Origin of the sequence: Streptomyces sp. NPDC048057 (assembly GCF_040653095.1) — a bacterium.
Taxonomy (GTDB): domain Bacteria; phylum Actinomycetota; class Actinomycetes; order Streptomycetales; family Streptomycetaceae; genus Streptomyces.
Map to the genome: position 1 here is coordinate 171,582 of NZ_JBEZNF010000011.1, position 55,892 is coordinate 227,473.

Below are 55,892 nucleotides of genomic sequence, written 5' to 3' on the forward strand. Positions count from 1 at the left end.
CCTCGGCGCGTTGCTCGGCCCGACGCGCGGCCTCAAGACCGCCGAGGTCGCGGCGGATTCGGCGCTCCTCGTCGGCCAACTGCTCGGCGCCCGCTTCGGTCAGCTCGGGCGGCAGGGCGGCCCGGACGCCGTCCAGCGCCTGCTGGGCGGTGCGGTGGTCGCGTGCGGCGTCGTCCCGGAGGGTGAGGGCGGGGGCGACCCGCTCCGCGCGGCGGGCCAGCTCCATCCGGGCCACCGCGGCGTCGTGGTCCGCCCGGCCCGCCGTCAGGGCTTCGTCGCGGCGCCGCGCGTCCTCGTACCGCTGTTGGAGCCGGTCCTGCTCGCGGGCGGCTTCGAGGGCGGTACGGGCGGACCGCTCGCGCGCCTCCGCCGCGGCCAGGGCGCTGTCCGCGACGGCGTGCCGCTCCTGCGCGCCCGCGCGGGCGACGGCCGCCCAGGCGAGGACGGCTTCGGCGAGCCCCGGGTCCCCGGGCGCCTGGGTCGGTACGGGCCAGTCGTCGGCCACGCCGGCCGCGGCCTGCTCCATCTTGTGCAGCGCCGCGAGGAGCCGCTCGTCTCCGGTGCGCACCCGGGCTTCCGCGGCACGGCGCCGCTCCGCGAGGCGCTCTTCCACGGCGGCGAAGCGGCGGGTGTCGAAGAGGCGGCCCAGGAGCCTGCCCCGGGCTTCGGCGTCGGATCGCAGGAAGCGGGCGAAGTCCCCCTGGGGCAGGAGGACGACCTGGCAGAACTGCTCGCGGCTCATGCCGCCCAGCAGTTGGGTGACCTCCTCGCCGATCTCCTCGTGGGAGCTGCTGAGCGCCTTCCACTCGCCGGTGGCGGGCACGTACTCGCGCAGCCGGCTCTGGGCGCGCTCGGTGGTGAACCCCTGGCCCTTCTTCTTCGGGCGCGGCTGGGCGGGGCTGCGGCGGATCTCCAGCCGGCGCCCGCCGACGGTCAGGTCGAGGAGGACTTCGGTGGACAGGTCCGCGGGTGCGTGGTCGCTGCGCAGCGAGGCGCCGGGGCCCTGCCGGGCACCGGGCACGGTGCCATACAGCGCGAAGCACACCGCGTCCAGGACGGAGGTCTTGCCCGCGCCGGTCGCTCCGTGCAGCAGGAAGAGGCCGTCGGCGGTGAGCGCGTCGAAGTCCATCTCCTGGCGGGCGGCGAAGGGGCCGAAGGCGGTGACGGCGAGTCGGTGCAGCCTCATCCCGCGGCCTCCGCCCCGGCGATCCGCACCTCGTCGAACGCGGCGCGCAGCACGGTCCGTTCGTCCTCGTCGGGGCCGGCGCCGCCGCGCACGTGGGTGACGAAGTCCTCCGCGATCTCCAGGTCGCCTCGGCCCCGCATCCGCTGCGCGTAGGACACCCCCGACGCCTCCGGGCCGCGCTCGGGTGCGAAGACGATGCTGAGGACGTGCGGGAAGCGGGCGGCGAGCCGGGCCATGGGCTCGGCGGGGCGGACCGGGTCGGTCAGGGTGGCTTCGACGAAGGCGTCCTCGTGCCGCTCGTGGGCGGGGTCCTCCAGTAGTTGTTCGAGGCGGCCGGTGAGCCGGGCGAGCGGACGGGGCACGGGGCAGTCGATCCGCTCGGCCGCCACGGAGCCCGCCGCGTCGATCTCGACCAGCCACGTCGTCTTGCGGTGGGTGGCCTCGGAGAAGGAGTACGCGAGGGGGGAGCCCGAGTACCGCACGCGCTCGGTGATGGTCTGGCAGCCGTGGAGATGGCCGAGGGCGACGTAGTCGACGCCGTGGAAGGTGCCGGCGGGCACCGCGGCCACCCCGCCGACGGTGATGTCCCGCTCGCTGTCGCTGGCCTTGCCGCCGACGACGAAGGCGTGGGCGAGGACGACGGAGCGGGTGCCGGGCGGGCGGGCGGCGAGATCGGCCCGCACCTGTTCCATGGCCGCGGCGAGCACGGCCTCGTGGCGGGCCTTGTCGACCTGGAACTCGTCCTTCACCAGCACCGGTTCCAAATACGGCAGGCCGTAGCAGGCCACGTCCCCGTGGGCGTCGGAGAGCACGACGGGGGTGGCGCAGCCGGCAGGATCGGTGCGCAGGTGGATCCCGGCGCGCTCGATGAGGCCGGCGCCCACGCCGAGGCGGCGCGCGGAGTCGTGGTTGCCGGAGATCATCACGGTGGGCACGCCGGCGTCGGCGAGTCGGTGCAGCGCGCGGTCGAAGAGCTCGACGGCGGCCAGCGGCGGCACCGCCCGGTCGTACACGTCGCCTGCCACCAGGACCGCGTCCACCTCGCGCGCGCGGGCCGTCGCCACCAGGTGGTCGAGGAACGCGGCCTGGGCGTCGAGCATGCTCACCCGGTGCAGGGAGCGCCCCAGGTGCCAGTCCGACGTGTGCAGGAATCTCATGATCCCCGAGCGTAACGGCGGGGTGTGACAGCCCGGGTGGCTTCCGGGATTCCGGCGGCCCCGGGGGCCTTGCGGGCCTCAGGCGTCGCCATACGCCTCACCGCCGAGCTCCAGCACCGCGGTTCCGGCGGTGACGTCCGCGAGCCAGGCGCGGAAGGCGTCGGTGTCGGCGTCCGGCAGCCCGATCTCGATGGTGACCTGCTCCGCGTAGCGGACGTCCCGGACGGCGCGGCCGGTGGCGCGCAGGTCGTTCTCCAGCTTCCCGGCCCGCTGGTGGTCGACGGTGACGACGGCGAGCCGGAAGCGGCGCCGGGTGCGGGTGCCGATGGCGTCGAGGGCTTCGCCGACCACTCCCCCGTACGCCCGGATCAGTCCGCCGGCGCCGAGCTTGACGCCGCCGTAGTAGCGGGTGACGACGGCGACGGCGTAGCGGACGTCGCGGCGCAGCAGCATCTGGAGCATCGGCACCCCGGCGGTGCCGCCGGGCTCCCCGTCGTCGCTCGCCTTCTGTACGGAGGCGTCGGCGCCGATCACGTACGCGAAGCAGTTGTGGGTGGCCGTCGCGTGCTCGCGGCGGATGCGGGCGACGAACGCCTGCGCTTCCTCCTCGGTCGCGGCGGGGGCGAGCGCGCAGATGAAGCGCGATCGGTTGATCTCGGTCTCGTGGACGCCCTCGCGGGCCACCGTCCGGTACTGCTCCTGCATCCGCCCACCCTATGCTTCACCCGTTCGGGGCGGTGCGGAGGGGAATGCTCCGCACGGGTGGCCCGTTGTCGCAGGTATGTACGCAGACGACGAGACGATCCGCAGGATCCTGACCTCGACGGGCCCCACCTGGGCGGTGGTCGGCCTGTCCAACAACGAGTCGCGGGCGGCGTACGGGGTCGCGCGCGTCCTCCAGCGCTTCGGCAAGCGGATCGTCCCGGTCCATCCCAAGGCGGAGACGGTCCACGGCGAGCAGGGTTACGCGAGTCTGGCCGACATCCCCTTCGACGTGGACGTGGTCGACGTGTTCGTCAATGCGGAGTTCGCGGGCGCCGTCGCGGACGAGGCGGTGGCCAAGGGGGCGAAGGCGGTGTGGTTCCAGCTCGGCGTGGTCGACGAGGCGGCGTACGAGCGCACCCGGGCCGCCGGTCTGGACATGGTGATGGACCGCTGCCCCGCGATAGAGATCCCGCGGCTGGGCTGAGGGCGCACAGCGGCGCCGTTGGACGACGGCGCGGGCCCGGGGTGTTTGCGCGCGGGCCCGCGGCGTCAGGCTCCCAGGCCCTCCAGGACGACCGCGCCCGGCAGTACGGCGAAGGCCTTGCCCGGGACGATCAGCTTGCCGCGCCGGCGTCCGCTGCCGATGAGCACCCAGGGGGTGTCGACGACGGCGGAGTCCACCAGGACCGGCCAGGTCGCGGGCAGTCCGACGGGGGTGATCCCGCCGTACTCCATCCCCGTCTCCTCCGTCGCGGTCTCCCGGGAGGCGAAGGACGCCTTGCGCGCGCCCAGGTGCTTGCGGACGACTCCGTTGACGTCCGCCCGGGTGTGGGAGAGCACGACGCAGGCCGCGATCGTGGACTCGCCGGCGCGCTTACCCGCCACCAGGACGCAGTTCGCGGACTGCCGCAGCAGTTCCTCGCCGTGGTGCGCCACGAAGTCGGCGGTGTCGGCGATCCCGGGGTCGGTGTCGACGTAGATCAGCTGGTCCGCGGGGATGTCGCCGGTCCAGCTCCGTACGGCGTCGGCGACCGGGGGGACGAGCTGGTCCAGGCAGTCGGGGGCGGGGCGGGCGTTGTCGAAGGAGCCGATGGGTGCGCGCATGCCCGCACGCTAACAGCGCCCGTGACCTCGCGGCCAAGGCGTTCGTTCCGTGGGCGGACGGCGTGATCCGCGGCGGAGCAGGGGAGTTGGGTGCAGGTGGGCACCGGGGCGGCCGGGCTCAGGGAACGGGCGGGACGGAGACCGCCATCGTCATGACCATGGGCTCGTCGCCGTCGTTGCGGTAGGCGTGCGGGACGTGGGACTCGAAGGTCGCGGACGCCCCCGCGGGCACGGCGTGCTCCACGCCGTCCACGACGAGCGTGAGGACCCCCTCGGTGACGTGGACCAGTTCGATCGTGCCGCTGGGGTGCGCATCGGAGGAGCTGCCGTCGCCGGGCATCAGCCGCCACTTCCACAGCTCCAGCGGGCCGCGCTTCTCGACGCCGATCAGCAGGGTGCTGGAGCTGCCGTCGGGGGTCGTCCACATCCGCACCCCCCGGTCCGCGGGGACGATCCGGACCTGTGGTCCCTGCTCGTGGTCGAGGAGGGTGGCGATGCTGATGCCGAGGGCGTCGGCGAGCTTCACCGTGGTGCCGACGCTGGGGTTCGTCCTGGCCTGTTCGATCTGGATGACCATGCCCCGGCTGACCCCGGAGCGGGCGGCGAGGGCGTCGAGGGTGAACCCCCGCTCGCTGCGCCATCGCTTGAGGTTCCGGGCGAGCGCTTGGGTGAGCTGATCGAGGTCAGACACATTCCATCCAATAAATTGAATCCGAAGGTGCAGAATCTTGCACTACGGTGTGCTGTACCACCACGTCCAGCGCACTGTACTGCGAGGTTCCTCCATGGTCGCACTGTTCGCCCTGACCACCGCACTCCTGATGGGGCTCGCGGACTTCGGCGGCGGCCTGCTGACGCGACGGGCCCCGGCGCTCACCGTCGTCGTGGCCTCGCAGTCCATCGCGGTCGTCGTCCTCGGCGCGATCGTCGTCGCGGTCGGCGCCTGGCGGGAGAGCGGCCCGCAGCTCTGGTACGCGGTGGCGGCGGGCGTCATCGGCCCGGTGGCCCTGCTCTGCTTCTACCAGGCGCTGGCCCTCGGCCCGATGGGCGTGGTGTCCCCGCTCGGCTCGCTGGGCGTGGCCGTGCCCTTCGGCGCGGGACTGCTGATGGGCGAGCGCCCGGGGCTGCTCCAGGTCGCCGGCGTGGCCGTGGCGGTGTCCGGCATCGTCCTCGCCGGCGGTCCGGAACTGCGCGGCGCGCCCGTGCGTCGTCGGGCGCTGCTGCTGACACTGGGTGCGGCGTTCGGCTTCGGGACGGTCATGACGTTGATCGCCGAGGCGTCGTCGACCCTGTCGGGGCTCTTCCTCGCGCTCTTCGTCCAGCGCCTGACGAACGTCGCCGTCGGCGGTGCGGCGCTGTACGCGACGGTGCGGCGCGGCTCGCCCGCCCTGCCCGAGGAGGGCGGGTTCCGCGTGCTGTGGACCTCGCTGCCGCTGCTCGCGTTCGTCGGCCTCGCGGACGTCGCCTCCAACGGCACGTACTCGCTGGCCGCCCAGACCGGGCCCGTCACGGTCGCCGCCGTCCTGTCTCACCTGTACCCCGTGGTCACCGTGGCCGCGGCGCTGGTCCTGCTCCGGGAACGACTGCGCGGGATCCAGGCGACGGGCGCGGGCCTCGCACTGGCCGGCGCGGTCCTGCTGGCCACCGGCTGAGCCGACGGGCCGACCCCGCGACGGCGGCGACGGCGGCGTTCACCCCTGCGTCCGGCGCTCCGCGACGGCGAGGGCCAGCAGTTGCTCCGGGGTGATCCCCTCCGGTATCGGCACGGGAGCCGGGGTGCGCAACGGGGGCTCCCAGCCGCGCACCGGGTCCCAGCTCCGCACGACCCGGGCCGGCGCCCCCGCGACCACCGAGTGGTCCGGGACCTCGCCGCGGACCACCGCGCCGGCCGCGACGACGACGTTGCGCCCCAGGCGCGCGCCCGGCAGGACGACGGCGCCGGTGCCGAGCCAGCAGCCGGGGCCGATCTCCACGGGCGCGGTGCGCGGCCACTGCCGGCCCACCGGCTGGTGGGGGTCGTCGTAACTGTGATTGGTCGAGGTGATGTAGACGTACGGCCCGCAGAAGGTGTCCTTGCCGATCGTCACCCGGGTGTCCGCGATGACGTGGCTGCCCCGGCCCAGCACCACGCCGTCGCCCAGGGTCAGGATCGGGTCGGGACCCAGGTCGAGCCCGGGCATCATGCCGGCGGTGAGGGTGACCTGCTCGGCGATGATGCAGTGGGCGCCCAACTCGATCCACCGCTCCCCGAACACGGTGCCCTGGGGGAACGCCAGCCGGGTGCCGGGCCCGAAGGCCCGAAAGCGCAGCCGGCCGGGGCGGTCGGCCGTGACGGCGCCGGCGTCCCTCGCCCACCCCCAGGCGCGGTGCAGCCCGCGGGTCACCGCCCCCCGCCACCAGGCGGAAGGCGACGGGAACGAGAACGTGTTTCTGTTCTTGGGCACCCGGCCACGGTAGTCGGCCCGGGCCGGGGCGTTCAGACCCGCACCCTGTGATGTTCGCCCCACGCGCCGGGAGACCCTCCTGCCGAGGGGCCCATTTATCACGATCGCGCCGTCCGTAGGGCGACTTCGGCGCGAAGTCCTCCGTTCTGTGGGCGTCCGCGCCGTCCGGGCACGCCCCCGACACCCCGTGGCTAGCATGAGCGCCACCTACTTGCGGAAGATCACCGTCAACTTCGGGCTTCCTCCCAGGTGTTCGGCCGTCGGCGCCCCGGCCGGACCGCACGTCCCGTCAGACACGCCCCGCACGTCCCGGCCACGCCCCGGATCGCCCCCGGACTCCAGACTCCAGCAGCGAGGGACCGAATGTCCGTGCCAGTCGCCCGGAAAACACACCGGATACGCACGTCACCACCGTCCTCGGCGATGGCCGCGCCGGCCTCGATCGCGGTGGCCGCCGCCGCGGCCGGCGCGGCCATCGCCGCGGCCCCGGCCGCCGCCCGCACCTTCGTCGCGGTCACGGTCGTCGTCGCCTGGGCGTGGTTCACCACCGCGGTCGTCGTCGGCGCCGTGCACGCCCGCAGGCTCCGCGGCGCGGAGGCCACGGCGCGCGTGGACGCCGCGTCGCTGCGCGCCCGGGCGGTGCGCGCCGACGCCGACCTCGCCCAACTCCTGGACGTCACCCTGCCCCTGGTCACGCGGAGGCTACGGGACGGCGAGCGCGCCGACGACGTGCTCGCCGGGGTGCCGGCGCCCGCCCACGCACGGCTGCGGGGCCTGCTGCGGCTGTACGCCGTGGAGGTGGACACCAGCGAGCGGGTGGCCAGGACCGCCACGGCCGACAGCGTCGCCGCGGTGCGACGGCTGACCCGCGCCACCGACGAGTTGGACCGGCTGATGACGGTCACGCTGCCCGACGCGGTCGCCCGACTGCGCTCGGGCGCCTCCGCCGACACCGCGCTCGCCGCACTGGAGCCGCCCGAGGACGACCGCCTCCGGGTCGTCCTGGACGCCGTCGTGCGCGAGTTCGCGGTGAGCGAGCGCCGGGCGGCCGCCGTCATGGGCGCCGGCACCAAGACCCTCAGCCAGGTGCAGGCCAAGGCGGTGAGCATGCTCGCCGATCTGCGGGAGTTGCAGGATCGTCACGGCGGCGAGGTCTTCGGCGACCTGCTGCGGCTCGACCACAACACCTCCCAGCTGGGGCTGTTGGCCGACCGGCTGTCGCTGCTGATGGGCGGTCGCACCAGCCGGACGTGGAACCGTCCGATCCGTACGGAGAGCATCCTGCGCGGTGCGGTCGGCCGGATCGCGGCGTACCGGCGCGTGCGACTGCACGTCTCCGGCAACGCCAAGGTCGTCGGGTACGCCGCCGAAGCCGTGATGCACCTCCTGGCCGAGCTGATGGACAACGCGGCGAACTTCTCGCCGCCCATCGACGAGGTCCACGTGTACGTGGAGGAGCGCACCGCGGGGCTCGTGGTCACCATCGAGGACAGCGGGCTGAAGATGTCGGAGGCCGCGATGCGCCGGGCGGAGGAGGCGGTGTCCGGCCGCGCCACCGACCTCGCTTACCTGCGCAGCACTCGGATCGGGCTCGTCGTGGTGGGCCTGCTCGCGGTCAAGTACCACCTGACCGTCACCTATCGGCCGTCGTCCCGCGGGGGCACGGGGGTGGTCGTCCTCTTCCCGCCGCAGCTGCTGCACCAGGAGCAGGTCGGCGCCGACCCGGAGGACGCGTTCGCCGACGGCTCCCGGGAGGTCCCGGCGCCCGCCCCGACCGTCGCTGACGCGTACGCGCACGAGGTGCTCGCCGCCCCCGCACCGACGGGGCTCGATCCGCTCCGACGGCCCGAGGCCGTGCCCTCCTTCGACGTCGCGCCGCCGCCCGTCTCGCCGCTGTTGCCCCTCCAGGGCTCGCCCCTGGCGACCCCGAACGGCCTGCCCGTACGCCCCCGTGGACGCACCATGGCTGCCGCCGACCGCCGCCGGCCCGAGTACGACTCCGTGCCGGACGCCGCGTCGGGCGGTACGGCGACGGCTGCCGACGGCACGGCCCTGCACGGTCGACCCGTGCGCGACGTGGGCGCCCGGTTCAGCGCGTTCCACCAGGCGCGCCGACGCCCCGGCCCGGCCCCGGGCGCTTCCGGAGCGCCGTGAGCCGGGCCCCGGGTCCGCAACGACGCCCGCCGCCCGCCGCCCGCACCGCGACTCCCCCGACCCACCCCCGACGACGGACAGGAGGAACGGGCCGGTCCCCCGGACGACCACCGGGAGCACCGCCCCACCCCGACCATGCAGCAGACCACCGACACCAGCCTGACCTGGCTCCTGGAGGGCCTCCTCGAACGAGTCCCGGGCACCCGGCACGCCCTGGTGCTCTCCCGCGACGGGCTGAAGCTGTGCTGGAGCCCGCACCTCACCCTCGACCAGGCCGACCAACTCGCCGCGATCTGCTCGGGCATCCAGGCCCTGGCGCAGGGCGCGTCCGTGGAGTTCGGGGACGGCTCCGGCGGCGTGCGGCACTCGATGACCGAGTTCCACGGCGGGCTCCTCTTCATCGTCGAAGCCGGTGAGGGGGCCCACCTCGCCGTGGTCGCCGAGGACGGCGCCGACCCCGGCGCCGTCGGCCACCACATGACGGAACTCGTCGACCAGATAGGGGAGCACCTGCGCGCCGAACCGCGCGTCCGGGCCGCCCGGGAGAGCTCCCCCTCATGATCCGCCGCCCCGTCGACCTGGGGGAGCCGGACCGCCTGTACACCGTCACCGGTGGCCGCAGCCGCGGCTACGACGACCACGCGACCACCTTCGACCTGGTGACGCTGATCGTCAGCGAGTGCGAACCGACGCCGGGCATGCAGTCCGAGCACGCCCGGATCCTCACGCTGTCCCGGCATCCGATCTCCGTGGTGGAGATCTCGGCGGAGCTGCGGCTGCCGGTGACGGTGGTCCGGATCCTGCTCGGGGACCTGCTGGCGACGGGGCGCATCACCGCACGACGGCCGAGGACGACCGGCCCGCTCGCCGGGCTGCCGGACTCGGCCCTCCTGGAGGAGGTGCTCGTTGGACTCCGCAACCTTTGACGCGACCACCGGCCCGGGGGCCGCCGGCACCGCCGCAGCGGCCGAACTCCCCGGCCGCACGCCCCTGACCGACACGACCGACACCGGCCTCAAGATCGTGATCGTGGGCGGCTTCGGGGTCGGCAAGACCACCCTGGTGCGCTCCGTGAGCGAGATCCGGCCGCTGAACACCGAAGAGGTGATGACGCAGGCGGGCGTCGGCGTCGACGAGACGGCCGGGCCCATGACGAAGTCCACCACGACGGTGGCCTTCGACTTCGGCCGGATCAGCCTGAACGAGCGGATGGTGCTGTACCTCTTCGGCGCACCCGGGCAGGAACGGTTCTGGTTCCTGTGGGACCGCCTCTTCGCCGGCACGCTCGGCGCGGTCGTCCTGGTGGACACCCGTCGGATGAGCGACTCCTGGTACGCGATCGACCGGCTGGAGAACCACGGCACCCCGTTCGTCGTCGCGGTCAACCGCTTCGACAACGACCCGGCGGCCTTCACCCTCAAGGAGATACGCCAGGCGTTGTCGCTCGGCCCGCACGTGCCCATGGTCGACTGCGACGCCCGGGTCCGCGCCTCCGGCAAGCACGTCCTGATCAGCCTCGTCAACCACCTCCACGAACTGGCCACGGCCCGGGAGACGACTCCATGACCGACCTCGCCGGGCCCCGGGACCACACCCCGACCCCCGAGTTCCCCACCGCCCCGCCCGTTGACGGCGGTGCGCCGCCGGGCTGTCCGGCGCGCGTCGCGCTCAGCGGGCTGGGTTACCAGCAGACGCCGTCGCAGCTCTACCGGGCGCTGCGCAGCGAGCACGGGGCCGTGGCACCGGTCCTCCTCGACGGCGACGTGCCCGCCTGGCTGGTGCTGGGGTATGCCGAAGTGGCCCGTGTGACGAGCCATGACGAGTTGTTCGCCCGTGACTCCCGGCGTTGGAACCAGTGGGCGTCGATCCCCGCCGACTGGCCCCTGCTGCCGTACGTCGGGTACCAGCCGTCCGTGCTGTTCGCCGAAGGGGCGGAGCACCAGCGGCGCGCCGGGGTCATCACCGAGGCACTGGAGGCCGTCGACCAGTTCGAGCTCTCCGAGGGCTGTCGGCGGATCGCGCACCGGCTGATCGACGCCTTCGCGGGCGGTGGACGCGCCGAGTTGATGTCCCTGTACGCGCACGCCCTGCCGATGCGGGCCGCCCTGCTGATGTGCGGCATGCCGATGGACGGCGCCGACACCGAGGACCTGGTGCAGGACCTGCGGATCTCGCTGGACGCGCACGAGGGCGACGACCCGGTGGCCGCGTACGCGAGGGTCGGGGAGCGTCTGCACCGGCTGGTCGAGGAGAAGCGGGCGGTGCCCGCGCCGGACGTGGTCTCCCGGATGGTGGCGCACCCCGCCGGGCTCACCGACGACGAACTGGTCCAGGACCTGATCAGTGTGATCGCGGCGGCCCAGCAGCCGACGGCGAACTGGATCGGCAACGCCCTGCGGCTGCTGCTGACCGACGACCGGTTCGCCCTGAACGTCTCCGGCGGCCGGCTCAGCGTCGGACAGGCGCTGAACGAGGTGCTGTGGCTGGACACCCCTACGCAGAACTTCATCGGCCGCTGGGCGGTGCGCGACACCCGGCTCGGCGGTCGGCAGATCCGGGCGGGGGACTGTGTGGTGCTGGGGCTCGCCGCCGCGAACACCGATCCGCAGATCTGGCCCGAAGGGCACGTCGGGGCGGAGAACTCCGCGCACATGTCCTTCAGCAACGGGGAGCACCGCTGCCCGTATCCGGCGCCGCTCCTCGCGGACGTGATCGCCCGGACGTCGGTGGAGACGCTGCTGGAGCGGCTGCCGGACACGGTGTTGGCGGTGGAGCCGACGGAGCTGACGTGGCGTCCGTCGATCTGGATGCGGGGGCTGACGTCGCTGCCGGTGCGGTTCACCCCGGTGGTGCGCTGACGCCCCCGGCGGGCCGGGTCAGCCGCCGGCGGGGGTGAAGCGCACCGGCAGCGCAACCGGCCCGCGGGTGAACACGCCCTGCTCCCGGGGCTCGAAGCCGTCGGCGAACCTCAGGTCGGGCAGGTCGTCGAGGAGTTGGTTGAGGCCGGTCTCCACCTCGGCCTTGGCGAGCAGCGCCCCGACGCAGAAGTGCCGGCCGAGGGCGAAGGCGAGGTGGTCGGCGGCGGCGGAGAAGGCGGTGGTGGCATTGAGGTCGTCGCGGAAGACGTCGAAGCGGTCGGGGTCGCGGTAGCGGTCGGGGTCCCGGTTGGCGGCGCCTATCAGACAGGTGACGGTGGCTCCCGCGGGGATCGTGCCGCCGCTGACGGTGACCTCGGTCGCGGTCTGCCGCATGATCATGTGGACCGGCGGGGTGTGGCGCAGGGTCTCGGCGAGCGCCCGCCCGATCAGGCTGCGGTCCTCCCGTACGGCGGCGAACTGCTCGGGGTGCGCCAGCAGGCTGGTGAGCGTGCTCGCGATGGCCTTGTCGGTGGTCTCGCCGCCGGCGGACAGCAGCAGGCTGCAGAAGGACTTGATGTCCTCGTCGCTCATCCGCACCCCGTCGATCTCCGCGTTGCACAGGGTGGAGAGCAGGTCGTCGCCCGGGTTCTCGCGACGGTCCCGGATGATCGGGATCATGTAGTTCGCGAACTCGACGCGGGTGCGCAGCCCGGCGGCGTGGACCTCGGGGTCGGCGGCCAGGTTGCCGAGGAAGGCGACGATGCTGGTGTACCAGCCGTGGAAGCGGTCGTGGTCGGCCTTGTCGAGCCCGAGCATGTCGGCGATGACGTTGACGGGGAAGCGGGTGGCGAAGGCGTCGACGAGGTCGGCCTCGCCGCGGTCGCGGAAGCCGTCGATCAGCTCGCGGGAGTTGCGCTCGATGACGGGCAGGAACTTCTCCTGGAGGTCGCTGCCGCGGAAGGCGGGGGCGACCAGGGCCCGGCGCACCGCGTGCTCCCGCCCGCTGAGTTGGACGATCGTCTTGCCGTGGACGGGTTCGAGCTGCCAGTCGTAGTTGTCCGTGGTGTAGGCCGCGCCGTCCTTGAAGGCGCGGGCGACGTCCTCGTAGCGCGACAGGACGTGGCTCTGGGTGGGCTCGTGCCAGATCAGCGGGAAGTCCTCGCGCATGGTGCGGTACGCCGGATACGGATCCGCGGCGAAGTCGGGCGAGAGGATGTCGGGTATCTGCTGGGCGGTGGCCATGGGACTCCTCGACAGTGTGACGGCCGTCTCACGCCAGGCTAGGGCCATTCCCCGGGGTTGCGCCCGGCAAGGAGGGTGCCCGCGGGCAAGGGAGGCGGGTGCGGTCCTCAGGTCAGGGGGCGCGCTGCGCGGTGCTGGCGGGCGAGTTCGACGTACATCACCGCGTTGGTCTTGATCAGCTCGCGCTCTTCGTCCGTCAGCGGTCGCTTGACCTTCGCGGGCACCCCGGCGACCAGGGAGCCGGGCGGGACCTCCATGCCCTGGGGGACGAGCGCGTTCGCGGCCACGAGCGAGCCGGCGCCGATGCGGGCGCCGTTGAGCACGGTCGCGCCCATGCCGACGAGCACGTCGTCGGCGACGGTGCAGCCGTGCAGGACGGCGTTGTGTCCGACGGTGACGCGTTCGCCGACGGTCACCGGGAAGCCGGGGTCGACGTGGACGGTCGCGTTGTCCTGGATGTTGGAGTCGGCTCCGATGACGACGGGTCCGCAGTCGGCGCGCAGCACCGCGTGGTACCAGACGCTGGCGCCCGCGGCGAGGGTGACGTCGCCGACGACGACGGAGGTGGGGGCGGTGAAGGCGCCCGGGTCAATGGCGGGTTCCCGGTCGCCGACCGCGGCGATCCACGGGGTCGTTGTCATGTGCCGTCTCCTACCGGTTCCGTGTGGCCCGTTGCCCGGCGACCGCCCGGGGCCGGGTGATCGCCGCACAGCCATGATCCCCCGCTCGGCGCCGGACGGCCACGGCCGGTGCGCGGGCGGCCCCGGGCACCGGCCTGCTTCGTTCCCGTCGGGCTCAGGCGTTGGGGCGCAGCGTCCACACGATGGTCATCTCGCCGGTCACGGCGCCGTCCGCGCGCTGGATCTCCACCCGGACGTCGAACTCGGGCCGCTGGCCCGCGTCGAGTTCGGCGATGACCTCGGCGACCGGGCGGCCCAGCGTGGCGGTCGCGGTGACCTCGCCCATCGCCAGCTTCTTGTAGCCGATCTCGGCGCGGACCGCGAGGGGCACGGCGCGGTGCAGTTGGTCGCCGAAGGCGGCGATCACGATCGCGCCGCTGGCGGACTCGGCGAGGGTGAACATGGCGCCGGCGTGCGGTCCGGCGACGTGGTTGTGGAAGTCGGCCTGGTCCGGCAGGCGCAGGACCGCGCGCTCGGCGGTGGTCTCCACGTACTCCAGGTTCAGGGTCCGGACCATCGGGACGGTGGCGGTGAGCTTCTCGCCCACGGTCATCTGGTCAGCGCTCATGGCCGCGATGTTACCCACCGGTAAGAGCCTTGGCCATCCCCTGCCGTCCATCACCGGCACGGGCGGCCGTGGCAGCGATTCGGCCATCCCTCTATGGTTACTCGCCATGTGGCCAGGACAGCAGCCGCCCGGGGGCGAGAACCCGCAGCACCAGAACCCGTACCAACAGCCGGGGTATCCCCCGCAGCCGAACCCCTATCAACAACCGGGGTACCAGCAGCCCAATCCGTACCAACAGCCCACCGTGTCGCAGTACGCCGTGCCCGGCCCGCCGCAACCGCCCGAGCCTCCGCAGGAGAACAAGAAGAAGACCACGCTCGTCGCGATCGTCGCCGTGGTCGCCGTGGTCGCCACGGCCGCGGTCACCGGGGTCGTCGTGCTCCGTGACGACGACGGCGACAACCATGCCGACAAGGGCGGCGCCGCGGCGCCGTCCGCTCCGCCCGCGTCCGCCTTCCCGTCCGAGCCGTCGCAGCCGACGCAGGCGCCCTCCCCCTCCGCGGACGACAATCCGCGCGGCGGGGTGACGGCGCAGCCGACGGTCGCCGGCTGGAAGGTGGTCGTCAATCCCAAGCACGGCACGCTGTTCGACGTGCCGCCGGAGTGGGAGCTGCTGGGCGCCGGGGTGAGCACCGGCTTCAGCGACGAGAAGAAGGGCGACGGCTCCCCCGTCGTCGCGATGTCCGCGCCGGCGCACCTGAAGTCCAAGTGGTGCGAGGCGGACGGCAACGGGGACGGCAAGAACGAGACCTGGCGCCTGGCCTCGGCCGGCACCAAGGGCGGCAAGGGCGCCAAGGACACCGCGACCGCCGCGTCCAACGAGGCGGTGAACTGGGTCTGGGCGGCCTATGCGCAGACCGAGCCCAAGGGCGTCGTACGGGCCACCACGGCCAAGGCGTACACCACCAGGTCCGGGCTGGTCGGCAGCGTGGCGACGGCGACGGCCGTCGGGACGAAGAAGCCGACGAAGTGCGACACGGACGGCAAGTCGATCGCCTTCAGCTTCAAGGACGCCGCGGGCGAGATCAAGTCGTGGGTGCTGTACGCCAACACGGGCGTCAAGGACGAGCTGCCGGAGGCGACGATCCAGCAGGTCCTGAGCACCGTACGGCTCGCCAAGCCCACCGGGTCGTAGCCGCACCGCCGCCGGGCCGTCGTGGGCGTCAGCCGATGCCGAACGACCCGCCCGGCGGCTCGGGCGACGGCTCCGCGGCGCCGTCGTGTACGGGCAGCGCGTCGCCCGTCAGCCGGGCCAGCGCCGCCCCGTGCTCGACGCGCGCGGGGAAGGCGTCCGCGGCCGTGCGGCGGGCCAGCGCCGCAATGGCCTCGGTGTCGAAGGGGCGGCGCGAGGCGAGCAGCAGAACGTTGCCGAAGCGGCGTCCGCGCAGCACGGCGGGCTCGGCGACCAGGGCGACCTCCTCGAACACGGCCGCGAAGGTGGCCAGTTGGGAGCGGAGGAAGGTGAACGGGGAGCCGTCGGCGAGGTTGCCGGCGTAGACGCCGTCGGGGCGCAGGACGCGCTCCGCGGTCCGGGCGAACTCCACCGACGTCAGATGGGCCGGGACGCGCGAGCCGCCGAACACGTCCGCCACGAGGACGTCGACGCTGCCCGGCGGGGCCGCCGCCGCGAAGGCGCGGGCGTCGTCGGCGTGCACCGCGACGCCCGCGCGCTCCGGCAGCGGGAGGTGTTCGGTCACCAGGGCCAGCAGCCCGCGGTCGGCCTCCACGACGTCCTGGCGGGAGCCCGGCCGGGTCGCGGCGACGTACCGCGGCAGGCTGAGCGCGCCGCCCCCGAGGTGGAGCACGTCGAGCGGGGCGCCCTCGGGGGCGCAGATGTCCAGGAGGTGGGCGATCCGGCGGGTGTACTCGAACTCCAGGTGGGTGGGGTCGTCCAGGTCGACGTACGACTGCGGCGCCCCGTCGACCGTCAGCAGCCAGGCCCGCTTCCGGTCGACGTCGGGCAGCAGCCGGGCCGTGCCGTGGTCGACGTCGCGGACGACGGGTATCGCCTCGTGTTCGAGCTCTTGATCGCCCTCGACTGCTGGCGGCGTCCGTCGTCCGTGCTGTGCGTGCTGGTCCACGCGTCCATTGTGAACGCCGCGGGCGGTGCGGACGTCGGGGGTGCCGGGGTGCCCGCCCTCCGTGCGGGAGGACGGGCACCCCGGCACCGGCCGGTCAGGCCACCTCGGTCACGGTGCCGGCGCCGACCGTACGGCCGCCCTCGCGGATCGCGAAGCCCAGCCCGGACTCCAGCGGCACCGGCCGCCCCAGCTCCACGGTCATGGTGACCGTGTCGCCGGGCCGGGCGACGGCCAGCGCACCGAGGTCGACGTCGCCGACGACGTCCGCGGTGCGGATGTAGAACTGCGGTCGGTAGCCGGTGGCGACCGGGGTCGACCGCCCGCCCTCGCGCCCCGACAGCAGATACACCTGCGCGGTGAACCTGCTGCTCGGCGTGGTGCTGCCGGGCGCCACGACGACGTGCCCGCGACGCACCGCGTCCCGGGCGACGCCGCGCAGCAGCAGCGCGACGTTGTCACCCGCCTCGGCGGACTCCATCGGCCGGCCGAAGGTCTCCAGGCCCGTGACGACCGTCTCGACGTCGGCGCCGAGCACCTGCACCCGGTCGCCGACGCGGACCGTGCCGCGCTCGATCGCGCCGGTGACGACCGTGCCGCGGCCCGTGATGGTCAGCACGTTCTCCACCGACAGCAGGAACGGCGCGCCGGTGTACCGCACGGGGACGGGGACGTAGGTGTCCACCGCGTCCAGCAGCGCCTCGACGGACGCGGTCCACCGCGGCTCGCCGCGCAGCGCCCCCAGCCCGGAGACCCGGACGACCGGGGCGGCGTCCCCGCCGTACCCGTGTTGGGTCAGCAACTCGCGCACCTCCAGCTCCACCAGGTCGCTCAGCTCGTCGTCCGCCACGTCCGCGTAGCTCAGCGCGACGACGACGTGGTCCACACCGACCTGCCGGGCGAGCAGCACGTGCTCGGCGGTCTGCGGCATGACGCCGTCCAGCGCGGACACGACGAGGATCGCCCCGTCGAGTTGGGCCGCGCCGGTGACCATGTTCTTGACGTAGTCGGCGTGGCCGGGCATGTCGACGTGCGCGTAGTGCCGGGTGTCGGTCTCGTACTCGACGTGCGCGATGTTGATGGTGATGCCGCGGCGCGCCTCCTCGGGCGCCCGGTCGATCCGGTCGAACGGCACGAAGGCGCCGGTGCCGCGGTCGCTGAGCACCTTGGTGATGGCGGCGGTCAGGGTGGTCTTGCCGTGGTCGACGTGGCCCATGGTGCCGATGTTGAGGTGCGGCTTGGTGCGCGCGTACGGCGTCTTGGGGGCGGTGTTCGTGTTCTTCATCGGTGTTCGTCCTCGAAGCTCGTGGCGTGGTGAGGACCCCTGGATGGTGCCGACCCTCCCCCTGTGGGGTCCCGCCGGACGATCCGGGAAGGGTCAACCTCGGGCGCCGCCGACGACGAGCAGGACGGCAGCCCCCAGCAGCGCCGCGAGTGCGGCGCTTTCTGCGGTGGAGGCGTGCCGGAACATGCGACGATCATGGCCGCCGACGGGGGTGCGCGTCGACTGGTTTTCGGGCGCTGCCGGGCCCGCGGCACCGGGCGGCCCGGCTCCGACCGCGGTGCGCCGCGGTGCGGACCATGGGGAGTGAGGCCCCGGTTACGGCGATCACCGACCCCCGTCGGTTACTCTCCCCGGATGTTCGAGCCCGCGCCCGCTCCCGCGCCCTCCCCCGGTCTCGCCGTCCGCTGCGCCCGGGTGTTGCTCTCCCCTTGGTCACGGCTGTCACTGCTGGCGCTGGTGCTCGCGACGGCCGGTGCGCTGGTGCTGGCGTACGAGCCGCAGCGGCTGCTCTCCGAGGGCTGGCCGCCGGTGCAGTTGGGCGGGGTGGCGGCGGTCGTGCTGTTCGCCGTGGCGTACGGGGCGTGCACCGCGGCCTTCGTGCCGCGTCCGCTGCTGAACCTCGCGGCGGGTGCGCTCTTCGGCTCCCAGGCCGGGCTGGTGTCTGCGGTGGCGGGCACGGTGCTCGGAGCGGGCCTGGCGTTCGCCCTCGGCCGGCTGCTGGGGCAGGACGCGCTGCGTCCGCTGCTGCGGGGGCGATGGTTGAAGGCGGCCGACCACCAACTCAGCGCGCACGGCTTCCACTCGATGCTCGCGGTGCGGCTCTTTCCCGGTATTCCGTTCGCCGCGGCGAACTACTGCGCCGCGGTCTCCCGGATGGGTTATGCGCCTTTCTTGCTGGCTACGGCCATCGGTTCGATTCCCAACACCGCCGCGTATGTGATCGCGGGCAGTCGGGCGGGGTCGCCGACTTCTCCGGCCTTTGTGATCTCGACCGGATTCATCGTGGTGACGGGGCTGATAGCCGCGGTGGTCGCCTGGCGCAAGCGCCACAGGTTGGGCCGGAATTAACCACTCGTTCACCCCTTCGGGGGCACGCACGTGCGCATCACTTTGGGACGCTACGCTTCGCGCCGTCAGACCGCGATCATTTCTTCGCTTCTTGGGTGGCGTAGTTCTTCATGTCTTGGTTCGAAGCATTCATCCTCGGACTCGTCCAGGGGCTCACCGAATTCCTGCCCATCTCGTCGAGTGCGCACCTTCGACTGACTGCCGCATTCGCCGGCTGGCACGATCCGGGGGCGGCGTTCACCGCCATCACCCAGATCGGCACCGAGACCGCCGTGCTGATCTACTTCCGCAAGGACATCGCCAGGATCGTCTCGGCGTGGTTCCGCTCGCTCACGGACAAGTCGATGCGCGGTGACCACGACGCACAGATGGGGTGGCTGGTCATCATCGGCTCCATCCCCATCGGCGTCCTCGGGATCACGCTGAAGGACCAGATCGAGGGCCCGTTCCGCGATCTGCGGCTGATCGCGACCACGCTGATCGTCATGGGCATCGTGCTCGGCGTCGCGGACCGCCTCGCCGCCCGCGACGAGGCCGGCGGCCGGCACCGCGCGGTCAAGCAGCGCAAGACCCTCAAGGAACTGACCGTCAGGGACGGCCTGATCTACGGCTTCTGCCAGGCGATGGCCCTGATCCCGGGCGTCTCCCGCTCGGGCGCCACGATCAGCGGCGGTCTGCTGATGGGCTACACCCGGGAGGCCGCGGCCCGCTATTCGTTCCTGCTGGCGATCCCCGCGGTGCTCGCCTCCGGGGCGTACGAACTCAAGGACGCCGGGGAGGGGCACGTGTCGTGGGGGCCGACGGTCTTCGCGACGCTGATTGCCTTTTTTGTCGGGTATGCGGTTATTGCGTGGTTCATGAAGTTCATCACCACGAAGAGCTTCATGCCGTTCGTGATCTACCGCATCCTGCTCGGCATCTTGATCTTCGCCCTGGTCGGGGCGGGCGTGCTCAGCCCGCACGCGGGCGAGTCGGGCGGCTGAGGCAGCCGCCGGGGCGGTTCGGCGCGGCACCCACCCGTACGGAAGGTGCCGCCTCCCTTACCCCGTGCGACGCGTCGTACGACATGAGCTTCGTCACCACCCAGCGCTTCATGCGGTTCGTCGCCAACCGGGCAACCTCGCACCCCTATGTCCGGCATCGAACCCTTTTATCCTGGCTGAACGGGGTGCAGCAGGCTCCTTTCCGGGCTCCGGCGGCGGTCCGCGGGCGCCGTCGCCCGGGTTTCCCTCCCGGCACGAGGCCGTAACCTGAAGCCATGTCCACCCTCCCGAGCGAGTCCGAGGCCACCGCTGCCTCGTCGTCCTCCCCGTCCGCCGCCGAACTGAACGCACGCATCCGCGAGCTGTGGGCCGACGGGCGGCTGCCGGAGGAGAAGCGCGGGGAGTACGAGGCGCTGGTGCTGAAGTGGGCGACCGCGCTGGAGCACATCGAGCGCGCGGCCTGATCCGCTCGGCCCGACCCGAGCGCCCCGCCGTCACTCCCCCGGCCCAACCGGACGGGACGGACCGGGACCGCGTTCGGGCTCGGCTAGCCTGACTGCACGATGAACCGTCTGACCACGTCTTTGGCCACGCCCTGGGGCGACTTCGCGCTCGCCCGTTTCCCCGAGGACCCCCGCGACCAGCTCCGTGCCTGGGACGCCGCCGACGCGTACCTGCTGCGGCACCTGGACGAGCAGGGCACGGACCTGACCGGAGCGGTGACCGTGCTCGGCGACCGGTGGGGCGCGCTCACCGTGGCCCTCGCCGCCCGCGGCGCCGCGCCCGTACAGATCACGGACTCCTACCTGGGCCAGCGGGCCACCCGCGCGAACCTCGCCCGCAACGACGTGGCGCCGGACGCCGTGGACCTGCTCACCACCCGTGACGAGCCGCCGCAGCGGATCGACGTGCTGGTGGTACGGGTGCCCAAGAGCCTGGCGCTGCTGGAGGACCAGCTCCACCGGCTCGCCCCCGCCCTGCACCGGGACACGGTCGTCGTCGGCACCGGCATGGTCAGCGAGATCCACACCTCCACGCTGCGGCTCTTCGAACAGCTCGTCGGTCCGACCCGCACCTCGCTCGCGGTGCGCAAGGCCCGGCTGGTCTTCGCCGCCCCCGATCCGTCGCTCCCGCGGCCGTCGGACCCCTGGCCCCTGCGGTACGCGCTGCCCGACGGCATCGGGCCGATGGCGGGCCGTACGGTGACCAACCACGGCGGCGTCTTCTGCGCGGACCGGCTCGACATCGGCACCCGGCTCTTCCTCGCCCACCTGCCCGAGCGGCAGGGCCCGCTGGACGTGGTCGACCTGGGGTGCGGCAACGGCGTCGTCGGCACGGCCGCCGCGCTGGCCAACCCGGACGCCACGGTCACCTTCGCCGACGAGTCGTTCTCCGCGGTGGCGTCCGCCGAGGCCACGTACCGCGCGAACGTCGGCCCGGGCGGCGCAGCCCGCTTCCTGGTCGGCGACTGCCTGGCGGAGCTGTCGGACGCCTCGGTCGACCTGGTGCTGGCCAATCCGCCGTTCCACTCGCACCGGGCGACCACCGACTCCACCGCGCGCAGGATGTTCTCCGACGCCCGCCGCGCGCTGCGGCCCGGCGGCGAACTGTGGGTCGTCGGCAACCGCCATCTGGGCTACCACGTGCGGCTGCAGCGGCTCTTCGGCGACTGCGAGGTGGTGGCGAGCAACCCGAAGTTCGTGGTGCTGCGCGCCACGGCCGGCCCCGCCCGCGTCCGCCGTTCGCGTGCCGGCGCGCGCTGACTGGCCTGCACGAGTCTTGGCCACGGGCGGCACCTGTCCGACACTGAGCCGATGACGCAGCGCGTGGATCTTTCGACCGTGATGGACCGACTGGCCATCGACGACCTGGTCACGGGGTACGCGGTGGCCGTGGACGACGGCGACTGGAGCGCCTTCCGGGCCCTGTTCACCGATGACGCACGGGTGGACTACCGCAGCCCGGGAGGCATCGAGGGCCCGGTGGCGGAGGTGGCCGAGTGGCTGGCGGAGTCGATGCGGCTCTTCCCGGTGCGCCAGCACCTCGTCGTCAACCGCCGCGTGACCATCCAGGACCTCGGGGGCTATCCGGGCGACCGCGCCGAGGTGCAGGCCGACTACGTGAACCCGATGCGGTTCGAGTCCGGCGAGGACCTCGTCGGCGGCGGGCGGTACCGGTTCTCCCTCACCCGTACGGACGACGGATGGCGGCTGAGCGGCGTGGTGGTGGAGGAGCGCTGGCGGCGCACCTCCAGCGCCCGGAGCACCTGACGCCGGGCGGGCGTCGCACGACGGCGGGCGTTTGTCCCGCCCCCGGCCCGTGCACACACTGAGGAGGGGCGCCCCGCGGGGCGTACCCCTCGCCTTTGCGCGAAGGCGCGCCGTCTTCGCGCACGTCGTGGGCCGTGCGGTCGTGGGCCGTGCCGTCGTGGACAGTGCCGAGGAGTCGCCGCATGCGGATGCCGGCCACGCGCAAGAGGGCCGTTGCCGCGGTCCTCGCGGGCGGGCTGCCGGTGCTCTCCTTCCCCGCGCCCGCGCTGTGGTGGTTCGCGTACGTGGCTCTGGTGCCGTGGCTCTTGTTGCTGCGCACGGCGCCCACGGGCCGTCGGGCCGCCTTCGAGGGCTGGCTCGGCGGCGCCGGCTTCCTGCTCGCCGTGCACAGCTGGCTGGTGCCGAACCTGCACGTCTTCATCGTGCTGCTGGCCGCGCTGCTCGGGCTGCTGTGGGCGCCCTGGGGGTGGCTGGTGCGCGCGGTGCTCGGCGGGACGCCGTCGATGGCGCTGGCCGCGGCGGCGGTCGCGGTGGTCCCGTCGGGCTGGCTGATGATCGAACTGGTCCGCTCGTGGCAGGGGCTCGGCGGGCCGTGGGGGCTGATGGGCGCCAGCCAGTGGCAGGTGCCGCCCGCACTGCGGTTGGCGTCCGTGGGCGGCGTGTGGCTGGTGAGTCTGCTGGTGGTGGCGGTGAACACCGCGATCGCCGTGGTGATCGCGGTTCCGCGGGCCCGGCTCGCGGGCGTCGCCGCCGTGGTGCTCTGTGCGCTGGTCACCGGCGCGGTGTCCGCGTGGGCGCCCCGTCCGCAGACGACCGGGCACGCACGGATCGCGGTCGTCCAGCCCGGGGTGATCCCCGGACCGGACCGGCGGCTTGCGCGGGAGGAGGAGCTGACGCGTGCGCTCGCCGGGCAGCGGCTCGACCTGGTGGTGTGGGGCGAGAGCAGCGTGGGCGAGGACCTGTACGCGCTCCCCGGGCTGACGGCGGACCTCGCGGCGCTCTCCCACGACGTCGGCGCCGACCTGCTCGTCAACGTGGACGCCCGGCGCACCGGCGCGGCCGGGAGCGGCGGCGGCATCTACAAGAGCTCGGTGCTGATGGGGCCGCAGGGGCTGACGGGGCAGCGCTACGACAAGATGCGGCTGGTGCCCTTCGGGGAGTACGTGCCGCTGCGCCCGGTCCTCGGCTGGGTGACGTCGGTCGGGCGGGCGGCGCGGGAGAACCGGCTGCGCGGTACGCACCAGGTGGTGATGGACCTGCCGGGCGGCGGCCCGCGCGTCGGCCCGTTGATCTGCTTCGAGACCGCCTTCCCCGACATGAGCCGGAACCTGGTCGGGGACGGCGCCCAGGTCCTGGTGGCGCAGTCGTCGACGTCGACGTTCCAGGACAGTTGGGCACCCGCGCAGCACGCCTCGCTGGGGGCGCTGCGGGCGGCGGAGACGGGGCGTTCGATGGTGCACGCCACGCTGACCGGCATCAGCGCGGTGTACGCACCGGACGGCGCCCCCGTCGGGCGCCGGCTGCCGGTGCACGGCAGCACGGCGGAGGTGTACGACGTCCCGGTGGCGCGGGGCACGACGCCCTTCGTGCGGTACGGCGACTGGGCGGTGTACGGCGCCCTCGGTGCCCTCTGCGGCCTGGGCGCCGTCGTCGGCGTCCGGCGGTTCAGCGGGCCTGGTCGAGGGCGCTGACGACGACCTGTTCGCACAGTTCGTGGGTCCGCAGCGCGTCCCGGGCGCTGAGCACCTTGCCGGCGCGCACCGCGTCGAGGAAGCCCAGCGTCGCCTGCTCGATGCCGCGCTGCCGGGCCACCGGCACCCAGTCGCCGCGACGGCGCACGCTCGGCTGCCCCTTGTGGTCCACGACCTCCGCGAGGTTGCGCACCTCGCGCTTGGTGTCCTGCCCCGAGACCTCCAGGATCTCCTCCGTGGAGCCGCTGAGGTGGTTCATCGCCCCGACGGCGGTGAATCCGTCGCCGGAGAGCTGGAGCAGGACGTGGTGCATCAGGCCGTCGACGATCCGGGCCCGGACGTCGGTGTGCGTGACGGTGCCGGGGACGAGGAAGCGGAGGGTGTCGACGACGTGGATGAAGTCGTCGAAGACGAAGGTGCGGGGGTCCTCGGGCAGGCCGACCCGGTTCTTCTGCATCAGGATCAGCTCGCGCGGGTGCTCGACGCACTGGGCGTAGCCGGGTGCCAGACGGCGGTTGAAGCCGACCGTGAGGCTGGTGCCGCTGGACTCGGCGAGGGCCACCAGGCGCTGTGCGTCGGCGAGTTCGTACGCGAGCGGCTTGTCGCAGTACGTGGGGACGCCGGCCCTCAGCAGCGCCTCGACGATCCCGGGGTGCGTGGCGGTCGGCGCGTGCACGAAGGCCGCGTCCAGGTCCTGGTCGAGCAGGGCTTCCAGGGTGGTGTGCCGGTGGGCGTCGGGGACGCGGTGGGCGTCGCCGACCCGGGCGAGGGTGGCCGGCGTGCGGGTCTGGAGGTGGAGCTCGATTCCGGGCACGGCGCCCAGCACGGGCAGGTACGCCTTCTGTGCGATGTCTCCGAGACCGATGCAGCCGACCTTCACGAAGCCTCCTGGGCGCGCTCGTCATTCACCCGTTCTGGGCCCGGCCAGCATACGTCTGCTGGGGTGGCCGCCAGTCGGCGATCCCGTCGAAGGCGCGTACGACGGCCCCAGGTCCGAGCCGGCCGGCGAGCGCCAGGACGCCCTCCCGCAGTCGGACGGCGGGGACGCTGGAGAGTTCCTGGATGCGGAAGACGCGTGCGGCCTTGCGGACGATGGCCGAGGTACGGGGCAGCCGTTCGGCGCTGTACGCGGCCAGTGCGGCTCCGACGTCGGCGCCCGGGGCGCAGTGGTGGGCGAGGACCACGCCGTCTTCGACGGCCTGGTTGCCGCCCTGGCCCAGGGAGGGGGCCATGGCGTGAGCCGCGTCGCCGACCAGGGCGGTGCGCCCGCGGTGGAAGGCGGGCAGCGGGTCGATGAGGTGGTGCACGTCGTGGCGGAGCACCCCGTCCGGGGTTGCGGCGGCGATGAGGGCGGGCACGGGGTCGTGCCAGTCCCCGAAGCGGCGCAGCAGCTCGGCCCGTTCGTCCTTGAGGCGCTCGCCCTCGGGCGCGGTGGCGGCGCCGTACGCGTAGACCCGGCCGTCCTTGAGGGGTTGGCTGCCCCAGATCTGGCCGGCTCCCCAGGTCTCGTGGGGCTGGATGACGGGCTCCGGGCCGGGCACGATGATGCGCCAGGTGGTGAAGCCGGTGTAGCGCGGGCCGGGGTGGTCGGGGAAGAGCACGCCGCGTACGGCGGAGTGGATGCCGTCGGCGGCGACGACGAGGTCCGCCGTCAACTCGCCGTCGTCGGTGGTGACGACGGCGGGTCGGCCACCGGGCGCTCCCGGGTCGCTGACGCGTGCGGGCCTGTTGGTGTGCAGGGCGGTGGTGGGCAGCCGGGAGGCGATGCGGTCGATGAGGGTGGAGCGGTGCAGCGGGACCATGGGGCCGCCGAAGCGCCGGGCCACCGCCGCGCTGTCCAGCCGGTTGAGCCACCGTCCGCTCGGGGTGCGCAGCCCGCCGGTGCCCTGCCAGGTGGAGAGTCGGCGGATGTCGTCGCCGACGCCGATGACGTCCAGGGCCCGTTGGGCGTTGGCCGCGAGGCCGATGCCGGCGCCCACGGGGTCCAGGGAGGGCGCGCGTTCCAGGACGGTGACGTGCCAACCGCTCTGGTGGAGGGCGACGGCAGCGGTGAGACCTCCGATGCCGCTGCCGATGACCACGGCGCGGGGCTGGGACATGGGGCTCCTCACATCCTTACTACAGGTGTAGTGGGCGCTCTGACGTTACTACACCTGTAGTGAGGGGGGTAGGTTGGGGGCATGAGCCGACCCCCGAACTCCGGTGCACCGCTTCGCGCTGCGGCCGGCGGAGCGCCCGCGGCACGGAGCGGTGCACCGACGGGCTCACGTGCCGCGCTGATCGCCGACACGGCGCTGCGGCTGCTGGCCGAACGCGGGATGCGCGGCCTGACCCACCGTGCGGTGGACGAGGCCGCCGGACTCCCCCAGGGCTCGACGTCCAACGGCGCCCGCACCCGGCAGGCACTGCTGGAAGCGACGGTCAGCCGGCTGGCGGAGCGGGAGGCGAAGGTGCTGGGGCTGGATGAACTCCCGCCCCCCGGCAGCGACGTCGAGGAGTTCACCGACGCCCTGGCCCTGGCCTTGCACCGTCTGCTGACCCAGCACCGACCGCTGGTCCTGGCCCGCTACGAGTTGGCACTGGAGGCCACCCGCCGACCGGAGTTGCGCACGATCTTCGACGCGGCGGGCGAGGGCATGCGGACCCCGCTGATCGCGATGATGGCCGGCGCCGGCTCCGCCGCACCCGAGCGCCACGCCCTCTCGCTGATCGCCTGGGCCGACGGCCTGATGTTCACCTGCACCGCCGGGGCGTACCACTCGGCCGTGCCGAGCCTTCAGGACGTGCGCACCGGCTTCCGGGAGGTGCTGCGCGGCATGCTCGGCACCGCTCCGGGCACCTGATCGACCCCCGGAACGTCGACTGGCTCAACCGCGGTGAACGGCTCCCCGGTCCGGCCCGGCGCAGCGGCGAGGACACCACTGCCTGCACCGCGCCGTGGGCCGCGAGCCCCTCCGCGACGGTCGCGCGGGTGCTCGGGTCGGCGTGCGGGACCTTCCCGTTCACCGCTTCACGATGCGTTCCAGCGCCGATACGGATCGGGTCACCCCTTTCGGCCACAGCCACCGCCTCGGCGGCGTCGTGGCGACGTGTGCAGTTCAGCGCAGTTCGGCGAGGACCGGAGCGAAGTTCTCCATGTCGTGTTCCATGACCGTGAAATAGGTGAAGCCGTAGCGTTCGCGGCGTTCCTTGATTTGCTGCGCCATCTCCGCCGGGGTTCCGATCAAGAAGCCCGGCAGGTCCTCGGGCCGGTCCGTGGCGTCGGGCGGCAGCAGCGAATCGAACCTGTCGGGCACCGCGGCGCGTTCGGCGGGCGGAATCACCTGCTGCACCATGATGTTCAGTTCCACGGCGTCGGCGCGGTCGCCGAGGAGGCCGCGGAGGTAGGCGATGCGTTCGTCCATCTGGGCGGTCCCGGCGAGATGGAGGACGTCGCCGGTGGCGTTGGCCCAGCCCCCGGTCAGGGCGATGATGTCGGCGTGCTCTGCGGCCAGCCGCAGCAGCCGGTCGCCCCAGCCCCCGATCAGCAGGGGCGGCCCGGACGGTTGGGCGGGACGCGGCAGGTACGTCGTGTCCGCGAACAGCCGGCGCAGCGTGGTGACGGTCCGCTCCAGCTGCTCGACCCGCTTTCCACCACTGGGGAACGGCATCTCCGCGGTGTCGAACTCGGCCTTCACATAGCCCGCGCCGAGCCCGAGTTCCAGACGTCCGTCGGCGAATTGGTCGGTGCTCGCCACGTCACGTGCGAGAAGGGCGGGGTTGTAGAAGGGGGTGTTCAACACAAAGGTGGTCAGCCGTACCCGTTCGGTCATCTCGGCCGCGAGCACCAGCGCGGGAAACGGCGCGGAGAACTCCAGGTGATCGGCCACTCCGACGACGTCGAAGCCGAGTTCCTCAGCTCTGCGACACTTCGCGCTCCACTCGCGTCGCGAACCGGGAACGAACATGTTGACACCGAAGCGGAAAGTGCGCTGCGAAGACATTTCGCTTGCCTACCACACGGTGATTGTCCCGTCAGCACGTTCCATGGAATTCGATGCGTGATCGCGCGCGGTTTGATCAGGGTGGTGAGCTGTCGCCACATATGTGCGACGGTGCGGCGGGAACGGGTCCGCGAAGATCGTTCCCCGGCCCAGCGGCTGCACGGGACGGCCCACCGCTCCCCTGGAGGCTGATCTGCAGTCACCCGTGTGGGCCAATGTCGGCCCGTCCCATCGCGAACGGCCCCGCAACACAGCAGAGTTGCGCAAGTGCAGCGAACGACGAGCGCCCGCGCCGGCCGGGCCGCCTCAAGAACGACCCTGTTGACCCTGACGACGGCGGCGAGCGCCGCGCTGGGTCTCACGATGACCGGCTGTGTGGCCGTGGAGCCGCGCCGACCGCCCGCGCCGGCCCCGCACAGCAGCCCGCAGAGCACGCCCCCGGCCACCGGGCCGCAGATCGCTCAGGGTCCGGCGCGTGAGGCGCTGGGCTCGCCCGCGGAGCCGACGGACTCCGCCCGGCCGCGGCCCGCGGACGCGTCGGCCAAGCGTGCTCCGCAGCCGCCGCGGCAGCGGACGGCCGACACGGAACGCAGCCGGAAGCAGACGCCCCCGCCGGCGCGCCCGGCGGCACCCGCGCCGGCCGCACCCGTCCCGGACGTCTGCGGCATCGCGGAGTCCTACGGGGGCTGGAACCGGGACAGCCCGCAGGCGGGCATGTGTCGGGACGCGTACCGCCCCTGAGGGCCGGGCGCACGAACGCATCGGCGCGGGTCCGGCCCGGGGGTCACGTCCGCCCGGGGTCACTCCCCGTCCAGTCGGCGCGCCACGCGCGCGATCGCGGCCCGCACCCCGCGCCCGTACCCGTCGTCGCGGAGGGCTCCGCTCGCCCCGCGCGCCCGGGCCAGGTGGAGCCGGGCCGCGCTCAGGTCCTGGAGCTGCACGTAGTCCGCGGCGAGATCGAGGTGGAGCGCCGGATAGAGCGCCGCCAGCGCGAGCTCGGCCTCCCGGTCCACCGGGCGCTCCTGCGCCAGCGCGTCCGCCGCCGCGAGCGCCCGCAGGTCCCAGGCGAGTTCGTCGCCGGGGTCGTCCTGGGCATCGGCCAGATAGTGCGCGAGGGTGCACCGCTGGAGCGGGTCCCCCGTCTCCCCGATCTCCGACCAGAGTGCGCCGAACCGGTTCCGCGCCTCTTCGCGGTCACCACCGTGCAGCAGCATCGCCGCCTGCCCGATCCGGGTCATCACGGCGTCGTCGGACGTCCGCTGCTGTGCCACCTGGGCCTCCCGCTTCCGTGCGGCGCCGGGCGGGGGCCCGGCGTGCCGCTGCGACCGACGCTAACGGCCGCACCGGCGAAACCCGGACAGGCTCGGGCGGTGACCCGAGCCCGTCAGCCGGGCGCCCGAGCCCACGGGCACCCGACGTGCGGGCGCCCGGCGACTCGGGCCCGGGGCCTCAGCCCAGGTGGGGGATCCGCCAGTCGATCGGCTCGTGCCCCTGCGCCGCGACGGCTTCGTTGATCTGGGTGAAGGGGTGCGAGCCGAAGAACTTCTTCGCCGACAGCGGTGAGGGGTGGGCACCCTTCACGATCACGTGCCGGCTCTCGTCGATGAGGGGCGCCTTCTTCTGCGCGTAATTGCCCCACAGGACGAAGACGGCCGGGTCCGGGCGGTCGGCGACGGCGCGGATCACGGCGTCCGTCACCTTCTCCCAGCCCTTGTTCTTGTGCGAATTGGCCTCCCCGGCCCGCACCGTCAGCACCGCGTTCAGCAGCAGGACGCCCTGCTCGGCCCAGGGCATCAGATAGCCGTTGTCCGGGACGGGCAGGCCCAGCTCGGCCTGCATCTCCTTGTAGATGTTCCGCAGGGAGGGCGGGGTCTTGACGCCCGGCCGCACCGAGAAGCACAGGCCATGCCCCTGGCCCTCGCCGTGGTACGGGTCCTGGCCCAGGATGAGGACCTTGACCCGGTCGTACGGAGTGGCATCCAGGGCGGCGAAGACCTCTTCGCGCGGCGGGTAGACCGGCCCCTTCGCGCGCTCCTCCTCGACGAACTCGGTCAGCTCCTTGAAATAGGGCTTGGCCAGCTCTTCGCCGAGGACGCCGCGCCAGGACTCGGGCAGCATGTCGGTGTCGGTCACGTCAAGAACCTCCGGAATGCGATGCGTTACCGAGCACAGAACCTACCCGGAGCCACTGACAACGGGGCCGGCTCCCGGAAAACGGGCCGGTCACAGCGCTTTCCCGAGGCCGGTCGGCTGCGTCAGGCCGGGATCGCGCCGGTCACCAGCTGCCCTTGCGGTACAGCTCCCACATCTGCATCACCGTCTGCGGGTCGAGCGCCTGCTCCCCGCCGCCGATCTCCTCCGTGACCGCCACGTACAGCTTGCCCTGCCACAGCGGCAACAGCCGCACGTCGTCGACCAGGATCTGCTGCGCCTCGTCGAAGTACTTGAGCACCGCGCCGCGGTCGCTCTCGCGCCGGGACTCGGGCAGCAGCTTCCCGGTGATCTCCGGGCTCTCGTACGGGGTGTTGAGCGCGTTGTTCGCCCCCACGAAGGGCGCGATGAAGTTGTCCGGGTCGGGGAAGTCGGGGAACCAGCCGCGCCCGAAGACCGGGTACTGACCGGCGGTGTACTCCTTCTGGAAGTCCGTCCACCGCTTGCCCTGTATAGTGATCTTGAAAAGTCCGGACGCATCGAGCTGCCGCTTGATCTCCGCGAACTCGGCGGCGGTCGAGGAGCCGTAGCGGTCCGTGGTGTAGGTGAGCTGGAGTTCCACGGGCTCGTCGATGCCCGCCTTCTCCAGGATCTGCCGTGCCTTGGACACGCTGGGGTCGCCGAAGCGGTCGAAGAACTTCGTGGTGTGGCCCGCGATGCCCCGGGGGACCATCGAGTACAGGGGCTCGGCCGTCCCCTTGTAGACCTTGTTGACGAGCATTCCCCGGTCGATGACCTGGGCTATCGCACGGCGCACGGGCAGCTTGTTGGCCGTGGGGTCCTTGGGGTTGAAGACCAGGTAGCGGATGTCGGCGCCGACGGTCTCCACCAGCTTCAGGTGCTTGTTCTCGGGGCGTCCCTTCTGGAGCTCGATCACGTCGTCCGCGGTCATGCCGCGGTAGACCGCGTCGATCTTCTTCTCCTTGAACGCGCGCATCATCAGCGCGGAGTCCTGGTAGTAGCGGATGCTCACCGAATCGTTCCTGCGCTGAGCGAACCCCTTGTACGACCCGTTGGTCTCCAGTTGGGCGCGGTCCTTGCGCACGTAGTTCTTGAGCACGTACGGACCCGATCCGATCACCTTGTCGTCCTGGCGGAGCTTGTCGGCGGGGTACTCGCCGGGCGGCACCAGCGACATCGCGGGCGTCGCCAGGATGTAGGGGAAGGTCGTGTCGGGCGCGTTCAGCCGGAACCGTACGACCCGGTCGCCGACGGTCTCCACGGAGTCCAGCGAGCCGAGCATGGCCTTGGGGCCGTTCGGCGCCGCGATGGTGCGGATGCGGTCGATGGAGTGCTTGACGGCCGCGGCGTCGAGCTTCGCGCCGTTGGAGAAGGTCATCCCCTTGCGCAGCTCGCACTGGTACAGCCGGTTGGCGGCGTCGGTGAAGGTGCAGGTGGCGGCGTCCGGCTGGGGGGTGGTGCTGCCGGCCGGGAAGCTCAGCAGGGTCTGGAAGACGTTCCGATACAGCTCCCACGAGCCGTCCCAAGCGGCGGCGGGGTCGAGCGAGGAGGGTTCGCTGATCGTGCCGACGGAGATCTTCTGGTCACCGCTCGTCTCGGCGTCGGAGAACAGCCCGCATCCCGCCAGCAGCGACATCGACGCGAGGGCCGCAACGCCCCGCAGACAGGTCCGATAGAACACGTGCGCACGCTCCTCGTTCAGCCTGGATCGGCCGACCATACCGCAGCACCCCGCCGGGTCAACCTATGGTGTCGGCGGGGCACTTGGGCCGGAACTTCGCGAAGTGCGCGAAATGGTGCACTTCACTCGGCCGACCTGGGGTTTCGGGCTCAACTCACGTGGACGTTGAGGAAGATTCCGCCGTCCATCACCAGGGTCTGCCCGGTGATCCAGGCGGCCTGGTCGGAGGTGAGGAAGGCCGCCGCACCGCCGATGTCGTCCGGCACCCCCAGCCGCCCCAGCGGGTACGTCGCGGCGGCCTCCGCCTCGCGCCCTTCGTAGAGGGCCTCGGCGAACTTGGTCTTGACCACCGCGGGTGCGATCGCGTTGACCCGCACCCCGGGGGCGAACTCGTGCGCCAGTTGCAGGGTCAGATTGACCATCGCGGCCTTGCTCATGCCGTACGCGCCGATGAACGGCGAGGGGGCGAGGCCGGCGACGGACGCGATGTTCACGATCGCACCGCCGTGTTCGCGCTGCCAGGCGCGGTAGGTCTGCTGCGCGAAGCCGAGGGCCGAGATCACGTTCGTCTCGTACACCTTGCGCGCCACGCCCAGGTCCAGCTCGGCGATCGGCCCGTACACGGGGTTGGTGCCGGCGTTGTTGACCAGGAAGTCCACCCGGCCGAACGCCTCCATCGTGCGCTCCACCGCGGCTGCCTGGTGGGCCTCGTCGTGCGCCTTGCCGGGGACGGCGATGGCGCGGTCCGCGCCCAACCGGTCGACCGCTTCGCGCAGGGCGTCCTCGCCCCGCCCGGTGATGCAGACCCGGTCGCCCCGGTCGACCAGGGCCTTCGCGACTGCGTATCCGATGCCTCGGCTGGCGCCGGTGACCAGGGCGACCTTGCCGCTGTCGGGAACGTCCGTCGTCATCTCGCACCCCTCCCGGTCAGTTGAGCGGTCCGCCGGCCACGTACAGCACCTGGCCGGAGACGAAGCCGGCGTCGTCGTCCGTGAAGAAGGCGATCGCCCGGGCGACGTCCTCGGGGCGGCCGACGCGCTGGACGGGGATCTGGGTGGCGGCTGCCGCCTGGAAGTCCTCGAAGCCCATGCCGACGCGCGCGGCGGTCTGGGCGGTCATGTCGGTGGCGATGAAGCCGGGGGCGACGGCGTTCGCGGTGATGCCGAACTTGCCCAGCTCGATCGCGAGCGTCTTGGTGAAGCCCTGGAGGCCGGCCTTCACGGCGGAGTAGTTGGCCTGGCCGCGGTTGCCGAGCGCGGAGGACGAGGAGAGCGAGACGATCCGGCCGAAGCCGGCGTCCACCATGTGCTTCTGGCACGCCTTGGCCATCAGGAACGCCCCGCGGAGGTGGACGTTCACCACGGTGTCCCAGTCCGACTCGCTCATCTTGAAGAGCAGGTTGTCGCGCAGGACGCCGGCGTTGTTCACCAGGACCGTCGGTGCGCCGAGTTCGTCGGCGACCCGGGCGACCGCAGCCTGCACCTGGTCCGCGTCGGAGACGTCGCAGCCGACGGCGAGCGCCCGGCCGCCGGCGGCACTGATCTTCTCCACGGTGTCCTTGCAGGCCGCCTCGTCGAGGTCGAGGACGGCGACGGCGCGGCCCTGGGCCGCCAGTCGGACCGCGGTGGCCGCGCCGATGCCGCGCGCGGCGCCGGTCACGACGGCGACGCGCTGCTCGTTGGTGGACATGTGCTTCTCCTCAGCCCTTCGGTGTGCCCGGCCGTTGGCCGCGGCCCGTACGCCAGGTGGATGAGCGACCGCTTAGTACCCGCTCGCAGACGTGACGCTAGAAGCCCCGGCACCCGGTGTCAACGGCCTCTCGGGTGCGCCGGGGCGCGGGCAGAGGGAGGAGCGTTCCCGGGCCGGCGGGCCGTCACCGCACCAGGAGGTGGACCAGCCGTTCCAACTCGGCCTGCGGATCGGCGGTGAGCCCGGTGTGCACGGGCCCGGGCTGCACGACCGTGGAGCGGGGGGCCACCAGCCAGCGGAAGCGCCGCCCGGCGTCGTCGCCCGACGCCTGTCCCGCGTCGTCGCCGCCGCGGCAGACCCCTTCGACGGCGTGCAGCGCGGCCCGTACGCCGGTGGTGTCCGCCGCCGGGTCCAGCGCCCGCAGCTTGGTGACGTCCAGATGGGTCAGGGCGCCGATGAAGGAGCGGCCCCGGCAGTAGACGACGACGCCCGCGTTGAAGCACTCGCCGCGCTCGACCCGCGGAACGACCCGCAGCAGCGCGTACTCGAAGACCATCCGCTCGCTCATGCGCCTTCTCCTCGCGTCGCGGGCCGACCGGTCAGCCACCCGGGGGCTTGGGAGGGCCGCGGCCTGGAGGGGGCGTTCAGCGTGATCCGTTCGTGGATGGTGGCGGCGCGCGGCAGCAGGGCCGCGACGTAGGCGCGCCGTACGCCGTCCGTGTCCTCGAACCCGGGCTCGTCGACCAGCCACTCGTCCGGCACCTCGGCCGCGACCTCGACGAGCAGTTCCTCGGTGACCAGCGGGGCCAGCTCGGCCGCCGCGGCGGCGACGTCCGGCTTGAAGGGCGCGAGTGCGTGGTCGGACGCGTCGTACCCCTTGGCGGCGGACGCGGCGGCCCCCGGCCAGTTGTGGTGCCAGATCATGGTGGCGCCGTGGTCGATCAGCCACAGCTCGCCGTGCCACACCAGCATGTTCGGGTTGCGCCAGGACCGGTCCACGTTGTTGATCAGCGCGTCGAACCAGACCACGCGGCCCGCCTCCACGGGGTCGACCTCGTACGCGAGCGGGTCGAAGCCGAGGGAGCCCGGCAGGAAGTCCATGCCCAGGTTCAGCCCACCGCTGGCCTTCAGCAGCTCCTGCACCTCCTGGTCCGGCTCCCCGAGCCCGATCACCGGATCCAGCTCGATGGCCACCAACTCGGGCACGCGCAGCCCGAGCCGCTGCCCGAGCCGCCCGCAGATGACCTCGGCGACGAGCGTCTTGCGCCCCTGCCCGGCGCCGGTGAACTTCATGACGTACGTACCGAGGTCGTCGGCCTCGACGATCCCGGGGAGCGAACCGCCCTCACGCAGGGGCGTGACGTAGCGGGTCGCTGTGACTTCTGTCAGCATTTCCCCAGGCTATACGGGGTGGCTCCCTGGCAATCCACGGAAGGGGTGGGCAGCAGTCAGTCGGGCGGGATCCGCCTGCTCAGCCCTGGGGAGACTCGCCTGCTCAGCGGTGCCGAGTGGGAAGGTCGAGGTCGCTGCGCACAGTGGCGCGGCCCTCTTCGACACCGAGGAGAACAGGGTGGCCCCTGCACATCGGCGGCTTGGATTCTCCCACCGCGCCCCCCAGGGCGGCGAGCAGCCGCTGCTGCGTGTTCGGCGCTGAGGTAGGTGCGGGTGAGGTGTCGCTGGAGCTGGTTGTGCCGGAACTGGTAGACGGCGCCGGTGTGGCGCAGTACGCCGAGGTGGTAGGCGCCTTCCAGGAAGCGGCAATGCCCCAGGGCAGTCGGCGCGTCAGGGGCAGCCAGATGCGGGCCAGCGTGAGCCACTGCCCCCACGCGGTGAACGCGAGGATGTACGCCGTGGAGCCGCCCAGGCCGCCGATGATTCCCAGATAGAAGGTCAGCTCCCAGGTCCAGGTCATGTTCAAGGGCAGAACCTTCGGAATCAGGCGGACCGCGAGACGGCCGGCGAGAGCACATCCGATGGTGACGGCGGGAATGATTGCCAGGAGTTTCCGGATCGCCGCAGTGCGGTTGGCGGACAACAGTTGCATCGGCGTTGCCGCGGCAGCGGTGTCCATGGGTGCTTCGAACGCTGCGACAAGGCCGAAGGCGAGCCCGGCCGTCAAGCTGAAGACCAGTCCGAGAGGAGCCAGGCCGACGCTCCCTGAAGGAGTAGTGCTGCCGGCGTGAGGTGGGAAAAGCCGGCGTGCGGTGTCGAACAGTTCCAGCGGGTGCTTCCCGGGCACTTCGTACATCGTGCGCGCCAGAGCGACCATCAGGGGGGTGCCCAGGACGTGCCCGAGCCGCATGCTCGCCGGTGTGTCCCGTGCCCGCGGGCGCTCCAGAAAGGAGTCCCAGACGCGCACGTCACCGCGCCCGCCGGAGGCTGCGATCCGTTCGGTCCGGGGAAGGTACGCCGCGAGATCTTCGACGGTGAGATCGGTGAGATCGGTGCAGGCCGCCCATACCAAGGGCGTGTGCCCTTCTCGCCTGGGCGTACGCCTCCCGCCGGCTGGTGAGGATCAGTGGGAGGGATGTGGTGTTGAGAGCGTCCGACGCCGGGCTGCGCAGGGCTTCGGCCAAGTTCGTCGAAGCCGTCCAGGACCGGAAGAATCAGCTCGGCGTCCACGAGTGCGGCGGCCAGCGTCGCGCCGTCCGGACTCCGGCGGGCCAAGTGGGGGTGGTCCCGCAGGAGGCGGTCGATCAGAAGGTCCCGGGGAGTGGTGGTGGTCGGATCCCAGGACCCGATGCTGAGGATGACGGGACGCGGACCGCGGATTCGGGAACCGCGAGGAGATCGAGGGCGAGTGTGATGGCCAGGACCGACTTGCCCGAGCCGGCCCGGCCGAGGATGACCAGCCGCTGCGATTCGACCTTCCGATAGGTGTCGACGATACCTCTCAGGTCGCCGCTCAGGTCCAGATCGCGAGGCTCGGCTCCTGGCTGTAGGCGCTGGATGTTCTCCGGCCGGTCCATCAGGTCGGCGGGGCCGGCTGGTATCGCACCGGTAGCGGAAACGGGTCGTGGACGCGGCGGTGGTTCCCCTCGCGCTGCCAGCGGCGTCGGACTTCACGGGCCAGCGACGCCGCAACCTCGACAACCGCACCTGACGCCGGGTGCGGGGAACGGCTCGGTGACGTGTCGACCGTGCGGCCGTGCTCCCCCGGTACGTACGGCCGCACGGTCAGCGTCTCGATGTGCAAGTGGTGGACGTAGCCGCTGATAGCGGTTCCCCCGCCGGTGGCAATCGCGTCACCGGTGTCCGACACGTACACGGAACCGCGGGCTCGCCCGCTGTTCCCGGGACCGGGCCGCGGTACCCGGTCACAGCGGTCTCGCCGCCGCCAGCATGGGCATCGCCGGTGCCCGACACGGTCACCGACGGCTCCAGCTCATCGCCACCGTTCGTGTGCTCCGGTACCTCCGCCATGAGCGTGCCTAGTTCGAGTAGTCGATGCCGGAGACGGAGTTCGGACCCCTGGCTCGTCCGGATCGCTCGACGGTGGCCGAGCCACGCCCGCGGCCCCCCGGCCTTCTGATGCCCGTGACAGAGCCGCCCGTGGCCGTCCCACTCCGGCTGACTGTGTCCATGGGCCCGGCCGGGGACGGTGGCTGAAGTACCGACCAGACCAGAGCGGCGACAGCGACAGCGCCCTGGACGGAAGCCCCGACCAACTGCCCTGCCCCGGGGCCATCCAGCAACCGGATCAGCGGCGTGGAAACGATCCCCAGCCCGGCCGCAACGACGGTCCCAGTCTTCCATCCCCGTAACACCATGACTCTCCCTACCCAAGTGCCCGTCGCTCGCCATGCATGCTTCGGCTGACGGGCTGCCACGTCACCTCGTCCCGCAATTGCACTCTTCGAACCGGGAAACGCAGGACATGGCGTCGCGGCCCGACCCCGCCCCGCGCTCGCGGGCTGCGCTTGCGGTGCTGCCCCGCAGAACGGGCGGAAACGGACATGGGTTGATCTGAGTTCTCAGTCCGCACCGGCGACCAGTGCCTCGCCGAGCGGGGTGCGTCGGTAGAGCACCGACCGTCCGGACCGGGCGCGGACGAGCAGCCCGGCGCGTCGCAGGATGGCGAGGTGGTCTCCCACCGCGCCGGGTGCCATGGCGAGGCTTCGGGCGAGGTGGCTGGTGCTGGCTGGGGCGTCCAGTGCCAAGAGCAGCCGGGCTCGGGCCCGGCCGACCAGAGCGGTCAGCGCGTCCGGGTGGGTGGCGGTTTCCTGTTCGCCCCACAGGGCGGCGGTGCCGCGGGCACGGTAGACCAAGGTTCTCGGCCAGGGGTCTTCCAGGTGGGCGGCGATGTGCCCGACGAAGACCGAAGGGATCAGCAGGAGTCCGTCGCCGGTGAGGGGGATTGTTCCGCCTCGGAAGAAGTCGATCTCGATGCCGCCGTCGTGCCAGGCGATGCCCGGGTGCAGGCTCTCGATGGTCGTGGCCCAGCCGTGTTCGCCGATCACCCCCACCCGGTGCACGACATCGCGCTCACAGACCGCGCGCAGGTGCGGCCAGTCCGCGGCGAGTAGTTCGTGCCACGCCTGGTCCATCGCCTCGGCGATCCTGGAGACGGCGTCCGTGGAGTCCAGCACGGCGCGTACGCGGGGATCACGGGCAGCTGGTCCGGTCGCGGTGGTGGCGAATTCATGGCGGGCCGCTTCCAGCGGTGTGGCCCGGATCACGGCCAGGTCGTCCGCCCAGGTCTGGTTGAGGCCGCGCGGCGGCGGGGCGACGAAGTTCGGTCCGGCTTGCGGGGCCTGCACAGCGAGGGCGACGTCGAGTTCGGTCTCGCGGCGAAGCCGTTCAAAGGCCGGCATGAGCCGGGCGGCCCAGGCTTTCGGCAGCGGCCGGTCCTGGCCGGCGAGCGAGCGCAGCAGCAAGCAGAGGTCCAGCGCGGGCGACAGTGCGAAGCGGCTGCGCAGCAGGTCCTCGACGGAGACTTCGAAGCGGAGCACCCTGCGATGCTACCGCGGGACGTGTCTTTCGATTCGTCCAGCGACGAATCAATGGTGGGTGGCGCGGGCGCACGGTGAGGCTGGCCGTCATGACCCCAACCGTCGAACCCGCGCAGGGCAACCACCGTGCCACCTATCGGGAGGTGCTGGCCGAGCCGCGATTCCGGCTGCTGTTCTCGACCCGCATCGTCGCGATCACTGCGGGCTCGCTGCGGATCACCACGTTCTCGGTTCTGGTCTTCGCGGCCACCGGCTCCGCGCTGTTGAGCGCGCTGGCCTTCGGCATGGGCTTTCTCCCTCAGTTGTTCGGCTCGCTGCTGCTGGGCTCACTGGCCGACCGACTGCCGCCCCGTGCGCTCATCGCCGGCGGCTACGCCTTGGAGTGCACCGCCGCACTGCTGCTCACCCTGGTGCGGATGCCGATCGCGGCAAGCCTGGGTGTCGTGGCGCTGGTCGCCCTCGCCACACCGGTGTTCAGCGGCGCGTCGAGCCGGCTGGTCGCGCAGTGGTTGGAGGGCGACGCCTATGTGCTGGGCCGTTCTCTGAACAACATCGCCGCCTCGGGCGCGCAGTTGTTCGGTCTGGCGCTGGGAGGTGCGGTCGTCGCGGTGCTCGGCCCGCACCGGGCGCTCACGGTGAGCGCCGTCCTCTACCTCGGCTGCGCGCTCGCCATCCGCATCCGGCTCCCCCGGCTGCTGCCGGGAGGGTTCGACGGCAAGCCCGGCAGTGGTCGGGGCGATGGCGGGGCCGTCCGGGCCAGCCTGCACGGTGTCGGCCTGCTGCTGCGCGGGCAAACCGTGCGACGACTGATGCTGGCCCAGTGGCTACCGCCCGCGTTCGTAGCGGGCGCGGAAGGATTGATCGTCGCCTATGCGGGAGCGCGCCACTTCGCGCCCGGCTGGTACGCGGTGCTGATGGGCTGTCTGCCGGTCGGCATGCTCGTCGGTGACCTGCTGGTGGGCCGACTGCTGCGACCATCCACCCGGGAGCGGCTGGTGGTCCCGTTGATTGCGCTGATGGGACTGCCGTTGGTCGGCTTCGCCGCCGAGCCCGGAGTGGGCGTCTCGTCCTGTCTGTTGCTGCTCTGCGGCTTCGGATTCGCCTACGGCCTCGGCCTGCAACGGCCGTTCCTTGACGCGCTGCCGCAGGAAGGCCAGGGCCAAGCCTTCGGCCTGCTCGGCTCCGGCAGCATGACGCTGCAGGGCGCCGGACCGGCCTGCTTCGGCTCGGTGGCCGCCGGCGTCGGAACAGGCGGCGCCATCGCCCTGGCAGGCGGCGCAGCAGTGCTGACCGCCGGCTGGATCCTCACCTGGCACCCGCCCACCACTCCGACCCTCGCCCCGAACCACTCAACGGGATCGGAGAACGACACCGAACAGCATGCCTGTAGTTCCCCTGCGCGGTGACCGCCTCGGGTCGGGTCAGCCGCGAGCCGTCACGCGCCCCGCCCCCACCCCTCTCCGACAGACGGTCATTCCCGATGGCCCATGACGTTGGAAGTCCTCAGCCTCGGCTCTGCCAACCGCCGCGGACCACGTGCGGGATCTTGTTACACCACGAACAATCCATGAAAGGCTCATGCCACATGATCGATGCACTCGCGAAGGACACCCTGCACGGGAGATTGCGGCGGGACCGCGATGCGCTGCTCTGGAAGCTCCACGGCTTGTCCGAGTACGACGTCCGCCGGCCTTTGACAGTGACCGGGACCAACCTCCTCGGGCTGGTCAAGCACGTGGCCACCGTCGAGGCCAGGTACTTCGGCGAGGTCTTCGACCGCCCCTCCCCGGAACCACTGTGCCGATGGCAGGACCACGACGGCAGCGATCAGTGGGCGGCCGAGGACGAGACCCGCGACCAGATCATCGGGTTCTACCGGCGCACCTGGGAACACTCGGACGCGACGATCGACGAGCTTCCCCTCGACGCCCCCGGCCACGTGCCGTGGTGGCCCGAACCGTATCTCCACACGAACCTGTTCGCCGTCATGGTCCACGTCCTCGGCGAATCCGTCCGGCACCTCGGGCACGCCGACATCCTGCGCGAGGGCCTCGACGGCCGAACCGGGCTGCGCGCCGAACACGAGAGGCAGATCGACGAAGAAGCCCGCGCCGCCCATCGCGCGAAGATCGAACAGGCCGCCAGGACGGCCGCATCCATCACGGCCTAGTCGTACATACGAGGCAGCCTGACATCAGCTTCCCTGCCGACGCTTGGCGACGAGCACCGGACCTCAAAGGAGCGCCGGTCGAAGGGTCCTTCTCACCGGCTCGCACTCCGCGGGCACGAGGCCGCCGGCTGTCGGTTCGGCGCCTCGCCCGCGCTCAGGTCTTGTACGGGTGCTTGCTGCGGGCCTCCCGCAAGGCGTGCGCCCACCAGGTCAGCTGGTCCAGGAAGGTCTTCGCCGCCGCCTGGGCGGCCTCGTACTCGACGGGGCGGCCCCGGTCGTCGAACTTGTCCCAGAAGTTGGCGAAGCTGATGGTGTTGCGGATGGTCGCGGCGTGGACCTCGTTGAAGACCTGGCGCAGCTGTTCCACCGCGTGCAGGCCGCCGCCCGTTCCGCCGTACGACACGAAGCCGACGGGCTTGGCGCTCCACTGGTCGAAGAACCAGTCGACGGCGGTCTTGAGCGAGGCCGGATAGCCGCGGTTGTAGACGGGGGTGACGACGATGAACGCGTCGGCTGCCGCCAGCCGAGCGCCGAGCGCTTCGACGGGAGGGGGCAGCGGCACCTGCTCGTCGTCCCCTGCGAGGACGTCCGGGAGTCGGGCCTCCAGGAGGTCGACGTACTCGATGTCGAAGCCGCCGTGCGACCGGGCCCGTTCGGCGATCCAGTTCGCTGGGGTGGGTCCGAAGCGGTCGTTGCGGGTGCTTCCGACGATCACGGCGACGCGCAGGTTCTCGGTGCTGGACACTCGTCTCACTTCCTCTTCTCACCCACGCCTTCTCTGGGCGCGGGTCGCTGGTGCGCGTTCTCCGTGCGCTCGTTCTCGGTGCTCCGGCGTCCGGCCCTCGCTTTGTGGCGACGGCCGGACGCCGGGGGTCAGGAATGGATGTCGCGGGGCGTCGTGCGGCGCGTCCGCTTCCCCGGCTCCGGCCCGCCCGGCCCGCCCGGCGTCCCCGGCCTCAGGACGAGCCGTGCGAGGAGGGCGAGCGTGAGCATCACAGCGGCGCCAACGCAGCCGACGATCGTCAGTCCGGCGGTGAAGGAGTCGTGGGCGGAGGCCATCAGCTCCTCTGCGGCCCGCGTCGGGAGCCCTTCGGCGGCGGCTGCGGCCGAGGGCAGGTTCTCCCGCGCGCGCTCCGCCACCCGTTCCGGTGTGCCGTCGGGGACGTTGCCGTCGATCATCCGCCGGTACACGGCGGTGCTCAGAGCGCCGAGGGTCGCGATGCCCAGCGCGGCGCCGAGTTCCTGACCGGTCTCCGAGAGCGAGGACGCGGCGCCGCTCTTCTCCGGCGGTGCCTCGGCGATGACCAGGGTGGTCACGAGCACCATCAGCGGGCTCGCGCCCACGCCGACCAGGACCGCCGACGTCACTCCCACCTCCAGGCCGGAGTCGGGCCTGACCAGGGTGAGCAAGGCGAACCCCAGTGCTGCCGTCACCAGTCCGCCCGCCGTGGTGCGCGCGTCGCCCAGCCGGGCCGCCAGCGCGGGGGTGCACAGCATGCCGACGACGGTCGCCAGTGCGTACGGCATCATCCACAGCCCGGAACGGGTCGGCCCGAACCCCTGCACGAGCTGGAGGTACTGGGCGAACAGCAACATGAAGGCGCTGAGGCACAGCGCCCCGAGCAGCAGGCTTCCCAGGCCGACGGTGAAGGCGCGGTGCCGGAAGAGTCGCAGGTCCACCAGCGGACTGCGCAGCCCGCGCTGCCGCAGCACGAAGAACCGCCCGAAGACGGCGGCGGCGACCAGCGCGCCGACCGGGACCGGTCCCCAGCCGTGCGTGGCGATCGACTTGAGCGCGTACACCGCGGGCAGCAACGTGGCCAGGGACAGCAGGACGCTGACCGGGTCCAGCCGCCCGGCGCCGGGGTCTCGGTACTCGGGCAGCAGCAGCGGCGCCGTGACCAGCAGGAGCAGCATGATCGGGGCGCCGATCAGGAACACCGACCCCCACCAGAACCACTGCAGGAGGAGCCCGCCGACCACCGGCCCCAGCGCGACGCCCCCCATGAGAGCCGCCGTCCACACGGCCACCGCGGTCCTGCGCTGCCCGTCGTGCGGGAACATGTTGCGGATCAGGGAGAGCGTCGAGGGCATCAGGGTCGCCCCCGCGACGCCGAGCACGGCGCGCGTGGCGATGAGCATGCCCGGCCCGGTGGAGTACGCGGCCAGCACCGAGGCGGCACCGAAGCACGCCGCTCCGATCAGCAGCAGCTTGCGCCGGCCCACCCGGTCACCGAGCGTGCCCATGGTGACCAGGAACCCGGCCACCATGAAGCCGTACACGTCCAGGATCCACAGCTGCTGCACACTGCTGGGCCCCAGGTCGGCGGCGAGGTGGGGCAGCGCGAGGTGCAGCACCGTCAGGTCGATCGACAGCAGCAGCGTGGGCAGCACCAGGACGGCCAAGCCCGCCCATTCCCGCGCTCCCGCTCTGCGCTCCGGCGCGCCATCGGGTACAGGCCCCACAGCGGTTCCCTCCGTCGTGCGGTGAGCGGCCGTCGGCCGCTCCGTGCACTGCCGACCATGGCCGCCACGGGTTCCGGAAAGGCTCCGGTGCGCCTCCGGAACGGGCTGCGCGGCCCGGGGGCGCGCGGCGCGGGGCAGGGCACACTCCGGCGTCACCGTGCCCGTGGGTACCGTGGCCCCATGCGATTCGGGCTGCTCGGCACGCTTGAGGTGCGGGAAGACGGCGGGGGCACGGTCCGCATCCCGGAGGCGAAGGTACGGACCCTGCTGGCGGCGCTGCTGGTGCGGGAGGGCCGCCCGGCGACCGTCGACGCACTCGTCGAGGACCTGTGGCCGCAGCGCCGCCCGGCCCATCCGGTCCGCGTGCTGCGGGCCAAGGTCTCCCAGCTGCGCACCGCGCTGGCAGCGGCCGGCGAGGACGGGCGCAACGCGCTGATCAGCGTGCCGGGCGGCTACCGACTGGCAGTCGCTGAGGAGGAGGCCGACTTCCTGCTGTTCCGCGCGCTGGCGGCCCGGGCACGGGCCGCCGCAGGTCCGGCCGAAGCGGTGGCGGCGCTCACCGAGGCGCTCGGCCTGTGGCGCGGCCCCGCGCTGGCCGAGTTCGCCGACGCGCCCTTCGCCGCGCCGGTCGTCACGCGGCTCACCGAGGAGTGGCTCACCGCGCTGGAGGAGCAGGCAGAGCACCGACTACGGCTCGGCGAACACCACGCATTGGCCGACGAGTTGGGCCCGACGGCACGCGAGCACCCGCTGCGCGAGCGGCTCCGGGGCGCACACATGCGGGCGCTGTACGGCGCCGGCCGGCACGCCGAGGCGCTCACCGCCTTCGAGGAGCTGCGCAAGCACCTGGCGGAAGAGCTCGGTGCCCGCCCCGGCCCCGAGCTGGACACGTTGCACCGGGACATCCTGCGCCACGCCCCCGGCCTCGCGACGGCCGACGATGCCGGCCACAGGGCCGCGCTGGGCCCGCGGTCCAATCTGCCCGCGCCGGTCAACGGACTGATCGGGCGCGACGAGGAGGTCCGGCGGGTGCGAGCGCTCCTTGCGGAGGGGCGGCTGGTGTGCCTGACGGGGCCGGGCGGCGTGGGCAAGACACGGCTCGCGCTGGAGGTCGCCGCCGCGCTGGAGCCCGACTGCCCCGACGGGGTGCGGCTGGTGGAACTCGGCGCGCTGACACGCGCCGACAGCTCGCTCGACCGGGTCGCGGAGGCCGTGGCCGCGGGGCTGGGGATACGCGACCGTGCAACCGCGGAGCGCGGGCGCCCGGCGCCCGCGGCCCACCTCGCCGAACGGCTGCGCGGCTCCCGTCTCCTGCTCGTGCTCGACAACTGCGAGCACGCGATCGCACCCGTGGCCCGGCTCGTACATCTGCTCCTGAGCTGTGCGCCCCAGCTGCGCTGCCTGGTCACCAGCAGGGAGCCGCTGCGGGCCGAGGGCGAACACGTCCACGAGGTCGCGCCGTTGGACACCGACGGCGGCCGTCCGCCCGCCGACCTGGCCTCGGCGCCCAGCGCCGTACGGCTCTTCGCCGCGCGGGCCCGCGCCGCCGCACCGCATCTGCGGCTGGACGCGCAGACGCTCCCCCTCGTGGCCTCGGTGTGCCACCGCCTGGACGGGCTGCCCCTCGCGCTGGAGCTCGCCGCCCACCGGGTGCGCGCGCTGGGCCTCAGTCAGCTGTGCGCGCACCTGGACGACCGCTTCCGGCTCCTGGACGGCGGTCACCGTACGCTGCCCCGACGTCAGCAGACGCTGCGCGCGGTGATCGACTGGAGTTGGGAGCTGCTGACCGAGGACGAGCGCCGGGTGCTGCGGCGGCTGTCGGCGCATGCGGACGGATGCGCACCCGAGGCGGTCCGGGCCGTCGCCGGGGACGCGGACCTCGCGCCGGACGCGCCCGGCGACATCGCATCTCACCGGAGCCGGACCGGGGATCCCGGCACCGGCAGCGGTCTGGGCGGCGAGGTGCTGGGACCGCTCTCCAGACTCGTGGAACAGTCCCTGGTCAGCGTGGTGGAAACCGCGCAAGGGCCCCGCTACCGCCTCCTGGAGTCCATCGCCGCGTACGCCGCCGAGAAGTTGGCGGAGTCCGGGGAGGCCGCAGCGGTCCACGAGCGGCACATGAGCTACTACGCCGACTTCGCCCGGCGTGCCGATCCGATGCTGCGCGGCCCCGAGCAACGGCGCTGGCTCCACCTGATGGACCAGGAGGCCGCCAATCTGCGCGCCGCCTCGGCCACCGCCGTGCGCCGGGGGGACACCGATGCCGCGCTCGTGCTGGCCGCCGCCCCGTTCTGGTACCGCTGGGTGCGTGGCCGCCTGGCAGAAGCGCACCGGCTCCTCGCAGAGGCCCTCGCCATGGACGGCGGCAGCCGTCAGCTGCGGGCCGTCGCAGCCGCCTGGCACGCCGGCCTGGAGAACATGGCACCGCAGGCGTCGGACAAGGTGGCGCGCGCCGACGCCGCGTTGGCGCACTTCGACGACGTCCGGGACGCCAACGCCCGTGCGCGGGCCACGTGGTTCCTGGGACCCGCACTCATCGAGCACCGTCACAGGGAACGGGGCAGGGAACTTCTCGACCAGGCGCTCGCCGACTTCCGCACGCAGGGCGACCGGTGGGGCACCGCTGCGGCCCTGACCAACCGGGCCTGGTCGGAGCAGAGCCACGGCAGCTCCCCGCGGAACGCCGCCGACGCCGGCCAGGCGCTGCGTCTCTTCCGTGAGCTCGGCGACCAGTGGGGGCAACTGCACGCCATGGCCGTGCTCGGCCGGCACGCCGAGGTCGTCGGCGACCCGCGGGAGTCCTCCCGCATCGGCCGCGAGGCCCTGGCCATCGCCCGCAGCCTCGGCCTCCGGCCCGAGGAGTCCTACTGGCTCTCCAGCCTCGCCTGGTGCGCGGTGGTCGAGGGCGACTTCCACGAGGCGCGGGAACTGCACCGCAGGGCCGGGCGGATCGCCACCGAGATCGGTTACGACTTCGGCGAACGCCTCGCGCAACTCGGCTCGGGCCTGGCCGCCCGCCGCGAGGGCCGCCTCGACGCCGCCGAGACCCATCTGCGGGCGTGGCTGGAGCACTCCGGCGAGGCGAGCGGCACGGTGGAGACGGCGCTGGTCTTCACCGAACTCGGATACGTGGCCGAGCTGCGCGGGGACACGGACACGGCGTTCAGGGAGCACGCACGGGGAACACGGGCCGCCTTGGAGACGGGGTCGCTGCGTTCCATCGCCCGTGCGCTGGAAGGGCTCTCCGCCGCCTGGGCGGAGGCGGGCCGGGCGCAGTTGGCCGCTGAACACCTCGGCACGGCCGCCGGGGGTCGCGCCGCCGTACGGGCCAAACTGCCGTCCACTGATGCCAGGGACGTGGAGCGGGCCCGCGAGAAGGCGCGAGCCGCGCTGGGGGACGAGACCTACGAGGCGGCGTTCCAGCGCGGTCGAGCCCGGGACCCGAGGAAGACGGCCCGCGCCGCAGTCGCCCGCTTCAACACCACGACAACGGAGATCAGTTGAGCGGACCTCCGTCCCCCTGCTGCCGGACGCACCGTGCCGCCACCACGTTCCGGTGCGATCGTTGCGGCGGCTCGGGCAGAGTGCGTCAGGGTGCCGAGTGGTTGGCGCCGAGCAGGTCGCCGAGGACCCGAAGGAACCAGCGGCGATCTGTGTGGGTGTCGGCGCTGGCCAGCAGTCGCCATGCCGGTCGGTCATCGGCATCGGCGATCACCGCGTCGAACGGCCCGTGGGCTTCATCGATGCATGCCAGGCGGACACGGTGCCCGGCCACGGTGACGTCCTCGCGTTCGCCCGGATGGGCATCGGGCTCGATCGCCGCCGGCAGGTGCTCGGCGTTCAGGGCGTAGAGGCGCAGTTCTCGCCCGCGCCCGGGGCCGCCGGCGTAGAGGTACTCGGCCGCCACGGGGCTCGGGCCGTCATGGGTCGCGATCGAGTCCAGGGCCAGGTCGCCCAAGTGATGCGGGACCGTGACGGTCCCGAGCAGGGCGTGTGGTTCGCCGGCTGCACGCCAGGTGATCGCGGCCGTGTTGACCTGGCGCAGGTCCCACAGCCCCAGGGGCACGGCGATCACCGGGGCCTCGGGCCTGCGGGCCCAGTAGCTCAAGGCGGCGAACGGGGTGGCGTCGATCGCGGTGACCGCTTCGGGGTCGACCGGTCGCAGCGAGCGGTACAGGTCGGTGATCTCCTCGCGGGTGAAGGTGCCGTCGAGGACCGACAGCTCGATCATGGTCCGCGCGATCCTCGCCGAGGCACCGGGGTGACCCAGGTAGTCGATGCCGTGCCAGAGCACATGATGCTCGTCCAGTCGTTCGGCGTCGGTGCGGCTCTCCCACAGCGCCGGATGGTCCAGGGCGGGGAACGCCCAGTCGTAGAGGAACTGCTTGACCCGTAGGCGCCGGCCCTCGCCACGAACCTCGAACCGGAACGCCGCCGGGTTGTTCGCACTCCACGGCGTCCTGCCGGCCATCGAGTCGCCCACACGTCCCGGCGGGGCCTCTCGACGCAGCGACTGGTGGCCGAGGCGAGTGCCCGCCGGGAGCCTGTCCGGGGTGAACACCACGAAGTTCGCCCACGGTTGGGCCTCGGTCGCGCTCAGCGCCGGAGGCGTGTCGTCCAGGTCCGCAGGGTCATGGAGCACCCGGTGCGTCCACTGCTGTTCCGTCATCGCTCGTCTCCTCTCGCGGGCCACGTCCACGCGTCCGGACGCGGTCACACGCACCACGGTAACGCATTAGTACCCATCGGGGACTAATGCGATGAGGCAGAATGGATCCGTGACAGAGGAGCAGCCCGCACGCGGCCCCGGACGCCCGGCTCAGCTTTCGATCGAGAGGATCGTCAGCGCCGCACTGGAGTCCGGGACGAACGAGCTGACCGTGCGGGGCCTGGCGCGGCGCCTCGGCGTGACCCACAAGGCCCTGTACCGCTGGGTCGGCGACCGCGACGGGCTGCTCGACCTGATCAGTGACCACCTTCTCGAACGGGTCCTGGTCCGGACCGCCGAGACGCCCGCCGACAACTGGCGCGCGTGGCTGACGAGTTTCGGGCGGCTCCTGCGCGCAGAGTTCCTCCCCGTCGCCGACGCCGAGGTGCTCGCTCAGTTCCCGCGCGAGACCGGCGCCTACAAGGAGCTGCAACAAAGGGCCGAGGCCGTGCTGAGCGGCCCGGAGCTGACGCAGGAACAGGCGCGGGACTCCTTCGCGGTCTTCCTGTTCACCGTGTGGGGCTGGATCGCCGCCGAGAAGCTCTGTGCCGAGCAGCCCGACCACGAGAGGACCTTCGCCGCCATGCTCGACGCGCTCACCCGCGGACTGCCCTCGCCACCGAGTCACTGACACCCCCGCGGGTGAGCACCGGGGAAACGCCGAGCAAGTCTGACCAGCGGTCGACGCGACCGGCCATCTCATGGCTGAGCCAGAGCCCGAGAAGCGACAGCACCCGTGCACGATCAGGATGCTGCCGCTCCAAAAGACCCTAGCGGTCGGCCTTCGGGTGCCACTCGCGGCGGAGTAGGCCGAAGATCCAGGAGTCGGAGACGTCGCCGTTGACGACGCAGTCCTCGCGGAGGGTGCCTTCGCGGACGAAGCCGAGCTTTTCCAGGACCCGGGCGGACGCCACGTTGCGGGTGTCGGTCTCGGCCTGGACGCGGTTCAGGTCCAGGGTGTCGAACGCCCACCGCAGGACGGCGCCCGCGGTCTCCGTGGCGTAGCCGTTGCCCCACGCGGCGGCGTCGAAGACGTAGCCCAGGGACGCGCTGCGGAAGTCCGGGTTCCAGCCGGTCAGGCCGCACCAGCCGACGAACGCGCCGTCGGAGACGCGGTCGACGGCCACCCGCGCTCCCATGCCTTCCTCCTCGATCGTCCGGCACGTCGCGAGGAAGCGCTGGGCACGGGCAGGTTCGGTCCACGGCGGGGAGTCCCAGTAACGCAGCACGTGGGCGCTGCTGTGCAACGCGTAGAGCGACGCCGCGTCGGCGTCGGCGAACGGCCGCAGTCGCAGACGGGCGGTGTGCAGCTCGGGGGTGGGCAGTGTCATGTGGAGCATCCTGCCGCGTCGCCCTCGCCCGCGACCATCCGTTTGTGCGGACGGTCGGGGGCTCACTCCGCGACGTACGTGCGCTGGGTCCACACGAAGACGCGCAGTTCGCGGTCGTTGACGCGGGTCGTCTCGGCGCTGGCCTCGAAGTGTTCGTAGCGGTTGCCGCACAGCACTTTGACCTTGTCCACGCCGAGGTCCGGCAGATAGCGCAGTCGGTCCTCGTCCGTGATCAACGAGCGAGGGCCGCCGCTGAGGAAAACGTTGGGAGCGCCCTTGTCGACCATGCTCATCCTCACCTTCCGGGCTGGGGCCTGTCGGTCCGGCTGTCGCGCCGAACTTGCTTGTCCAGACGTGCGGTTGCATCGGGTGGGCGACGACGGTCGCCGGTCAGTGGAGGGGCCGGGGCGACGGGGCGCGCCCGACCCGGGTCCTGGAACGAACTGATCGGTCCGTCAGCAAATGGGCTAGACCGCGGAAATGCGGTCGCTCGTGCGCATTCAGTCGGCATTCACCATGACCGACCGTGAATTCGGCCACCGGTCGCGAGCCGCGTGGGCGAACCGGGAATGTGGAGATCATTCACCTACGGGGAGGCTGCTTCGCCGCCGCGGTCCCGCACGCCGAAACCGCACCCGTGCATCCCCTCGCTCCGGATCATCCGGGCACCAGCCACCCCCAAACCCCCGATCTCTCCAACAACTGCCACCCAGCGTACGCGGAGGATACGGGCAGCGGTATAGGCACACGCCTCAACATCCGACCTCGGCATCAGGTCTACCAAAGCTGGTAGACCTGATGCCCGTGGCGCAAACGGAGGGCACACGCCGTTGCCGCACGCCGTCGGGACTATCAATTCTGATGATGGCGGGCCGCAGCGGGAATCGGGATTATGGGGCGGCCCGCGGTTCACCGTTCGTCGGCATCCTGAAGGAATAGCGAGGTGTCCCTTGAGTGTCGTGCTTCTCCTGAACGGGCCCAATCTGGGTGTTCTGGGGCGACGTGAGCCCGAGATCTACGGCACCGATACGCTCGCGGACATCGAGGCGGCGGTCGCCGAGGAAGTCAGCGCACAAGGCTGGGAAGTCCTCTCCCTCCAGTACGACTCGGAAGGTGATCTCGTCGGCGCGATTCACCGGCACGGCGGGAACACGGTCGGGGCCATCGTCAATCCGGGCGCCCTCATGATTGCGGGGTGGAGTCTGCGCGACGCCCTCGCCAGCTATGCGCCGCCGTGGGTCGAGGTGCATCTGAGCAACGTCTGGGCCCGTGAGCAATTCCGTCACGAGTCGGTGATCGCCCCGCTGGCGAGTGGTGTCGTGGTCGGCCTCGGGGCCTTCGGCTACCGCCTGGCCGCCCGGGCACTGGTTCACCTCACGGCAGTCGAACCGCGGGGCCACCAGGGAGCGAGCGGCACGGACGGCGGGCACAGGCCATAGCGGCGCCCAGGGCTAGGTCGAGTCCCGCGCCCAGGTCGACGGTGCGGAGCCGAGCCGGAACCCGATTCCGCGTCTGGTCTCGATCCAGTCGTAGGATCCGAGTTTCTGGCGCAGCGCCCCGACATGGACGTCCAATGTCCGCGTCGAGCCGAACCAATGCTCGTTCCACACCCGGGCGATGATGGACTTGCGGGTGTGCAGGGTGTGGGGGTCCTCCATCAACATGGCGAGCAGGTCGAACTCCTTGGGGGTCAACCTGACCGGCCGCCCGTCCAAGGTCACGTCACGATTGCGCGGATTCAGCCGCAGCGGCCCCGCGACCAGCACCTCGCCGGTCGAAGCGCAGGGCCCCGGGGCGTTCAGGCCGACCGGGCAGGGATACGAGCGCCGCATGACGGCATCCATGCTCGCCTGCAACTCGTGGAGCGAGTCCGATTTCACCACGCAGTAGTCAGCCCCGGCGTTCAGGGCGAGCACGCGGTCGATCTCATTGACACAGGCACCGACGATGATGATGGGCACGGATGCCTGATTGCGGATTGTTTTGCACACCTCATGGCTGTCCATGTCGGGGGTGGAGGAGTCCAGCAGCAGGAGATCGAAATCCCCGAAGCACTCCAGGGCCTGGGTGCTGGTCGGCACCGAGATGACGAAATACTTCGTGGGGAGCGGCGGGTGTTTCAAGGCAGCACTCAGACGCGCATCATTGCTGACCAGCAGAACGCGTGTGGATGACTGTCTCAAAACGCTTCCCTCCAGAATTACCGTTGCCCTGCCCGGCTCCCCTTGCTGCGCGATCTGAGCTACTCGACCCCAATGATCCGACCTCAAGCCCTACCCGGCAGCAATTGCTCCGAAACGGTAGCCGTTGCTCCGGCTTGAATTTTCGTACGTGAACTGGCGGGAAATGGGGGGCTGTTGGCGGCCACACGTCGTCCCGGTCGGATCGAAATCGCGCACCCCACCACCCCATGCCGACTCCCGCCCGAGCGCCGTACCAGACTGTGATCGCGCAGGCACCCACCGTGCCACACCATGATCACCCTGCAAAGACCCTGCACCTCCCCGCCCTCACGCGACACGACCGCCCCGCGACGCGTCGGCCGCGGAGAAGCTGGCGCAAATGCGGAGGCTACCCACCCGTAAGTCCGCACCCAGCCGCTAAGGTAGGAAACTAGCCACGGCAAGGAATGCGCCCGGGAAAGCTGCACCTCGGGAAGAACGCGGCCAAGTCGGTCAATTAGTGGGCGAACCCACGAGACCCCGGCCGCAGCCTTGAAGTTATGCTTCACCTGCGCTGAAGTGCTTCTGCACTTCCGGGGCTTAACGTTGGGGATCATTGAAATATGTCAGATGCAACTTGACCCCCCACCCCCTTCCCCCCGTTCCTTCCTCATCGGCACCGCTCCATGCCGCCCTGCGGCATGTCTGCTCGCCCCTCGTCGGGCGAAGCCGACGCCCAAAGGTAGTCGACGAGGCATCACATAGCGGTGAAACGCGCCCCCTTGTGCGCCCTTTCGCCATGACTGCAACGTTCCTGTGCACAGTTCCCGTGGTCGGTGCTGCCGGAAAGACCCGGGCGGACCACGCGGCCTCAGTGATGGGCCGATGATCAGTGATGAGCCAATGACAGGAGATGTGATGCTCGGTTTACCGTTTCGCTTGGAGCTGCCGCCCGACCGCTCCGTCATGGGGGCCTGCCACAACAGCTCGTGTGAAACCGTTCAGCTGACGAAACTCTCCTTTGCCGCCTGGTCGCGCGGCGATCTCACCGAAGGACTGCACCTCGCGGAAGGCGCCGGACGGGCAAACCCGGAGTGCTCAGGAAATTGCTGCGGATTCGCCAGGATCTGGCACTCCGCGCTCCTGGTGCGGATCCGGGAGCCGGCGGCCGGGGAGCACGTGCTCGCCGGTGTGGAGGACATGACGACCGACACCGCGGAGACCGGTGGCCTCGTCGCGGCCTCACTGGTGTGCGCTGCGGAACTCGCCTTCACCCGGGGGGACCTCGACACCGCCGTCGACCTGGCGGAGAAGGGCGTGCGCGAGGCCCAGCAGCTCGGCCTCACCCATCTGCTGCCCGAGGCGCACGCCGTCATGGCGCTCAGCGCCCTCAGGCAGGGCGACATGGGCGTGAGCTCGGACTTCGCCAACCAGCTCCGGGACGACGCCCTGCTGGGGCAGACGGTCCACCGCCCCAGCCAGTGCGCCTGGGCGGCGGCCCAGCTCCTGGAGGTGCAGGGCGGTGCGGCGAGCGCCGCCCATCTCGTCGTCGGCATCATCACGGACGACCAGCTCCTCCTGGAACTGTTGGCCGCGCAGCCGGCCGCCGCAGCCTGGCTCGTACGGGCCGTGCGGAAGCTGGGCGACGAGGTCCTCGCCAAACGGGTGACCGCCGAGGCGTCCGAACTCGCCGCGCGCAACGGCGGGATCCGCTCCGTACGGGCGGCGGGAGCCCACGCCGAGGGGCTGTTGGCGAAGAATCCCGATATCCTCGTCACCGCGGCCGAAACGCATCGGGACCGGTGGGCGAGCGCCTCCGCCTACGAAGATGCGGGAAAGGTCCTCGCGAACACGCTTCAGGAACGGGACCGGGCCGTGGAAGTCCTGGAACGGGCCGTGGACGGATACTCCGATTCCTCGGCCCCGCGCGACGCCCGCCGCGTCGTCAGCAGGCTCCGTTCGCTCGGCGTGCGGCGTGGCCGCTATCCGCAGTACGCCACCCACGACAGCGTGAAGACCGGCTCCCTCACCAATTCCGAAGTGGCGGTGGCCGAGCTGGTGAGCCAGGGGTTCACGAACTCCCAGGTCGGTGAGCGCCTCTTCATCTCCGGGCACACCGTCGCCTTCCATCTCAAGAAGATATTCCGCAAGATGAACGTGGCCTCGCGCGTTGAACTCACCCGTACGTGGAGTCGCATCTCCAGCACCGACTATTGAATTCACCGTGCCCCGGAGGCCAACCACCATGAAGATCATCGCGGATTTCGACAAATGCATCGGCTCCGGTCAGTGCGTGTTCACCGAGCCGGAACTGTTCGACCAGAGCGAGGACGAAGGAACGGTCATCGTGCTCGACGCCGAGCCCAAGGGTGAAATCCTGGTGCGAAAGGCCCGCCAGGCAGTCAACAACTGCCCGGGCCGGGCCCTCTCCCTCAGGACGGCCCCGTAGCCGAACGAGCGGACCCGCGGCCTATCAGGTCGAGGGATGCCACGAGGGTCGGGGCCGCCCTAGTCTTTCGAGGAACGAGCCCCGCCCTTCCACCCGGCGCCGCGCAGGACAGGCCCCCCTGGTGTGCCCGCCTCGCGTCCGCGGGCCCGCGCGCTCCCTTCCTTCCGCCGTCCCGGGCGCTCGTGACCGCGGTGTCGCGCGAGAGCGGTGTGCCGTTCGGCTCGCGCGGTGACCGCCGCGGTCTTCCCGGCAGAGAGAGGACTTCGTCGATGACCGCAATCAACGCCTGGCTGGCCGAGGACTACGCGCAGGTGAACGCGCCCCACGTCAAGACCGCGCTCGCCGCCCTCGACCTCGCGGGCGACGCCCTGGACAAGGGCGGCAGCTTCGCCGAGATCGGCTGCGGCACCGGGGAGGTCGCGCGGGCCGTGGCGGAGCGCGGCTTCGACGTGTGGGCCAGCGACGCGTCACCGTCCATGGTGGAGGCCACGCGGCAGCGGTGTGCCGGGCTCCCGGTGCGCGCCGAGGTCTGCCCGGCCGAGCGACTGGAGCTGCCGGAAGGGCAGTTCGACCTGATCCACTCCTCCTGGGTGCTGCACTGGCTGGCGGAGGTCGAGGAGCCGCTGGGCCGGATCGCCCGCGCGCTGCGTCCGGGCGGCTACCTCGTACTGCAGTGGTCCGGTGCCCAGCCGCGCGGCGACGGCGCGGGGATGTTCGGGATCGTGCGCGAGGTGTCGGCCAGCGCGAAGTGGAAGGACCTGCTCGCCTCGGTGCCGCCGGCGATGCGGGACTATCCGGCCGACGACGTGGCGAAGGTGCTCCGGGACGCCGGTCTCGAACTGGTCGACTACGACCCGGCGATCGTGCACGCACTGGGCGGGAACGGCTCCCTGCCGTCCGACGCGGAGCTGGCGGAGATGCGCCGGCGGTACAAGCTCATGGGCTTCGCCACGCAGGCCGACGCGCTCGGCGAGCGCGTCGACGAGTTCGTGGACGAGGTGCTGCTGGCCGCCTTCGCGGCGGGCAAGGCCGGACTCCACCACGCCAGGGTCGTCGCCCGGCGCCCGGAGTGAGTCCGCGGCGCGCGGACCGTCGTGCCGGAGCGGGACGTTGTGGCAGCCGACCAGCCGACCCGAAGGAATGAGTGCGATGAATGCAGTGGCAACGTTCACGCGTCTGCGCGAGTACATGGTGGGGCCCTCCCGGTTCATGATCCTGCTGTCCTGCTTCGAACTCGGCGTCGTCGACGCCCTGCGCAAGCGGCCCGGCATGACCGCGGCCCAGCTCGGCGAGGCCGTCGGCGCCAAGCCGGACGCCGTGGAGCAACTCCTGCACCTCCCGGTCAAGGAGGGGTTCTTCGCCTTCGACAAGGCGTCCGGCGGCTACTCCCTCGACGCGTTCGCGGGCGTGTCCGACGCCGATCTCCAGCGGGTGCTCCCCGTGCTGAACATGATCAAGGTCGTCATGCTCCGGCAGATGTTCTACCTGACCGACAGCGTCAGGTCCGGCAGCATCGTCGGCCTGGACAAGCTGTACGGCTTCGAGGGGAACCTCTACGAGGCCGTGGCCGAGCACAAGGACCTGCGCGAGTCCTGGGCGACGATGATGGACGACGTCACCGCCCACATGGACCCCTGGTTCTTCCGCAACATCCACGTTCCGCCGGGCTCGCAGGTGCTCGACCTGGCCGGGAACACCGGGCTCGGCGCCATCCTCACGCACCGCCTCAAGGGGTCGCCCGGTCTGCGCGTGACGACGTTCGACCTGCCCGAGAAGAAGGACGAGTGCCTGGCGAACTTCCGGGCCGAGGGCGTGGCGGAGCACTGCTCCTTCATCGGCGGGGACGTCTTCGAGAGCGTGCCCCGCGGTTTCGACGTCGTCCTGATCAAGCACTTCCTCGACATGTTCGACAAGGACGACGTGCGCAGGATCCTGCACCGCGTGAGCGAGGCGCTGGACGTGGGCGGGAAGGTCAACATCCTGGTGCCGGTCTACCCCGAGGACGTCAGGGAGCCCAGCAGCGTCGGCGTCGACATCTTCCCCGCGTACTTCCTCGGCTGCGCCATGGGCCAGGGCGGGCCGCAGAAGCTGTCGACGTACCGGAAGTGGCTGGAGGAGGCCGGGTTCCGGGTCACCAGGACGGTCGCCCAGGACCTCACCACCATGCCGGGGTCCCTGATCGCCCACGGCATCCTGTGCGCGACGAAGGTGGCCTGACCGCACCGGTCGCGCCCCGAGCGCCCTGAGCGTACGCACGCCGTACCCCCTCGCCCTGACGACTGCCGGGCGAGGGGGTACGGCGTGCGTGCGCTCAGAACAGGCGCAGCGGGAGCTTCTCGACGCGGGTGACGCCGGGCCGCAGCGTCCACTGGATCTCCTCGCGCCCGACGGCGAGGGACAGGTCCGGGAAGCGTTCGAACAGCGCGTGCAGCGCCACCTCCGCCTCCTGGAGCGCCAGCGGCGCACCGAGGCAGTAGTGCGCCCCCTGCCCGAAGCCGAGGTGGCTCTGCCCGGTCCCGCGGCCGATGTCGAGGCGCTCGGGCTCCTCGTACCGGCGCGGGTCGGTGTTCGCCGGCAGGATCAGGGGCATGACCGTGGCGCCCGCGGGGATCGTCACGCCGCCCAGCTCGACGTCCTCCGACGGATGCCGGGGCAG

General features: G+C 72.0%; 55 protein-coding genes (2 of these 55 cut by a window edge). 25 read left to right on the top strand and 30 right to left on the bottom strand.

The genetic code is table 11. From position 1 onward, the window contains the following. The 3 genes from AB0E05_RS15340 to AB0E05_RS15350 form a co-directional block, all read right to left on the bottom strand. On the bottom strand, positions 1-1,186 hold the 5' portion of the coding sequence (locus AB0E05_RS15340) for an SMC family ATPase (protein ID WP_361963340.1). 1,868 nt of this gene lie to the left of the window's left edge; only the first 1,186 of its 3,054 coding nucleotides appear in the window; it begins with the start codon at positions 1,184-1,186; its stop codon lies beyond the left edge, outside the window. Next, positions 1,183-2,343 carry an exonuclease SbcCD subunit D gene (locus AB0E05_RS15345; protein WP_361963342.1) on the bottom strand — a complete coding sequence of 387 codons (1,161 nt, stop codon included), beginning with the start codon at positions 2,341-2,343 and terminating at the stop codon, positions 1,183-1,185. The genes AB0E05_RS15340 and AB0E05_RS15345 overlap by 4 nt, the downstream gene beginning before the upstream one ends. Positions 2,344-2,421: 78 nt before the next feature. After that, positions 2,422-3,048 (bottom strand): YigZ family protein, encoded by a 627-nt coding sequence (locus AB0E05_RS15350; RefSeq protein WP_361963344.1) that lies wholly within the window; start codon positions 3,046-3,048, stop codon positions 2,422-2,424. 76 nt (positions 3,049-3,124) lie between these two features. Between AB0E05_RS15350 and AB0E05_RS15355 the strand changes: the two genes are divergently transcribed. Further along, the gene (locus tag AB0E05_RS15355; protein WP_361963346.1) at positions 3,125-3,532 is read left to right on the top strand and encodes a CoA-binding protein; all 408 of its coding nucleotides are present in this window, start codon (positions 3,125-3,127) and stop codon (positions 3,530-3,532) included. 65 nt (positions 3,533-3,597) lie between these two features. Here AB0E05_RS15355 and AB0E05_RS15360 read toward each other — a convergent pair whose 3' ends face one another. After that, positions 3,598-4,152, bottom strand: coding sequence for a YbaK/EbsC family protein (locus tag AB0E05_RS15360; protein ID WP_361963348.1), 555 nt, complete (start codon positions 4,150-4,152; stop codon positions 3,598-3,600). Positions 4,153-4,270: 118 nt separating this feature from the next. Continuing rightward, a complete protein-coding gene (locus AB0E05_RS15365; protein WP_361963350.1) occupies positions 4,271-4,843 on the bottom strand; it encodes an XRE family transcriptional regulator in 573 nt (190 codons plus the stop codon). A gap of 94 nt (positions 4,844-4,937) precedes the next feature. On the opposite strand from AB0E05_RS15365, the gene AB0E05_RS15370 reads away from it, so the two are divergent. Further along, entirely contained in the window at positions 4,938-5,804 is an 867-nt protein-coding gene (locus tag AB0E05_RS15370; RefSeq protein WP_361963352.1) for an EamA family transporter, read from the top strand. A 39-nt stretch (positions 5,805-5,843) separates the two neighbouring features. On the opposite strand, the gene AB0E05_RS15375 is transcribed toward AB0E05_RS15370, so the two are convergent. After that, positions 5,844-6,596, bottom strand: a complete 753-nt coding sequence (locus AB0E05_RS15375; RefSeq protein ID WP_361963354.1) for an acyltransferase — start codon at positions 6,594-6,596, stop codon at positions 5,844-5,846. A gap of 423 nt (positions 6,597-7,019) precedes the next feature. On the opposite strand from AB0E05_RS15375, the gene AB0E05_RS15380 reads away from it, so the two are divergent. From AB0E05_RS15380 to AB0E05_RS15400, 5 genes are all read left to right on the top strand, one after another. Beyond that, positions 7,020-8,750 carry an ATP-binding protein gene (locus AB0E05_RS15380; protein ID WP_361963356.1) on the top strand — a complete coding sequence of 577 codons (1,731 nt, stop codon included), beginning with the start codon at positions 7,020-7,022 and terminating at the stop codon, positions 8,748-8,750. A gap of 135 nt (positions 8,751-8,885) precedes the next feature. Beyond that, positions 8,886-9,311: a roadblock/LC7 domain-containing protein gene (locus AB0E05_RS15385; protein ID WP_361963358.1), complete on the top strand. Its 426-nt coding sequence runs from the start codon at positions 8,886-8,888 to the stop codon at positions 9,309-9,311. Beyond that, positions 9,308-9,676: a DUF742 domain-containing protein gene (locus AB0E05_RS15390; protein ID WP_361963360.1), complete on the top strand. Its 369-nt coding sequence runs from the start codon at positions 9,308-9,310 to the stop codon at positions 9,674-9,676. Before AB0E05_RS15385 ends, AB0E05_RS15390 begins: the two co-directional genes overlap by 4 nt. Positions 9,677-9,740: 64 nt before the next feature. Further along, positions 9,741-10,316: an ATP/GTP-binding protein gene (locus AB0E05_RS15395; protein ID WP_361963482.1), complete on the top strand. Its 576-nt coding sequence runs from the start codon at positions 9,741-9,743 to the stop codon at positions 10,314-10,316. Next, positions 10,313-11,608, top strand: a complete 1,296-nt coding sequence (locus AB0E05_RS15400) for a cytochrome P450 (protein WP_361963362.1) — start codon at positions 10,313-10,315, stop codon at positions 11,606-11,608. The genes AB0E05_RS15395 and AB0E05_RS15400 overlap by 4 nt, the downstream gene beginning before the upstream one ends. Positions 11,609-11,626: 18 nt before the next feature. Here the strand turns inward: AB0E05_RS15400 and AB0E05_RS15405 are convergent, their stop codons facing one another. From AB0E05_RS15405 to AB0E05_RS15415, 3 genes are all read right to left on the bottom strand, one after another. Further along, positions 11,627-12,850: a cytochrome P450 gene (locus tag AB0E05_RS15405; RefSeq protein ID WP_361963364.1), complete on the bottom strand. Its 1,224-nt coding sequence runs from the start codon at positions 12,848-12,850 to the stop codon at positions 11,627-11,629. Positions 12,851-12,957: 107 nt separating this feature from the next. Beyond that, a complete protein-coding gene (locus AB0E05_RS15410; protein WP_361963366.1) occupies positions 12,958-13,491 on the bottom strand; it encodes a gamma carbonic anhydrase family protein in 534 nt (177 codons plus the stop codon). A 154-nt stretch (positions 13,492-13,645) separates the two neighbouring features. Next, a complete protein-coding gene (locus tag AB0E05_RS15415; protein ID WP_361963484.1) occupies positions 13,646-14,083 on the bottom strand; it encodes a DUF4442 domain-containing protein in 438 nt (145 codons plus the stop codon). A 121-nt stretch (positions 14,084-14,204) separates the two neighbouring features. Between AB0E05_RS15415 and AB0E05_RS15420 the strand changes: the two genes are divergently transcribed. Beyond that, entirely contained in the window at positions 14,205-15,233 is a 1,029-nt protein-coding gene (locus tag AB0E05_RS15420; RefSeq protein WP_361963368.1) for a hypothetical protein, read from the top strand. A 28-nt stretch (positions 15,234-15,261) separates the two neighbouring features. On the opposite strand, the gene AB0E05_RS15425 is transcribed toward AB0E05_RS15420, so the two are convergent. Further along, positions 15,262-16,104 (bottom strand): fused MFS/spermidine synthase, encoded by an 843-nt coding sequence (locus AB0E05_RS15425; protein WP_361963486.1) that lies wholly within the window; start codon positions 16,102-16,104, stop codon positions 15,262-15,264. A 169-nt stretch (positions 16,105-16,273) separates the two neighbouring features. Then, complete coding sequence (gene tuf / locus AB0E05_RS15430; RefSeq protein WP_361963370.1) at positions 16,274-17,461, bottom strand: elongation factor Tu; 1,188 nt, start codon at positions 17,459-17,461, stop codon at positions 16,274-16,276. Positions 17,462-17,815: 354 nt separating this feature from the next. On the opposite strand from tuf, the gene AB0E05_RS15435 reads away from it, so the two are divergent. From AB0E05_RS15435 to lnt, 6 genes are all read left to right on the top strand, one after another. After that, entirely contained in the window at positions 17,816-18,529 is a 714-nt protein-coding gene (locus AB0E05_RS15435; RefSeq protein WP_361963372.1) for a TVP38/TMEM64 family protein, read from the top strand. Positions 18,530-18,639: 110 nt separating this feature from the next. Continuing rightward, on the top strand, positions 18,640-19,512 hold the full coding sequence (locus tag AB0E05_RS15440) for an undecaprenyl-diphosphate phosphatase (RefSeq protein WP_361963374.1): 873 nt from the start codon (positions 18,640-18,642) through the stop codon (positions 19,510-19,512). Positions 19,513-19,787: 275 nt separating this feature from the next. Beyond that, positions 19,788-19,976 (top strand): hypothetical protein, encoded by a 189-nt coding sequence (locus tag AB0E05_RS15445; protein WP_361963376.1) that lies wholly within the window; start codon positions 19,788-19,790, stop codon positions 19,974-19,976. A gap of 99 nt (positions 19,977-20,075) precedes the next feature. Next, on the top strand, positions 20,076-21,275 hold the full coding sequence (locus AB0E05_RS15450; protein ID WP_361963378.1) for a methyltransferase: 1,200 nt from the start codon (positions 20,076-20,078) through the stop codon (positions 21,273-21,275). A 51-nt stretch (positions 21,276-21,326) separates the two neighbouring features. Next, positions 21,327-21,782, top strand: a complete 456-nt coding sequence (locus tag AB0E05_RS15455; protein WP_361963380.1) for a nuclear transport factor 2 family protein — start codon at positions 21,327-21,329, stop codon at positions 21,780-21,782. Between the two features lie 182 nt (positions 21,783-21,964). Then, positions 21,965-23,473 carry an apolipoprotein N-acyltransferase gene (lnt, locus tag AB0E05_RS15460; RefSeq protein ID WP_361963382.1) on the top strand — a complete coding sequence of 503 codons (1,509 nt, stop codon included), beginning with the start codon at positions 21,965-21,967 and terminating at the stop codon, positions 23,471-23,473. On the opposite strand, the gene AB0E05_RS15465 is transcribed toward lnt, so the two are convergent. Both AB0E05_RS15465 and AB0E05_RS15470 read right to left on the bottom strand, forming a co-directional pair. After that, a complete protein-coding gene (locus AB0E05_RS15465; protein WP_361963386.1) occupies positions 23,448-24,353 on the bottom strand; it encodes a Gfo/Idh/MocA family oxidoreductase in 906 nt (301 codons plus the stop codon). The two genes, lnt and AB0E05_RS15465, sit on opposite strands and share 26 nt — an antisense overlap. Before the next feature lie 25 nt (positions 24,354-24,378). Further along, the gene (locus AB0E05_RS15470) at positions 24,379-25,572 is read right to left on the bottom strand and encodes an FAD-dependent monooxygenase (protein ID WP_361963388.1); all 1,194 of its coding nucleotides are present in this window, start codon (positions 25,570-25,572) and stop codon (positions 24,379-24,381) included. A gap of 81 nt (positions 25,573-25,653) precedes the next feature. On the opposite strand from AB0E05_RS15470, the gene AB0E05_RS15475 reads away from it, so the two are divergent. Next, the gene (locus AB0E05_RS15475) at positions 25,654-26,316 is read left to right on the top strand and encodes a TetR/AcrR family transcriptional regulator (RefSeq protein WP_361963390.1); all 663 of its coding nucleotides are present in this window, start codon (positions 25,654-25,656) and stop codon (positions 26,314-26,316) included. A 255-nt stretch (positions 26,317-26,571) separates the two neighbouring features. On the opposite strand, the gene AB0E05_RS15480 is transcribed toward AB0E05_RS15475, so the two are convergent. After that, the gene (locus AB0E05_RS15480; protein WP_361963392.1) at positions 26,572-27,456 is read right to left on the bottom strand and encodes an LLM class F420-dependent oxidoreductase; all 885 of its coding nucleotides are present in this window, start codon (positions 27,454-27,456) and stop codon (positions 26,572-26,574) included. A gap of 321 nt (positions 27,457-27,777) precedes the next feature. On the opposite strand from AB0E05_RS15480, the gene AB0E05_RS15485 reads away from it, so the two are divergent. Beyond that, a complete protein-coding gene (locus AB0E05_RS15485; RefSeq protein ID WP_361963394.1) occupies positions 27,778-28,197 on the top strand; it encodes a hypothetical protein in 420 nt (139 codons plus the stop codon). A gap of 59 nt (positions 28,198-28,256) precedes the next feature. Here the strand turns inward: AB0E05_RS15485 and AB0E05_RS15490 are convergent, their stop codons facing one another. From AB0E05_RS15490 to AB0E05_RS15530, 9 genes are all read right to left on the bottom strand, one after another. Next, on the bottom strand, positions 28,257-28,694 hold the full coding sequence (locus tag AB0E05_RS15490; RefSeq protein WP_361963488.1) for a hypothetical protein: 438 nt from the start codon (positions 28,692-28,694) through the stop codon (positions 28,257-28,259). A gap of 211 nt (positions 28,695-28,905) precedes the next feature. Further along, positions 28,906-29,589, bottom strand: coding sequence for a uracil-DNA glycosylase (locus AB0E05_RS15495; protein WP_361963396.1), 684 nt, complete (start codon positions 29,587-29,589; stop codon positions 28,906-28,908). Positions 29,590-29,731: 142 nt separating this feature from the next. Continuing rightward, complete coding sequence (locus AB0E05_RS15500; protein ID WP_361963398.1) at positions 29,732-31,309, bottom strand: ABC transporter substrate-binding protein; 1,578 nt, start codon at positions 31,307-31,309, stop codon at positions 29,732-29,734. Positions 31,310-31,458: 149 nt separating this feature from the next. After that, a complete protein-coding gene (locus AB0E05_RS15505) occupies positions 31,459-32,220 on the bottom strand; it encodes an SDR family oxidoreductase (protein WP_361963400.1) in 762 nt (253 codons plus the stop codon). Positions 32,221-32,236: 16 nt separating this feature from the next. Further along, the gene (fabG, locus tag AB0E05_RS15510) at positions 32,237-32,998 is read right to left on the bottom strand and encodes a 3-oxoacyl-ACP reductase FabG (RefSeq protein WP_361963402.1); all 762 of its coding nucleotides are present in this window, start codon (positions 32,996-32,998) and stop codon (positions 32,237-32,239) included. Positions 32,999-33,182: 184 nt separating this feature from the next. Continuing rightward, positions 33,183-33,566 (bottom strand): DUF3037 domain-containing protein, encoded by a 384-nt coding sequence (locus AB0E05_RS15515; protein WP_361963404.1) that lies wholly within the window; start codon positions 33,564-33,566, stop codon positions 33,183-33,185. Further along, entirely contained in the window at positions 33,563-34,390 is an 828-nt protein-coding gene (locus AB0E05_RS15520) for a HipA family kinase (protein WP_361963406.1), read from the bottom strand. Before AB0E05_RS15520 ends, AB0E05_RS15515 begins: the two co-directional genes overlap by 4 nt. A gap of 103 nt (positions 34,391-34,493) precedes the next feature. Beyond that, on the bottom strand, positions 34,494-35,462 hold the full coding sequence (locus AB0E05_RS15525; RefSeq protein ID WP_361963408.1) for a hypothetical protein: 969 nt from the start codon (positions 35,460-35,462) through the stop codon (positions 34,494-34,496). Positions 35,463-36,972: 1,510 nt separating this feature from the next. After that, positions 36,973-37,950, bottom strand: coding sequence for a winged helix-turn-helix domain-containing protein (locus AB0E05_RS15530; protein WP_361963410.1), 978 nt, complete (start codon positions 37,948-37,950; stop codon positions 36,973-36,975). An 89-nt stretch (positions 37,951-38,039) separates the two neighbouring features. Between AB0E05_RS15530 and AB0E05_RS15535 the strand changes: the two genes are divergently transcribed. Together AB0E05_RS15535 and AB0E05_RS15540 are read left to right on the top strand one after the other, a co-directional pair. Next, on the top strand, positions 38,040-39,356 hold the full coding sequence (locus AB0E05_RS15535; protein WP_361963412.1) for an MFS transporter: 1,317 nt from the start codon (positions 38,040-38,042) through the stop codon (positions 39,354-39,356). Between the two features lie 179 nt (positions 39,357-39,535). Next, on the top strand, positions 39,536-40,120 hold the full coding sequence (locus AB0E05_RS15540; protein WP_361963414.1) for a DinB family protein: 585 nt from the start codon (positions 39,536-39,538) through the stop codon (positions 40,118-40,120). A 154-nt stretch (positions 40,121-40,274) separates the two neighbouring features. Here the strand turns inward: AB0E05_RS15540 and AB0E05_RS15545 are convergent, their stop codons facing one another. Next, on the bottom strand, positions 40,275-40,865 hold the full coding sequence (locus tag AB0E05_RS15545) for an NAD(P)H-dependent oxidoreductase (RefSeq protein ID WP_361963416.1): 591 nt from the start codon (positions 40,863-40,865) through the stop codon (positions 40,275-40,277). Between the two features lie 128 nt (positions 40,866-40,993). Continuing rightward, on the bottom strand, positions 40,994-42,526 hold the full coding sequence (locus AB0E05_RS15550) for an MFS transporter (RefSeq protein WP_361963418.1): 1,533 nt from the start codon (positions 42,524-42,526) through the stop codon (positions 40,994-40,996). Between the two features lie 240 nt (positions 42,527-42,766). Between AB0E05_RS15550 and AB0E05_RS15555 the strand changes: the two genes are divergently transcribed. Continuing rightward, entirely contained in the window at positions 42,767-46,090 is a 3,324-nt protein-coding gene (locus AB0E05_RS15555; protein WP_361963420.1) for a BTAD domain-containing putative transcriptional regulator, read from the top strand. An 85-nt stretch (positions 46,091-46,175) separates the two neighbouring features. Here AB0E05_RS15555 and AB0E05_RS15560 read toward each other — a convergent pair whose 3' ends face one another. Then, the gene (locus tag AB0E05_RS15560) at positions 46,176-47,255 is read right to left on the bottom strand and encodes a hypothetical protein (protein ID WP_361963422.1); all 1,080 of its coding nucleotides are present in this window, start codon (positions 47,253-47,255) and stop codon (positions 46,176-46,178) included. Between the two features lie 109 nt (positions 47,256-47,364). Between AB0E05_RS15560 and AB0E05_RS15565 the strand changes: the two genes are divergently transcribed. Continuing rightward, positions 47,365-47,925 carry a TetR/AcrR family transcriptional regulator gene (locus AB0E05_RS15565; RefSeq protein ID WP_361963424.1) on the top strand — a complete coding sequence of 187 codons (561 nt, stop codon included), beginning with the start codon at positions 47,365-47,367 and terminating at the stop codon, positions 47,923-47,925. Positions 47,926-48,064: 139 nt separating this feature from the next. Here the strand turns inward: AB0E05_RS15565 and AB0E05_RS15570 are convergent, their stop codons facing one another. Next, positions 48,065-48,625, bottom strand: coding sequence for a GNAT family protein (locus tag AB0E05_RS15570; RefSeq protein ID WP_361963426.1), 561 nt, complete (start codon positions 48,623-48,625; stop codon positions 48,065-48,067). A 62-nt stretch (positions 48,626-48,687) separates the two neighbouring features. Further along, positions 48,688-48,918: a DUF5988 family protein gene (locus AB0E05_RS15575; protein ID WP_361963428.1), complete on the bottom strand. Its 231-nt coding sequence runs from the start codon at positions 48,916-48,918 to the stop codon at positions 48,688-48,690. 657 nt (positions 48,919-49,575) lie between these two features. Here AB0E05_RS15575 and AB0E05_RS15580 point away from each other — a divergent pair. Beyond that, positions 49,576-50,064, top strand: a complete 489-nt coding sequence (locus AB0E05_RS15580) for a type II 3-dehydroquinate dehydratase (protein WP_361963430.1) — start codon at positions 49,576-49,578, stop codon at positions 50,062-50,064. 12 nt (positions 50,065-50,076) lie between these two features. Here AB0E05_RS15580 and AB0E05_RS15585 read toward each other — a convergent pair whose 3' ends face one another. After that, positions 50,077-50,706 carry a response regulator transcription factor gene (locus tag AB0E05_RS15585; protein ID WP_361963432.1) on the bottom strand — a complete coding sequence of 210 codons (630 nt, stop codon included), beginning with the start codon at positions 50,704-50,706 and terminating at the stop codon, positions 50,077-50,079. Between the two features lie 1,281 nt (positions 50,707-51,987). On the opposite strand from AB0E05_RS15585, the gene AB0E05_RS15590 reads away from it, so the two are divergent. From AB0E05_RS15590 to AB0E05_RS15605, 4 genes are all read left to right on the top strand, one after another. After that, the gene (locus AB0E05_RS15590) at positions 51,988-53,004 is read left to right on the top strand and encodes a helix-turn-helix transcriptional regulator (RefSeq protein WP_361963434.1); all 1,017 of its coding nucleotides are present in this window, start codon (positions 51,988-51,990) and stop codon (positions 53,002-53,004) included. A 28-nt stretch (positions 53,005-53,032) separates the two neighbouring features. After that, positions 53,033-53,236, top strand: coding sequence for a ferredoxin (locus AB0E05_RS15595; protein WP_361963436.1), 204 nt, complete (start codon positions 53,033-53,035; stop codon positions 53,234-53,236). Between the two features lie 269 nt (positions 53,237-53,505). Next, positions 53,506-54,309 carry a methyltransferase domain-containing protein gene (locus AB0E05_RS15600; protein ID WP_361963438.1) on the top strand — a complete coding sequence of 268 codons (804 nt, stop codon included), beginning with the start codon at positions 53,506-53,508 and terminating at the stop codon, positions 54,307-54,309. A 76-nt stretch (positions 54,310-54,385) separates the two neighbouring features. Continuing rightward, positions 54,386-55,453 (top strand): methyltransferase, encoded by a 1,068-nt coding sequence (locus tag AB0E05_RS15605; protein WP_361963440.1) that lies wholly within the window; start codon positions 54,386-54,388, stop codon positions 55,451-55,453. A gap of 94 nt (positions 55,454-55,547) precedes the next feature. On the opposite strand, the gene AB0E05_RS15610 is transcribed toward AB0E05_RS15605, so the two are convergent. Then, on the bottom strand, positions 55,548-55,892 hold the final stretch of the coding sequence (locus AB0E05_RS15610; protein ID WP_361963442.1) for a cytochrome P450. Its footprint extends 909 nt past the window's final position; only the last 345 of its 1,254 coding nucleotides appear in the window; its start codon lies beyond the right edge, outside the window — the gene reads right to left on this strand; the stop codon is at positions 55,548-55,550.

Bases quoted from the DNA above. Each gene is read 5' to 3' on its own strand.
- AB0E05_RS15390 (WP_361963360.1), top strand. From the start codon at position 9,308: ATGATCCGCCGCCCCGTCGACCTGGGGGAGCCGGACCGCCTGTACACC.
- AB0E05_RS15440 (WP_361963374.1), top strand. From the start codon at position 18,640: ATGTCTTGGTTCGAAGCATTCATCCTCGGACTCGTCCAGGGGCTCACC.
- AB0E05_RS15435 (WP_361963372.1), top strand. From the start codon at position 17,816: ATGTTCGAGCCCGCGCCCGCTCCCGCGCCCTCCCCCGGTCTCGCCGTC.
- fabG (WP_361963402.1), bottom strand. From the start codon at position 32,998: ATGTCCACCAACGAGCAGCGCGTCGCCGTCGTGACCGGCGCCGCGCGC.
- AB0E05_RS15605 (WP_361963440.1), top strand. From the start codon at position 54,386: ATGAATGCAGTGGCAACGTTCACGCGTCTGCGCGAGTACATGGTGGGG.
- AB0E05_RS15520 (WP_361963406.1), bottom strand. From the start codon at position 34,390: ATGCTGACAGAAGTCACAGCGACCCGCTACGTCACGCCCCTGCGTGAG.
- AB0E05_RS15415 (WP_361963484.1), bottom strand. From the start codon at position 14,083: ATGACCGTGGGCGAGAAGCTCACCGCCACCGTCCCGATGGTCCGGACC.
- AB0E05_RS15595 (WP_361963436.1), top strand. From the start codon at position 53,033: ATGAAGATCATCGCGGATTTCGACAAATGCATCGGCTCCGGTCAGTGC.
- AB0E05_RS15570 (WP_361963426.1), bottom strand. From the start codon at position 48,625: ATGACACTGCCCACCCCCGAGCTGCACACCGCCCGTCTGCGACTGCGG.
- AB0E05_RS15380 (WP_361963356.1), top strand. From the start codon at position 7,020: ATGGCCGCGCCGGCCTCGATCGCGGTGGCCGCCGCCGCGGCCGGCGCG.
- AB0E05_RS15455 (WP_361963380.1), top strand. From the start codon at position 21,327: ATGACGCAGCGCGTGGATCTTTCGACCGTGATGGACCGACTGGCCATC.
- AB0E05_RS15515 (WP_361963404.1), bottom strand. From the start codon at position 33,566: ATGAGCGAGCGGATGGTCTTCGAGTACGCGCTGCTGCGGGTCGTTCCG.
- AB0E05_RS15445 (WP_361963376.1), top strand. From the start codon at position 19,788: ATGTCCACCCTCCCGAGCGAGTCCGAGGCCACCGCTGCCTCGTCGTCC.
- AB0E05_RS15600 (WP_361963438.1), top strand. From the start codon at position 53,506: ATGACCGCAATCAACGCCTGGCTGGCCGAGGACTACGCGCAGGTGAAC.
- AB0E05_RS15345 (WP_361963342.1), bottom strand. From the start codon at position 2,343: ATGAGATTCCTGCACACGTCGGACTGGCACCTGGGGCGCTCCCTGCAC.
- AB0E05_RS15350 (WP_361963344.1), bottom strand. From the start codon at position 3,048: ATGCAGGAGCAGTACCGGACGGTGGCCCGCGAGGGCGTCCACGAGACC.
- AB0E05_RS15420 (WP_361963368.1), top strand. From the start codon at position 14,205: ATGTGGCCAGGACAGCAGCCGCCCGGGGGCGAGAACCCGCAGCACCAG.
- AB0E05_RS15560 (WP_361963422.1), bottom strand. From the start codon at position 47,255: ATGACGGAACAGCAGTGGACGCACCGGGTGCTCCATGACCCTGCGGAC.
- AB0E05_RS15540 (WP_361963414.1), top strand. From the start codon at position 39,536: ATGATCGATGCACTCGCGAAGGACACCCTGCACGGGAGATTGCGGCGG.
- AB0E05_RS15370 (WP_361963352.1), top strand. From the start codon at position 4,938: ATGGTCGCACTGTTCGCCCTGACCACCGCACTCCTGATGGGGCTCGCG.
- AB0E05_RS15555 (WP_361963420.1), top strand. From the start codon at position 42,767: ATGCGATTCGGGCTGCTCGGCACGCTTGAGGTGCGGGAAGACGGCGGG.
- AB0E05_RS15505 (WP_361963400.1), bottom strand. From the start codon at position 32,220: ATGACGACGGACGTTCCCGACAGCGGCAAGGTCGCCCTGGTCACCGGC.
- AB0E05_RS15410 (WP_361963366.1), bottom strand. From the start codon at position 13,491: ATGACAACGACCCCGTGGATCGCCGCGGTCGGCGACCGGGAACCCGCC.
- AB0E05_RS15450 (WP_361963378.1), top strand. From the start codon at position 20,076: ATGAACCGTCTGACCACGTCTTTGGCCACGCCCTGGGGCGACTTCGCG.
- AB0E05_RS15385 (WP_361963358.1), top strand. From the start codon at position 8,886: ATGCAGCAGACCACCGACACCAGCCTGACCTGGCTCCTGGAGGGCCTC.
- AB0E05_RS15355 (WP_361963346.1), top strand. From the start codon at position 3,125: ATGTACGCAGACGACGAGACGATCCGCAGGATCCTGACCTCGACGGGC.
- AB0E05_RS15400 (WP_361963362.1), top strand. From the start codon at position 10,313: ATGACCGACCTCGCCGGGCCCCGGGACCACACCCCGACCCCCGAGTTC.
- tuf (WP_361963370.1), bottom strand. From the start codon at position 17,461: ATGAAGAACACGAACACCGCCCCCAAGACGCCGTACGCGCGCACCAAG.
- AB0E05_RS15405 (WP_361963364.1), bottom strand. From the start codon at position 12,850: ATGGCCACCGCCCAGCAGATACCCGACATCCTCTCGCCCGACTTCGCC.
- AB0E05_RS15590 (WP_361963434.1), top strand. From the start codon at position 51,988: ATGACGACCGACACCGCGGAGACCGGTGGCCTCGTCGCGGCCTCACTG.
- lnt (WP_361963382.1), top strand. From the start codon at position 21,965: ATGCGGATGCCGGCCACGCGCAAGAGGGCCGTTGCCGCGGTCCTCGCG.
- AB0E05_RS15575 (WP_361963428.1), bottom strand. From the start codon at position 48,918: ATGAGCATGGTCGACAAGGGCGCTCCCAACGTTTTCCTCAGCGGCGGC.
- AB0E05_RS15475 (WP_361963390.1), top strand. From the start codon at position 25,654: ATGAGCCGACCCCCGAACTCCGGTGCACCGCTTCGCGCTGCGGCCGGC.
- AB0E05_RS15490 (WP_361963488.1), bottom strand. From the start codon at position 28,694: ATGACCCGGATCGGGCAGGCGGCGATGCTGCTGCACGGTGGTGACCGC.
- AB0E05_RS15470 (WP_361963388.1), bottom strand. From the start codon at position 25,572: ATGTCCCAGCCCCGCGCCGTGGTCATCGGCAGCGGCATCGGAGGTCTC.
- AB0E05_RS15360 (WP_361963348.1), bottom strand. From the start codon at position 4,152: ATGCGCGCACCCATCGGCTCCTTCGACAACGCCCGCCCCGCCCCCGAC.
- AB0E05_RS15535 (WP_361963412.1), top strand. From the start codon at position 38,040: ATGACCCCAACCGTCGAACCCGCGCAGGGCAACCACCGTGCCACCTAT.
- AB0E05_RS15480 (WP_361963392.1), bottom strand. From the start codon at position 27,456: ATGTCTTCGCAGCGCACTTTCCGCTTCGGTGTCAACATGTTCGTTCCC.